A 57671-nucleotide genomic window follows, 5' to 3' on the forward strand; every position below is an offset into this window, starting at 1 on the left:
CTCCGGATGGAACTGGCAGGCTATGAACCAGGGATGATCAGGCAGCTCAATCATCTCTACCAGGGAGCGATCGGCCGACCAGCCGGCCACCCTCAGGCCAGCGCCGCACAATTGATCGAGGTAGTTGTTATTGACCTCATAGCGGTGACGATGGCGCTCGTTGATGGTCTCGGCACCGTAAATATCGTGCACCCGGGTGCCGGGTTCCAGGTGACAGGGCTGGGCGCCAAGGCGCATGGTACCGCCCAGATCCGACGAGGAGTCGCGCTGTTCCTTGCTGCCGTCGGCGTTCTGCCACTCGGTGATAAGGCCGACAATGGGGTGCGGTGTCGCTGCATCCATCTCGGTTGAATGCGCCCCCTCCAGGCCACACACATTGCGCGCATACTCTACCAGCGCCACGTGCATACCCAGGCAGATACCGAGGAAGGGAATATTGTGTTCGCGCGCATAGCGGACCGCGGTGATCTTGCCTTCGGTACCGCGATCGCCAAAGCCGCCCGGTACCAGTATGGCGTCGACACCTTCCAGTGCCCCGGTGCCGTCACGCTCGATGTCTTCGGCGTCAATGTGGTCAATGCGCACGTTGGTGAGCGTCTGCAGACCGGCATGCACCAGCGCTTCATTGAGCGACTTGTAGGCGTCGAGCAGGTCCATGTATTTGCCGACCATGGCCACCCGAACCTCGCCCGCGGTCTCACAAAACTCGCGCTCGATGACCTCGTCCCATTCAGAGAGGTCTGCCGGCGGACAGTCCAGGCCGAAGCGCTCGACAACAAAATCATCGAGGCCAAACCCGCGCAGCATGCCGGGAATACGATAAATGGAATCAGCATCGATCAAAGGGATGACCGCACGCTCTTCCACGTTGGTAAACAGGGATATCTTCTTGCGCGCGCTCTCCTCGATATCCACCGTACAGCGACACAGCAGGATATCCGGCTGCAGACCCAGCGCACGCAACTCCTTGACCGAGTGCTGGGTGGGCTTGGTCTTGATCTCGCCGGCGGTGGCGATGTAGGGCACCAGTGTAAGGTGCATGAGCAGCGCCCGGCTGGGCCCCATCTCAACCTTGAGCTGCCGTGCCGCCTCCAGGAATGGCAGCCCCTCGATGTCACCGACCGTGCCGCCTATCTCGATCACGGCCACATCGGCATCACCCGCCCCGAGTATTACCCGGCGCTTGATTTCATCGGTAATGTGCGGAATCACCTGCACGGTACCACCGAGGTAGTCGCCGCGGCGCTCCTTGCGCAGCACCGTGTTGTAGACACGCCCGGTAGTGAAGTTGTTACTGCGCTTCATGGTGGTATGGGTGAAGCGCTCGTAGTGACCGAGGTCGAGATCTGTCTCCGCGCCGTCCTCGGTGACAAACACCTCGCCATGCTGGAACGGGCTCATGGTTCCAGGGTCGACATTGATGTAGGGGTCCAACTTGAGCAAGGTCACCTTGAGGCCACGTGCTTCGAGCACGGCTGCAAGGGACGCCGCGGCGATGCCCTTACCCAATGAGGAAACCACACCACCGGTGACGAAGACGTAACGCGTCATGAGAAGCCTTTAACTACGCTGTATTTCCGGACACACAGCCCTTCCACACCGCTCTCTGCGGAGCGCTGGAAATGCTGCAAAAAGATGGGACGACAGATTAGCAGAAAGGCGCTGGCAGCTCAATCAAATCCGTCATTGACCGCGGGCTCCCAGACCAGCTGCCACGGCGCTTCGGCCTCTTCACCCTGTTCACCCCAGCGTGAACTGTGGCAGGGCCACAACCCACCCACGGCAAGCAGTTGATTCTCCAGGTACAGCAACGGCACGCGCTCGCGCCACCAGGGCGGTATGGCCTCCTCCTGCAGCCACTTTTTCAGGCTGGCGCTGCGCCGTCCGCCTGCGGAGCGGGCCCTTTCGCCGCCACGGCGCCAGCGTATTTCGGTCTCCTCGTCCGCCGCCAGCCAGATACCTGGCCCGGCACAGCGCTGCAGGGAAACCTCACCAACGCCCTCTATCTGCCGGGTTTCCCCTGGCGCCAGGGTGAGCACCTCTTCCGGCTCACTGTCGCGTCGCGGCAGCAGATATATCGCATCGCGATAACGCTGCAGGCAATAACTACCGGTGTCCAGCAGCGGCTGTCCGCTGCGGGCGGCCTTGCGCAACTGGCGCAGGAATTCCTGCAACTGGGCGCTGTCAGGGGCTTGCATGCCACCCCGCTTCAACCATGCGCGAATCAGCTGGGCGGCATACTGGTCGTCAGCGTCCTGCAAAAATGCCAGATTCAGGCCCGGGTCGCCCAGCACACTGAAACAGGTCTCGGGTAAATCGAGCGCCTGCTCGAGCGCAACGGCGGCGCCAGCGAGGTGCTCGCTGGCTCTGATCACCGTTTTGCGATAGCCAGGCCAACGCTTCGCCAGCAGCGGTAACACTTCCCTGCGCAGGAAATTGCGGTCGATCGCGGTGTCCTCGTTGGAGGGATCATCGATATAGCGCAGGCCGCTGCTGTCGACATGGTGCTGCAGCTGCGCTCGGGTACAATCCAGCAAGGGACGACTGAGAATTCCGCGCCCCAGCTCTCGCTGGCGCGGCATCGCACCCAGGCCGTCGACGCCAGCCCCGCGCAACAGGCGCAGGAAAAAGGTTTCTACCTGGTCATCCAGGTGCTGGCCCAGGAACAGCACGTGGCCCTCCTCCAGTTGCTGTTCAAACAGCGCGTAACGCGCCTCCCGGGCGGCCGCCTCACTGCCTTTACCCGCAGGTTCCACCGCGGCGGACAAGGCCAGGAAGGGAATATCGAGAAAGCGACAGATCCACGCGCAGTGGTTTTCCCACTCGGACGCAGAGGCCTGCAGGCCGTGGTTGATATGCAATGCAGTAAGCGGTGGCGGATCGGGCTGCGCCTTGCGCCAGCTGTTAACCAGGTGCAGTAAGGCTGTCGAGTCCACGCCGCCGCTAAAGCCGACCCACCATTGCGGTGCCGCGGCGTGCTCAGCAAGCGCCGCGGCGAGGTGTTTACGGTTTATCCCGCCGGGCATCGCTCACTCCGGGGCACCGTGAACTCAGTTGCCGTAGGAGAGCAGCCGCTGGTAGCGCTGGTCCAGCAGTTCTTCCAGGGCTAGCTGCCGGAGTACGTCCAATTGCTCGGTAAGGTGGGCCTTGATACGCTCGGACATGAGGTCCACATCGCGATGCGCGCCACCCAGCGGCTCGGGGATGGTGGCATCGACGATGCCGAGGTCCTGCAGCACCGAGGACGTCACACCCATCGCCTCGGCGGCATCGGGCGCATTGGCCGAATCTTTCCAGATAATATTGGCGCAGCCCTCAGGGGAAATCACGAAGTAGGTGGAATACTGCAGCATCGCCAGGTGATCCCCCACGCCGATGCCCAGGGCACCACCGGAGCTGCCTTCGCCAATGACGATACAGATAACCGGCGTTTTCAGGCGCGACATCACGGCCAGGTTCTGGGCAATGGACTCGCTGATACCGCGCTCCTCGGAATCGATACCGGGATAGGCCCCGGGCGTATCGATAAGGGTAATCACCGGCAGCTTGAATCGTTCCGCCATCTCCATCAGCCGCAGGGCCTTGCGGTAGCCCTCGGGCTTGGGCATGCCAAAATTGCGCATCACCTTGTCTTTGACCGCGCGTCCTTTTTCCTGGCCGATCACCATCACCGGCTCACCGTTGAGGCGCGCTATGCCGCCGACAATGGCGTTGTCGTCACCGAAATGCCGGTCACCATGCAGTTCATCGAACTCAGTGAATATCCGCGGAATGTAATCCATGCTGTAGGGGCGCAGAGGGTGTCTCGCGACCTTGACGATGTCCCAGGAACTGAGATTGGAGTAGATTTTCTCCGTCAGCTTGGTGCTTTTCTGCTTGAGCGTCTCGATTTCTTCACTGATGTTGAGCTCGTTATCCGAGCCGACATGCTGTAGCTCCTCGATCTTCACCTCGAGTTCAGCGATCGGTTGTTCGAAATCCAGGTAGTTGGGGTTCATTGCTGCGGGGACCCTGCTGTTATTGATGGCGCCCAGTGTAACCAATAAACGGCAGGCGGACCATGCCGGGGCCCCTGTCGGCGGCGGACCAGCGAACCGCGGCGCGTGGCACCCCGCCCCTACCCCGCCAGGTAGAGGCGCACATCGCGAAACTCCGCCGATTCATCGAGGTCCGGCAGCGTACAACTCTCGCGGCGGTCTATCTGCCTGTAGGGGGGATGATCGAAGTGCTTCACGCGGGAGTCGGCGATCAGCACCTGCGGGGCGCGCTCGACAAAGCGCTGCAGCCAGCAAAAATTCTCCCTGTCATACAGCACATCGGCGACGATGATCATGTCGATCTCGCCCTGCACGGCAAAGAAATCATCTGCGTATTGCAGCGTAACGCCGTTCAGCTCCGCATTAAGGCGCGTCGCCTCCAGCGCCAACGGGTCGATATCACAGGCGATCACCTCGCGTGCTCCGGCCAGTGCCGCCGCCACAGCGACCACGCCGGAACCGCAGCCAAAATCCAGCACGCGCTTGTTGCGCACACGCTCAGGCCGGGTCAGCAGGTAACGCGCCAGCACCTGGCCGGAGGCCCAGCAGAACACCCAGTAAAGTGGGTTATCCATTACCCGTTGCATCACCTCGGAGGTGAGGTCCCCCTGCGGGTAGTCCGCGGATAACAGCAGCAGTTCCAGCTGTGGCGTCTCCGGCAGGGCCATTACCTCCAGGCGGGCGCCGGGCAGGATGGCCCGCAGGCGGGCTTGCAGTTGTTCATGGCAGAGAGACATGGCCGGGCATTATACGCTTGTTATCTTTCCCGCTGCGCTTACACTAGCCGCCATGCCAGATCAGCCACCCTACCTAGTGCCCCACAGCAAGGAAGCCATTCGTATCCTGTACCGGGACGATGACCTGTTGCTGGTGCGCAAGCCCGACCTGTTGCTGTCCATACCCGGCCGCCATCCCCTGAACAAGGATTGCCTGATTACTCGCCTGCAGCAGCGCTATCCGAGCGCCAGCATCGTCCACCGGCTGGACCTCGACACCTCCGGCATCATGGTCATCCCGTTGAACAAGCCGAGCCACGCCCATATCAGTCGGCAGTTCCAGGAACGCCGGGTTGCCAAGAGCTATCACGCCGTGGTCTATGGTGTGGTGGCTGCGGACTCAGGAGAAGTGGAACTGCCGATCCGCTGCGACTGGGAAAACCGGCCGCTGCAGATGATTGATCATGAACGCGGCAAGTACGCGCTGACACGCTACACCGTGCTCTCGCGTGAGCACGACCGAACGCGACTGCTGCTGCAACCGGTCACGGGGCGCTCGCACCAGTTGCGTATTCATATGCGGGAACTTGGGCACCCGATACTTGGCTGCGACATGTATGCGCACGAGGAAGCGCTGGCCATGGCGGACCGCCTGCTGCTGCACGCCACCACCCTGGGCTTTGAGCATCCCACCACGGGGGAATGGCTGAGCGGGGAATGTCCGCCGGACTTCTAGGCGAACCTGAACGGCGATTGCTTTCTGGGCGGCGCAGAACGATCCGGTGGCTAGGGCTGGGGCGCGGGGGATTCTCTCCAGCGACGTCGGCGGCCAGGGACGGCCGCCGTCGAGCCTGACACGGACGTCTGCTTTTTGGCGTTCGCAGGAGGGAATCCCCCGCGCCCCAGCCCGATTAGCGTGCACCAAACATCGCATCGCGGGGCCAACCGCACCCGGGACTCCTAAAACTGATTCAACACAAAACCGATCACCATGACCTGTGGCACGGTAACCAGCGGCAGGAACAGGGCGATTTTCCAGGACCGCGTGGTATCACGGATCGACATCACCTCGGTGTAGTCCGTGGCCACGCCCGCCATCAGGAAGGTAAACGCGTTGCCCGGGGCGTTGGCACGATTCATCAGGTCAGCGGCGATGGGCGTGGAGCCCTCCGAGCACACTTCGATGATAGTGGTGGCCAGCAGGGTCAACCAAAGGCCGGCAAAGGTGGCACCGAACCAGGCGGCAAAAGCGTCCTCAGGCACCAGGGCACGGATCAGGCCGGCAAGGATCAGGCCAAACAGCGACCAGCGGATAACCACTCTCGAGCCGATAAAACCCTCACGCAAAATGTCGGACGTGCCGCTGGCGGAAAAGCGCATGGACTGTCTGAGTTCGCGCCACATGTCTCCCAGCGGACGCTCCTCCCCCAACTCGTCGCGCCAGGGGTTGCCCGGCAGGGTACCGCGCGCTTCCAGGGCATTGAAGACCAGCCCGGTGATAATACCTATCACCAGTGAAAGTAGAATGAACAGCAAGGTCCAGCCGACACCGATCAAGCCAAACAGGATCAGCGTAAGCGAAAACGAGTTCCACGGACTGGCCAACAGGAACGCCATCACCTGGCCGACGCTGGCACCGCGTTCATACAGCTTCATGCCCACGGCGAGGATCCCGTGGCTACAGAGATCGAGAAACACCCCGGCCATTGTGGCGCGGAACAGTCCCGAGAGCCCGCCGTCGCGGCCGAGCACGCCCATCACCAGCTCGCGCGGTATACGACTGAGTAAGCCGACAAATACGATACCGAGGGCAATACCCCACCACATGGCATTGAACAACTCGAACACGCCACCGGTGAATGTGCTGACTGCGCTGCCGTGCTGGTGGGGCAGGAAAGCGCCCATGGGATAGGCGATAGCCACGATGACCAGACACGTCCAGAAAAAGTAGTCCCGGCGGGCGGGCGTTTCACAACAGCTGTCAGCGGCGGCGTCGTCATGGCAACTGGCCGCCGGCCGTGCATCGCCGTCACAGCAGCCACCGGACGCTGCCGGCTGCGCTTTGGTAGCCGTGGGTTCGCTAGCGTGGCAGCAGGTTGATTCTCCCTGGGTCCCGGTGCTCATTGCGCACCCTCCCGGCTGCCGGCCAGGTCATCGAGAATGGCGCACTCGGGGCCTTCGTCACCGTGACAACGGCTGGCCATATCCTGCAGCACCTGCTGCATTGCCTGCAACGAATCGATGCGTTCCTGCAATTGTGCGCTTTTCTCCAGCACCAGCGAGCGCGCATGCCGACTCTGGCGCGCGCTGTCCCGGTGCAGTTCAAGCAACTGACGGCATTCGTCCAGGTCAAAACCGACGTCGCGAGCGCGCGCCAGAAACTGCAGTTCTTCCACCGCGGCCTGGCCATACTGCCGGTAGCCGTTGGCGCCGCGCGTGGCCTGCGCGATCAAACCGATCTCTTCGTAATAGCGAATGGTCTTGCTGCTGAGCCCGCTGCGCCGGGCCGCTTCGGAAATGTTCATAGCTGCCTCCTTTGCCTCATGCCCTCAATGTAAACCTTCCAGTGACTGGAAGGTCAAGACCCGTTTTCACTGCCTCAGGATTGCTTTTGAGGCTGGCAGGAAACGCTGCGCTTCGCGGTCAAGGCTGGACGGCAATGAGGCAAGCGGCAGCAGGCGGCCAGCCAGCCAATGTGGATACTGGTCGAGATAATGCTCACTGAGGAAATGCCCCGACTGCCCGCCGGGTATCACCGCCTGCACCGACGGCACCGCCCCCATTTCTGCTACCACACGTACGGTAGCACCGCTGTTGACAGCGAAGGGGCTGGCGTAACTGTAACGGGCGCGACCGACCGTGGAGACGCTGCCCCCCCAGGGCGCGTCTCCGGCGTCGAGCAAGCTGGCGAGCACCGGTGAGACCGCGCCCAGGGAATGCCGCAAGCGCACGTGCTGCTGGCGATCCAGGCGCCATGCGCCGGGCTCCGGGCCCTGCTCATCAGCGATCCGTGTCATGGCACGGTGCAATGCTGCCGCAATGATCCCTGCTCGCTGCCCACGCCACCAGGGCGACTCAGGTGCGTGCAACAACAGGTGATCGAGAGCGTGGTTGAGCAGGTAGGCACGGCGCAGCAAACGTGGATACAGTTCCCCCAGTCGCTGCGCAAATACCTCTTCCGACAGTGCCACGTACCAGCTCTGGAACAGCAAGGCCGCGGCGCTGCCTCGTGCTGCAACGGGCTCTTCAAGCCATTGGGTCAGTAACTCAATGCCCGCTTCGAGCAGCGGCTCCTTACTCGCAGGTAACGCCGCCAACAGCGTCGGCAACAGCAGTTGCGCCTGGCCATCAGTCCAATCGATCTGCAGCACCCGCATATCCTCCAGTGACAACGACTCAGCCTTCCCCAGCACCTGCTGGATACGGGCAATGCGATAAGGCGCGGCATTGTCTGCAGAGACCAGTGGGCCCTGGCCAGCCGGGTTGACCCGGGAATTGGCGGCCGCGAGGAAACCAGCCGGGGGATTGTTGCGGCGAGGCATGGCCGAGGGGGGGACCAGGCCCTGCCACACCGCCGCCGGTGAGCTGCCATCCTGCGGCATCAGGCCCTGTCCCCTGCCCCGCTGCGGCAACACGCCGGCGGTACGAAAGCCGATGGTGCCGTGGCGGTCCGCATAGGTAGCATTGAGTGTTGGCGCGGGAAAAGCATCCAGCGCCACATTGAACTCATCCCAGTTCCCGGCGAGGTTGAAATCGAGCATGCTATCGAGGCTGGGTGCGGGCATCCGGTGCACCGTCCAGGCCAGGCTGAGCGCGGGTGTCTCGCTAACCAGCGGGCCATTGTGCGTATGCACGATCTCCAGGCGTTCTGTGGCGCCGCCACGCACCGGTATGTCGACAGTCTCAACGCGTGCCCGGCGCCATGTGTTACCGAAACGGAATAGCAGCGGGTCCTGTTCTGAGCGGGTCTCAACGAATACGTCCTGGGTATCGCCAATGTTGGTAAAGCCCCAGGCGATGTTTTCGTTGTAGCCGTTGATGACACCCGGCATCCCAGGCACCGACCAGCCGCGCAGTTGTCGATTGTCACCGAAGAAGAGGTGTACCTCGTAAAACAAATTGGGCAGGCCCAGTTCATCGTGCGAGTCGAAGGCGAACAACGGCAGACCGGATGTACTTTTTCCAGCGCCTACCACCCAACCATTGCTGCCAAAGCCCAGCCGTGGCATCAGCGGATTCACGCCGGGATCGGTGAGCGCCACCGCATCGAGCACCTCGCCGAGGGCCACACTATCGCTGCCTGCATCCAGCACAAAGGGGTATTCGTAGCGGCCACTGTCGTCGGTGAGAAAAGCGGCCATCTCATCCACCTCCAGTACCCCGGCCAGGGCCAGACGCAGCAGTTCGTTGTCGAGATTGTTCGCTGACTGGTGGGCCATGAGGGCACCCAGCGCAAATACATCGCGCCGCTGCCAGGAAGGACGCGCCTGGCCAAGCAGTAAAAACTCCGGCGGCAGCAGTCGCAGGCCGGCAATACCGGCATTCACGCCCTCCAGGTACGCATCCACCGCCGCCAGCGTGGCCGGCGAGGCGTGACTTTCCAACCGGCCGGCCAGTTGCGGGACACCCGCGCGCCACAGCTGCTTGTCCGTTTCCAGCAGGTCGGCACCGAGCATTTCGGCGAGCCGCCCGCGGCCGGCACGACGCAGCATCTCCATTTGCCACAGGCGATGCGTGGCGTGAAGCCAGCCCTGTACCCGCAGCGCATCGGCGAGCCCGGCAGCCTCGACATAAGGGCGCTGCCATGCGTCATAGCGAAGGGTCGCCTCGGACTGCAGCCCGGCCAGCGCCGTGGCCTGCTCCTGGCGCGGAAACGACTGCCGTAGCAGTATCCAGGCGACCAGCGCAATACCGACCAGCGCGAGCAGCAGGTAGCGTATAAAGCGTGCGAAGTTCATCAAAAACGCTGCAGGCCCAGGATCCAGCCCACATGGCGACGCATCAGCCGTTGCACATGCTCGTCATTCACCTGATCGACCGGTATACCCAACGCCTGGTATTCCATTGAGGTGATAGTGTCGAGCAACAGTTCCGCATCGATCTCAGGGTCGTGCCGGTTAAAACGGGAGCAGAGGTCGACCAGCGGCGCCAATAACCTGGCGCGGTGGGCTTCCACCCGCGCGCGCAACTCCGGTGACAGCCTGGCCTGGGTGAAGAAAATCTGCTCGACCGCAAGGCCCACCGGCTTCTCGCGCACCTGGGCGAGGATATAGTCGCTGGCCTCTCCGGCAAGGTACCCGGCCAGTGTTTCCCGCACCTCGCGCTTGCGCAGTTGCGCCCCGTTGTAAGCGTCCAGACGAGTGAAAATCCGCTGCCACAGCTGTTCGATATCGGGCCGCATATGCTCGGAAAACTGCTCGAAAGCCTCTCCGATAAGGGACTCGATATCTTTGAAGTAATACGTGGTCAGGGACAACTGCACGCCAGCCTCCCTGGCGATCGCCCGATGGGTAACTCCGCGCAAACCCTCGTTGGCTATCACGTTGAACACCGCCTGCAATATTCGATTGCGTGTGCGTTCACCCTTGGCGCGCCGGGTGCGACTGTCTGCCTGCGCAGCTCTACTCGTGGACAAATCCGCCTCTCTACCGGTATGTCACTGCCCCGGCCAGCATGTTATTAGTACGATCGTGCAATTATAAGAGTCGCGAGGACGAACGCAAATCATCGCCTTCAGCGCATGGAAAATTCTCGCTCCAGATGTTCCGCGAAGAGTCGCGCGCGCGTACTGGCAGCCTCCGGCTGATCAGTAACGAGATAGTGCGACAGCCTGGCTTCGACGCTGGGCTCCCCCAGGGCCACCAGTACCCCATTGCGCAGGTCCGCGCCCACTTCGATCCGGTCTGCCAGAAAAACGCCACAGCCATCGCGCGCTGCGCAGATACCCAGATAGGAGTCGCGCACATGCAGGTGACTTCCTGATGGCGACGGGTCCAGGCCTGCGTTCGCCAACCACCGCTGCCAGCGATCGTGCCGGTCGTGAATCAATGGCAGGCGCAGGATATCAGTCGCCCGCCCGCTCCAGGCGCCCTGGGGAATGAGCGCGGGACTGGCCACCGGCGCATAGCGCTCGCGAAACAGTTCCCGCACCACGCGACGCGGCGCATCGGGCTCACCGAAGCAGACCGCGACCTCGATCTCGGCGGGTATCGCTCTCTGCATCGGCTGGATATCTTCCAGCCTGACTTCGATCCCGGGATAACGACGCTGGAAGTCCCCTACCAGTGCCAGCAGCCAGCAAGCGGAGATCGACGGCGAAGCGCCGATCACCAGTCCCCCGTGCAGCGAGCCCGGATCGATGGCCAACGCGCCCTCGGCCAGCCGGTCGAGGGCATCACTCACCACCGACAACAGGCGCCGGCCCTGCTCGGTCAGTGCCAGGCCGCGCCCGCTGCGCTCAAACAGCCTCACATCCAGCTGGGACTCCAGCTGGCGAATCTGCCGGGACACCGCGCCATGGGTGACGCCCAGCTCCTCGGCTGCTCGTCGCATGTGGCAGTGCCTGGCGGCGGCCTCGAAACTGCGCAGCGCGTTCAGGGGAAGATTTCGGCGGCTCACTTGCTTCATGCTATTGGTTAGTTTTAATCACCATATTGTTCCAAATATATCGCTTGTCGTGAGATAAACAAACCATAAACTGTGCCTCTTCATATCAGCACCGCTTTATGGGACACCAGTATTACCATGGCTATACAACTCGACGACCCCACCCTGCTGCGCAGCGAAGCCTATATCGACGGCAAGTGGCAGGCTGCGCAGCACGGCAAACGCTTCGATGTTCTCAACCCGGCCGATGCCAGCCGTATTGCCAGCGTCGCCGATCTCGGCGCGGCCGACACCAACCGCGCCATCCTCGCCGCCGAGCGGGCCCAGCGCGAATGGCGCGAGCGCCCGGCGAAGGTCCGCAGCCAATTGCTGCGCAGGTGGTTCGATCTGATCGTGGCCAACCAGGAGGACCTGGCGCGCTTGATGACGGCGGAACAGGGCAAGGCCCTTGCCGAGGCACGGCTGGAAATCAGCTATGCAGCGTCCTTTATCGAGTGGTTCGCCGAGGAAGCCAAGCGCCTGTACGGTGACGTGATTCCGGGCAGCGAAGATCGACGCCTGGTGGTGATCAAGCAACCCGTGGGCGTGGTGGCGGCGATCACACCCTGGAATTTCCCCAGCGCCATGATCACCCGCAAGGCGGGCCCGGCACTGGCCGCAGGCTGCACCGTGGTACTGAAACCCGCAGCAGAAACCCCGCTGTCAGCATTGGCGCTGGCGGCGCTGGCGGAACGCGCCGGCCTTCCCGCCGGCGTCTTCAACATCGTTACCGGCTCAGATGCACCCGCAATCGGCGATACACTGACGGCGAGTCCTGTGGTGCGCAAACTGACGTTCACCGGCTCCACGGCTGTGGGCAAACATCTGCTCGCCGCCAGCGCGAGCACGGTAAAGAAAGTATCGATGGAACTGGGCGGCAACGCTCCGGTCATCGTATTTGCCAGCGCCGATATCGACGCCGCTGTCGCCGGTGCCATCGCTTCCCGCTACCGCAACGCCGGCCAAACCTGCATCTGCGCCAACCGGTTACTGGTTCAGGACAGCATCTACGCTGAGTTTGTCGAAAAATTCACCTATGCCGCCGGACAACTACGCGTCGGCCCGGGACAGGATGAAAATAGCCAGATGGGGCCTATGATTGACAAGGGTGCCATGGACGCGGTGGATGCCATGGTTCGCGAGGCGGTCGCCGAGGGGGCCACTATCACCACCGGGGGTGCAGCCCTGGATAAACTCGGTGACAGTTTTTACGCACCCACGGTGCTCACCGGTGTCAGCGAGCGTATGCGTATCTACCACCAGGAGGTGTTCGGGCCGGTGGCACCGGTACTGCCCTTCAGCGACGAGGCCGAGGCAATCACCATGGCCAATGACACGGAGTACGGACTCGCCGCCTATATTTACAGCAATGACCACGGCCAGATCTGGCGCGTCAGCGAGGCCATCGAATACGGCATGGTGGGCGTCAACGAAGTGGGCATCACCGCCGAGACCATTCCCTTTGGCGGGATGAAGGAGTCGGGTCTGGGCCGTGAGGGCTCCAAATACGGCATCGATGACTACGTGGAAGTGAAATACATTTGCATGGGCGGGATCAGCAAAAGCTGAAACGCCGCGGTAAAGAGAGGAAAACAATATGTCTGCAGTAATCTATCCAACCACCAACCTCGCAGCGACCGAACAATTGCTGTTCGATCGCGGTGAAGGTATCTATGTCTATGACCAGAACGGCAAGCAGTATCTCGAGGGTCTCGCCGGGCTGTGGTGCAACGGCCTGGGCTACGGCAATCAGGAACTGATTGATGCCATCAGCAGCCAGCTTGCGAAGCTTTCTTATTCGCACAGCTTCGGCGGCAAGAGTCACCAGCCTGTCATCGACCTGGCCGACAAACTGGCCGGCATGGTGCCAGTAAAGGATGCCATGGTGTTCTTTGGCAACTCCGGCTCCGATGCCAATGACTCGCACATCAAGCTGCTGCGCTACTACTTCAATGCCATCGGCAAGCCGGAGAAGCGCAAGATCATCACTCGCGAGCGCGCCTATCACGGCGTCACCGTGGCCGCCGGTTCATTGACCAGCCTGCCGGCCAACCTCGCCCACTTCGATGCGCCCCTGGATGCCCTGGGCATACTGCGTACTGACCACCCGCACTATTACCGGGGCGCCGGTGCCGGTGAGAGCGAGGCGGATTTCGTCTCCCGCATTGCCGGCAACCTGGAGCAGCTGATACTTGAGGAGGGCCCTGAGACCATCGCGGCCTTCATCGCCGAGCCGATTACCGGCGCCAGCGGCGTGATCGTGCCACCGGCGGGCTACTACGATGCGGTACAGGCCATTCTCGACAAGTACGACATATTGTTCTGGGCCGACGAGGTCATCACCGGCTTTGGTCGCACCGGCAACCTGTTCGGCTGCGACACCATGAACATCAAGCAGCCGGCGATGATGACCTTCGCCAAGCAGCTCTCTTCCGCCTATTACCCGATCAGCGCCTCCATCATTCGTGGCGACATGTATGAACCCATGGTCGCGCCCAGCGCCGAGGTCGGCATTTTTGGACACGGCTACACCTATTCCGGTCACCCCGTGGCCTGCGCAGCGGCGCTGAAGACGCTGGAAATATATGAACGCGACGGCCTGTATGACAACGCCGCGGCAATGGGCGACTACCTGCAGACAAGCCTGCAGACACTGTATGACATCGACATCGTTGGTGAAGTGCGCGGTGCGGGCCTGATCGCGGCCGTGGAACTGGTTAGCGATCGCGAGCAGAAGACACCTGCGGTTGAACTGGCAAAGAAGGCCACACTCGCCTGCCAGGAGAATGGCCTCATCGTACGCAACGTGGCCGGGAACGCGCTGGCACTGTGTCCGCCGCTGATCATCACCCGCGACCAGGTCGATGAGATGGTGGACAAACTGCGCCGCTCTATCGAGCAGGTAGCCTGAGCAGCCTGTGCCCCGGCCAACATGGGGCCGGGGCTAGTAGCGGATCACTCGCCATGCCAACACCAGCAGCGCCGCGTTCACCAGGGCGATGGCGCTGATAATCCACACCGGCCCGCCACTGCCGATAATCGGCGACACGATGAACGGCCCGAGGCCACCGCCGATGATTGTCGTACAGCCGTTGTAGATACCCATGGCGGGTGCCGCCAACTGTAGCGGCACGATGCGTTGTATCATCGCAAATTCGCAGGCATTGAAGGCGGAAATAAGGAATACGCCGAGGGAGAAGCAGCCCAGCACCAGCCACAGCGCCTCTGCCTGCAGGCCCAGGTAAATCATCACTCCCGCACCGGAAAAGCCCACGGCGCCCAGCAGCGCGCGAATATTATAGCGGTCGCCCAGTGTTGCCCACACGCCAATGCCCAGTAATGAGAACGTGTAGGGTATCGCCACCAGCCAGGCGATCTCCTCAAACGGTATGCCCCTGCTATTGGTGAAATAGGTCGGGAGCCAGCTGGACATCCCCAGCGCCACCACGTTATTGACGATACCGATCAGGCCCAACAGCAAAAAACGCGGCAAGCGCAGCAACTGCCGGATGGTCAGCGCGTCGGGATACTCTGCCGCTTCCTCGGCCTGGCCATTGGTGATCAGGTCCAGTTCCGCCTCGCCTACGCCATCGCCCTGGCTGGGCCGGTCATGTACAAAGCGCAGCACCAGCGGCAGGCTGACCAGCGCCCCGAACAGGGCAATGAGGATAAAACCGGTACGCCAGCCTATCCAGGACATCAAGGGCACGAGCAGCAACGGCGACAGGATCACCGCGAGGAACAATCCGGAGACAAAAATACTGTTGGCGCGAGCGCGCTCTTCCCGTGGAAACCAGGTCTTGATCAGCTGGCTCACCATGGGCACGTGCACGCCTTCACTCAGGCCCAGCAGCACCCGCGTTGCCATCAGCAGCATCAACCACTGGCTGACCCAGGCACCCATGGCGGTGAACAAGGACCACAGGGTGACGATCACCAGCAATGAACGGCGCGGGCCAAAGCGCGCTGCCAGCGGCGTCAGAAATATATTAGCGAGGCCGTAGCCGGCATAAAACAGACCCATCAGCAGGGATCCGTAATCCCGCGTCTGCTCCGCGCTCCAGCCAAACTCCACGGCCATAAGTGGCACGGCAAAGCTGATATTCAGCCGGTCCAGATAGCCGACAAAGAACGTGACGCACAGCACCAGCGCCAACTGCCAGCGACGCTCCTGTAGGACGGGCCAGGCCAAACTCAATGCACGTCCGGGTTATAAAGCCGGTTGATAAATTCGCCGAGCAGCATCTCCCTGGAATCCGCGGGCAACTGGTTGAGCATATTGTTGATCTCTTCCATCTTGCCCGGCAGGGCGCTACCGTCGCTACCCAGTACCTCGCTCAGGTGGTCCATGACCTCCGGTCCGGAATTGACGATGAACTCGCGCAGGTCATCGGGCATCACGAAAGGCTCCTTGTCCCGCTGCTCGGCACGCACGGCGGCCACCACCTCGGCGAGATCACGTACGAACTCATCCACCTGGTGCGCATTGTGATAACCCACAGAAAGGTGCATGTTCTCGCTGCTGTTGGCAAATCCGAACTGAGGCTGGATAAACCAGCCGCGCGCCTTCATCTCGTCCGCGACCGGGAAAATATTGAAGTCTGTCGCGCGAATGGCCAGCATGTTGATCTGCGCCTTGCCCATCATCTCCAGCCCGTCGATACGCTCCACAGCGTCGACGATTTTTGCCGAGGCCTCCTGGGACGCCTTTACCAGGCGGAGGTAACCCTCACGGCCAATATAGTTGAGAATCGCCCAGCAGGCGGCTATGGGGCCGCCACCCTTGGTGGAGGTCACGCCGGGATTGATCACCGCGTAGCCGGTCCAGTTGGCGTAAGAGAAAATCTGGTAGCGGCGGATGGCGCGATCTTTGTACAGAATGCAGGAGGCGCCTTTTGCCGCATAGCCCCATTTGTGGAAATCCATCGACAGCTGGGTCACGCCGGGCACAGAGAGGTCAAACTCGGGAATGTCGTAACCCAGTTCCTTCGCAAAAGGCAGGTACATGCCGCCCACACAGCAGTCCACGTGAAAGCGCAGCTGGTGACGGAGGGCGATCTGGCCCAACTCGGTGATCGGGTCAATGGCGCCGTGCGCATAGGACGGCGCCGAACCTACCATCAGTATCGTGTTCTCGGTTATCGCCGCTTCCATGGCCTCGGGGATCGCACAGAAGTCGTCATCCACGTCCACGGTCACTGCCTTGAGGTCAAAATACTGGCAGGCCTTGTGGAAGGCCGGGTGCGCAGTCGTGGCCATGAGTATTTCCGGCTCGGTGATGTCCGGGCGAATGTCACGGTAGTAGTCGCGCGTGGTCTTCAGCGACAGCAGGATGGACTCCGTGCCACCGGAGGTGAAGGTGCCTGTGGCGTCGTCGCCGCCATTAACGAGATCGACGGCCATGCCGATCACCTCTTTTTCCAACTCCATACAGCTGGGGAAGGAGGTGGGATCGAGACCGTTCTCCATCAGGTACAGGCTGAACGCATCTTTCAGCAGCTTTTCGGCCTCGTCGCCTGCATCGTAAATATAGGCAAACACGCGACCCTCTTCCCAGGGCACATCATCCTGTTTGCGCGCCTTTAAACTACTCAGGATGTCGTCGGGCGACCTGCCCTGCTGGGGAAATTTCATGACTGCTACCTCTGCAACGTCGGCCCCTATGAGGGGGCCGTCCGGGTTATTCGGGAAGGATTAAAACTTGATATCGAGGCGCACGCCCGCCCAGCGGGGCTTGCCAACCGTGCGCTGGAATCCGGTGTAGAAGGTTTCCAGGTTCTCGATGGCGGAGCTGTATTCTTCGTCGGCAAGGTTTTCGACGAATGCCTGCACGCCCCAGTGCTCGGCGTCATAGCCGACACGGACGTTCCACAACTCGTAGCTGTCGATGGCCCGCTCGGGTGTGTTGTCGGCGCTGGCGAACTGGTCATCGATAAAGCTGTAATCCACACGCGCCCAGGCCTCGCCCGCGCCCAGGTCGAACTGGTATTCCAGGCCAGCGGTGAAGGTGTTTTCCGGGGCCAGCGGGATGGTGTTTCCGTTGGCATTAAACAGGGCGCCATTGGTATCGATGGCGTTGTCGAACTTGTCGAACTCCGCCTCCAGGTAACCGTAGGCGACATCCAGGGTCAGGCCCTCGGTCAGCAAGGCCTTCACTTCAAGCTCAACACCCTGGGTATGGGCTTCCTCGGCGTTGACCACAATCTGTCGCTGCGTGCGCACATCCTGGCCACGCACCTGCAGGTCACTCCAGTCAAAGTAGAACGCGGCGGCATTGAACTGCATGCGGCTGTCCCACAACGAGGACTTGAACCCAACCTCGTAGTTCCAACCGGTTTCTTCATCAAAGGTGAGTTCCACCAGGTCCTGTGACGCATTGAAGCCGCCGACCTTGTAACCCTTGCTGATGGTACCGTAAACGGTCCAGTCCTCTGCCGGGAACCAGGTCAGGTTAAGCCGCGGGCTGATGTCGTCAAAGGTTTCGCTGTCACTGATATCTGACACCGGGATAGTAATGGTGGGACGGGTGAGTTCGTAGTACTCCACGTCGTCATAGGTATAGCGCAATCCGCCAGAGAGGCTCCACTGCTCGCTGATATCCCAGGTCAGGTCACCAAACACGGCGTAGCTCTTGGTTTGGGAGCCGCGATCCACGTCTTCAAAATTACCGACACTGATGCCTGAAGGACCGTTGAAGATAATATCGACCACGTCGCCGGGCAGGCCGAACTCGAGGATACCCAGCACATCCCAGACTGCCAGGTAAGGGTCGCTCTCCAGGTGGGTAGACAGGTCCGTTTCGTTAGTTTCGTCATCAGCATAAATAAAGCCGACCATCCAGTGCACGCTCTCATTGGCATTGGAGGCCAGCCTGAACTCCTGGCTGAAGGCTTCCATATCGCTGTCGCGTGACACCGTGAATGCCGGCGCTGAGGAAGCATCGCCCTCACCGGCCATGTCGTAATCATTTTTGATGTAACCGGTCACAGAGGTCAGCGTCACGGTATCGAAATCATACTCGATACGAGCGGTCACCATGGCAGTCTCACTGTCCATGCCCCGGCCCAGGTCGGTCGCGGTATCGGTGTAGTTATCCGGGTAAAACGGCACCTCCTGCAGTGGCCAGGGATCGAGGCCGAAGGTCGGGAACAGGAAACCGCCCTCTTCCACCACCAAACCAGGGATCTCACCGAGAATGCCGGTGGGCACCATGGCCGGGTAATCCTGCTGCATCTCCGACCAGGATACGCTGAAATCCGCGACCAGGGCGCTGTTCGGCTCCCAGCGTAACGCCGCCCTTATGCCCTGGTTTTCCTCGGCGTTGGAAGCGTCTGAGGGGCCCTTGTTGTCAATGTAGCCATCGTTCTCGTCATAGTAGGCGGCGCCACGCAGCGCCAAGGTATCGCCCAGTGGCACATTGCCGGTGGCCTTGGCCAGGTAGTGACCGTATTCGCCCGCTTCCAGGGTAACTTTACCGAAGGCTTCGTTCACGTCCGGCTTCGCGGTGGTGATATTGATGGCCCCGCCCATGGTATTGCGTCCAAAAAAAGTACCCTGGGGGCCGCGCAGCACCTCGATCCGCTCGATATCCAGCAGGCTGGTATCGGCAGTGCGCGAGGTGCCGTTGGTCAATACGTTTGGCACCACGTTGAACTCATCCACATAGATACCGACGGCGCTGGCCTGACCGCCGATGTTGGTCACCCCACGGATACCGAACTTGGTATCGGCGCGGTTACCGCGCTGCTGGAAGCCCACGTTCGGGGTTTTGATGGCATAGCCGCTGAAGTCACTGATACCGGCGCGGTCGATGACATCCTCGGTGAAGGCGGTGACGCTGACAGGAACGTCCTGCAGCGATTGCTCGCGTTTCTGCGCTGTAACTACCACCTCTTCCAGCGCCAGCGGCGCATCAGACTGGGCTGCCACCTGGGCTGACGCGGCTGCGGCAACGGCCAGGCAAAGTGTTTTCAGGCTGAAACGATTCGGAGAGAGTGCACTCATGGTGGGGGCCTCTGTTGTTATGGATATCAATTGCCAGACCCGTATTTTGCACATTTGTACAAATTACTCAATACACCGGAAGCGAAAATCCTGCCGCTGCGGCAACTTTCTGCATCGATAGACCTGGTTTTCGGGCGCAAAGCCGCAGCAGTCCCTGGGCGGACTTGCCCGCTGGTTCCAGCCACACGGAGTTGTATTGACCGGGACAGACTCGACCGGCTATTGAAAGAATGCGCGGATTGATCGCGTGAAGAGGCCGTTCAGCGATCGGCCTGCAGCCGGGAAAGCATAGCGCCTAGCGGCTGGGAACGATGTGTTCCACGACAAGTTGTACACTGCTGCGCCCACGATACTCGTTGACGTCGAGACGATAGGCGAGCTGCAGCTGTGTAGCCGAGGGATCGGGCCATCGCTGCAGGTCCACGTTGAAGGCGATGGCATCGAGCAACTCACCACTGCCGGGAGCGGAAAGCACCAGCTTCAGGTGTTTTTCTCCTACCAGCCTCTGGTGCACCACGTCGAATACGCCATCGAAAACCGGTTCCGGGAAGTGCTGACCCCACGGGCCCGCATAGCGCAGCGTGGTCGCCGTCTCCAGGGACAGGTCCCGGGGTGACAGCTCCCCGTCGGACTCAACCACGGCCTGCAGGTGCACATCGCGGGCGTGGCGCTCCACCTCCTCGGTGAAAGCCCGCTGAAAGTCCGCGTACGCCTTGCGGGGTAGTGTCAGGCCTGCCGCCATGGCATGGCCGCCAAACTTGAGGATCATACCCGGGTGGCGCGTGGCCACGGCGTCGAGTATGTCGCGGATGTGAATGCCGGGGATGGAACGCGCCGAGCCCTTGATCTCCCCGGGGTCGCCATCAGCGAACGCAATCGTCGGCCGGTGCAAGCGGTCCTTGATGCGCGAGGCGAGAATCCCGATCACCCCCTGGTGCCAGTCAGCCTGGTACAGGGTCATGGCGATCGGCGCCGCATCGGCCGCGACTGACAGGTCGTCGAGCAGTCGCAGGGCCTGATCCTGCATGTCTGCTTCTATGATGCGGCGGTCCTGGTTCTTCTGGTGCAGTGCCGCCGCCAGTTCACGCGCTGCAGACCAGTCTTCCTGCAGCAGGCATTCAATACCCAGCGAAATATCATCCAGCCGGCCCGCCGCGTTGATACGCGGGCCCACGGCAAAGCCGAGGTCAGAGGCGACAACCGACTGGCTAGACCTGGACGCCACTTCCAGCAGCGCCATGATACCCGGCCGCGCCTGCCCCTGGCGTATGCGCTGCAGGCCGGCTGCCACCAGTATGCGGTTGTTCCGGTCCAGCGGCACCACGTCCGCCACCGTACCCAGTGCGACCAGGTCGGTGAACTGCCCGAGGTTGGGTGCCTCGCGCTCCCTGAACCAGCCGCGCTCCCGCAGTTCTGACCTCAACGCCAGCATGATGTAGAAGATCACCCCCACGCCGGCGAGATTCTTGCTCGGAAAAGTGCAGCCGTCCTGGTTGGGGTTAACGATGACATCTGCCTGCGGCAGCGTCTGGCCGGCCAGGTGATGATCGGTGATCACCGTGGTAATGCCTGCGTCGCGTGCTGCCGCCACGCCATCGATGCTGGAGATGCCGTTGTCTACCGTCACGATGAGTTCCGGAGAGCCCTGCGCCAGCGCCAGCTCGACAATTTCCGGCGTCAGGCCGTAGCCGTACTCGAAGCGGTTGGGCACCAGGTAGCCCACATTTTTGGCACCGAAGGCACGCAGCGCGGCCACGGCCAACGCGGTACTGGTGGCGCCGTCTGCGTCGTAGTCACCAACAATGAGGATGTGCCGGTCGGCGGCTATCGCGTCCGCCAGCACAGCGGCCGCTCGATCAGCGTGCAACAGTCTTTCAGGGCGCAACAGCTGCCCCAGCCCCAGTTCAAGGTCGGCAGGGTCTGCCACGCCGCGCGCAGCGTAGACGCGAGCCAGCAGTGGATGTAGCGGCGTATCCTGCCAGGCAGCGGGTGGGTCAACCGCGCGCCTGCGAATGGTTTTCTCCACGCCGGGAATCTCCTCAGGCGTTGATATTGCCCGCCATAAAGGCCTGCACCGCTGCCAGTTCATTGGGCAGCACTTCACAGCGCTCGGGGCGCTCAAACAGGTCACGCAGATGGTGTGGCAGGCTGGGCGCCTCGTCGAGGCCCGCCTGCTTCACCGCGTCCGGGAACTTTGCGGGGTGGGCGGTAGCCAGGGTGACGACGGGCACACTCGCAGGCAGGTCACAATCCAGGGCCGCTTTCACGCCGATGGCGCTGTGCGGGTCGAGCATATACTCGCAACGATCCCAGGTGGCCGCGATCTGCTCGCGGGTTTCGTCATCGCTGACACGACAGCTGGAGAACAGCGTCTTCGCTCGATCCATCGCCGCAGCAGAGAAACTGATGTCGCCCGCATCGAAACGCGACATCAGGTCGCCTATCGCTGCGCCGTCGCGCTGGTAGAGATCGAACAGCAAGCGTTCGAAGTTTGATGACACGGTAATATCCATGCTCGGTGACAGCGTGTGCTCCAGTGACTGCCTGCCGTAGGTGCCGCTGGTCAGCACCCGGTGCAAGACATCATTGCTGTTGGTGGCGATGATCAGCCGCTCTATCGGCAAGCCCATCTGCTGCGCCAGGTAACCGGCAAAAATATCGCCGAAGTTCCCGGTGGGTACGGAAAACGCCATCTTGCGGGCCGGCGCGCCCAGGGCCACGGCGGCGTAGAAGTAGTACACGATCTGCGCCATGATGCGCGCCCAGTTGATCGAATTGACCGCCACCAGGCGACGGTCGGCTGGCAGGAAGCCGCGATCGTTGAAGCTGGACTTGACCATCGCCTGGCAATCATCGAAGTTGCCCTGCACCGCCAGGTTGTGGATGTTGTCGCCGACGACAGTTGTCATCTGCTTGCGCTGCACATCGGACACCCGGCCGTGCGGGTGCAGGATGAAGATATCGATATTGTTGCAGCGCTTGCAGCCTTCGATAGCGGCCGATCCGGTGTCACCGGAAGTTGCACCCATGATCACGACTTTCTGGTGTTTGCGCTCGAGCACGTAATCCAGCAGGCGCCCGAGCAATTGCAGGGCGAAATCCTTGAACGCCAGCGTGGGCCCGTGAAACAGCTCAAGCACCCACTGGTTGTGATCGAGTTGCACCAGCGGCGCCACGGCGTCATGCCGAAACTCGGCGTAGGTGGATTGCAGTATGGCTTCTAGATCGGCCTCCGGGATGCAATCGGATACAAACGGCGCGATGATTTTCTGCGCCAGTTGCGGATAATCCAGCTCTGCCATCTGCTCGATGTCTGCAGCGCTGAATTGCGGTAATGTCTCGGGCACATAAAGTCCGCCGTCGGCGGCGAGCCCCGTGAGCAAGACGTCTTCAAAGTTGAGTGCCGGGGCCTGGCCCCGCGTGCTGATGTACTTCACTGCTTGTTTCCTACCCGTCCAGTACTTCCACCCGAATACGGGCGATTTCACTGGAGATCGACTCCAGCGATTCAATGGCGCTGACTGCTTTTTCCATGCGTCCCTGCGCGGCGCTGTTGGTGAGCACGATCAGGGGAACCCTGGTCTCTCCCTCCGCCGGGGCTTTCTGGATCAGTGCTTCGATACTGATCCCCTGCTCGCTGAAAATCGACGCAATTTGAGACAGCACGCCCGGTTTGTCCTCCGCCACCATGCGCAGGTACCAGGGCGTCACCACATCTGCCATGGGCACGATGGGGACTTCAGCCAGGCAGGCGCTGGCGACACCGAGAGCGGGCACCCGACAGGCCTGGCCCACAGATATCTCACGCGCCAGATCGACAATATCCGCTACCACGGCCGAGGCAGTGGGTTCGGCGCCGGCGCCGGCGCCATAGTACAGGGTGGGCCCTACGGCATCGCCCTCGACCAGCACCGCGTTCTTCACGCCATTGACATTGGCCAGCAAGCGCTGCTCCGGGATCAGCGTGGGATGCACACGCAGTTCCACACCCGCTCCATTGCACTTGGCCACCCCGAGGTGCTTGATACGGTAACCGAGCTCCTCGGCGTATTCCACGTCCTGCGGGGTCAGGCGCGTGATGCCCTCGGTGTAGACGGAGCTGAAACGCAAAGGCATGCCAAACGCCAGCGAGGCGAGGATCACCAGCTTGTGCGCCGCATCGATGCCCTCGACATCAAAAGTGGGGTCGGCTTCCGCATAACCCAGTGCCTGCGCCTCGGCCAGCACATCGGCGAAATCACGACCTTTGTCGCGCATTTCGCTGAGGATAAAATTGCCGGTGCCGTTGATGATTCCCGCCAGCCACTCGATGCGATTCCCCGAGAGCCCCTCTCGCAGCGCCTTGATAATGGGAATGCCACCAGCCACTGCCGCTTCGTAGCGGATCACCACCTGGTTCGCCTCGGCCAGGGCAAACAGCTCGTTGCCAAATTCAGCGATCAGGGCCTTGTTGGCGGTGACCACGTGCTTGCCATTGCGCAGGGCCAGCTCTACCAGCTCCCGGGCAACGGTGGTGCCGCCAATGAGCTCCACCAGGACATCGATCTCCGGGTCCTGGGCCACCGCGAAAATATCACGACTGACCTGAACCCCTTCCAGGTCGCAGTCCGGATGATCGCGCCGTGCGCCCACGTGCACCACGTCGACGGCACTCTGGGCCCTGGCGCGGATCAGGTCCGCGTTGCGCTGGAGCACATTAAAGGTACCGCTGCCCACGGTACCGAGGCCGCATATTCCCACTTTTACTGCTGCTGAGCTCATTCTATGCCCGTCACTCCCTGCTGGTGGCTCGCGATTCAGGCGAAACCGTCCTGTTTAATCATTTTCTTGATGCTGCGCAGTGCCTGGCGCGTGCGATGCTCATTCTCGATCAGGCCGAAGCGCACATAACCCTCGCCATACTCACCAAAGCCAACGCCCGGTGACACCGCAACCTTGGCCTCGCGCAGCAATTTCTTGCTGAACTCCAACGAGCCCAGTTCCGCGTAAAACTCGGGAATCTTCGCCCACACAAACATGGTTGCCCGTGGTGGTGTCACTGGCCATCCAGCCTCATTGAGACCGTGGCACAAGACATCGCGCCGTGAGCGGTACATATTGTTAATTTCCTCGACACAGGCCTGGTCACCCTCGAGCGCCTTGATCGCGGCTACCTGTATCGGCGTGAACATGCCGTAATCAAGGTATGACTTGATGCGCGCCAGCGCACCGACCAGGGTCTTGTTGCCGCAGCAGAAGCCCACGCGCCAGCCGGGCATATTATAGCTCTTGGACATGCTGAAGAATTCCACAGCGACGTCCATCGCCCCGTCAACCTGCAGGATCGAGGGTGCCACGTAACCGTCGTAGCACAGGTCCGCATAGGCCAGGTCCTGGACCACCCAGATCTTGTGCTCGCGAGCGATCGCCACTACCCGCTCGTAAAACTCCAGCTCCACACAGTGTGCGGTAGGGTTGGAGGGAAAATTGAGTACCAGCATTTTCGGCCGCGGCCAGCTGTTGTGGATGGCCTTTTCCAATTCCACAAAGAACGCGTTCTCGTCCTGACCCATAGGCACATGGCGAATATCCGCGCCGGAAATGACAAAGCCATAGGGATGTATCGGATAGGACGGGTTGGGCACCAGCACCGCATCGCCCGGCCCGGTGCAAGCCAGCGCCAGGTGCGCCAGGCCTTCCTTGGAACCGAGTGTGACGATAGCCTCGGTGTCCGGGCAGAGTGTCACGTCGTAGCGCCTCTGGTACCAGTCACAGATGGCCTTGCGCAACCGCGGTATACCCTTGGACTGCGAGTACCGATGCGTATCACCGCGCTGTGCCGTTTCCACGAGTTTATCGACAATGTGAGCCGGTGTGGGCTGGTCGGGGTTGCCCATGCCGAAATCGATGATGTCTTCACCGGCCGCCCGCGCGCGCTGCTTCAAATCGCCAATGATGTTGAAAACATAGGGGGGAAGGCGTGAGATTCGCCGAAATTGCTCGTCCACGGTAGTCGCTCTGTTCCAGGGCCCGCAGGGCCGGGGGGGTGATAGCCAAAAAGGGTGGAAACAGTAAGGTCTATAGGTGGGGATGTCAACGCGGGGAGCAGGGAAACACCCTGCCCTGGCGGCGGCAGCGGCCGCAACCACTCCCGCGCCGGGGATACACGGAATCGCTTTCAGTCGAGGCCCAGGGTCACCATCAGCTGGTCGGCGCTCTGGTAGCCGGGAATCATCTGTCCGGACTCGGTGACCATGGCCGGCGTGCCCCGCACCCCGAGTTCCTGCCCGATCTGGTACTGCTCGGCCACAGGGTTGTCGTCACACTGCTTAATCGGCACCGACTCCTTGTTCTTCAGCCGGGTCAACGCGTCCTGCTGGTTCGGCGCGCACCAGGCACCAACCAGTTGGCGATAACCCTCTGAGTCCACGCCGCCCCTGGGGTAGGCGAGGTAACGCACCTCGATGCCACGCTTGTTCAACTCGGGTACTTCCTTGTGCAGCTTCTGGCAGTAAAAACAGGTGATATCAGTGAATACACTGATATAGGCGCGCCGCTCGCCCGTGGCGGGAAACACGATCATATCTGCCGTGTCGACCTCGGCCAACCTGGCAACCCGCTCTGCATCACGGCGCTTCTCGGCCAGGTTGACATACTGGCCATCGCTGACCTGAAACAGGTCGCCGAGAATAAAGTACTGACCGTTCCCTGTGGCGTAAACCATGGGACCGGCCTCAAACTGGACCTCATACATGCCGGGAATCTCACTGGTGCTCACGCTACCAACCTTCAAACCCATGGCCGGGTTGTCCAGGGCTGCCTTGAGCTTCTCGGTCACGGCCTTGTCCGCTGGAGCGCCTGCAAAGGCGAAAGCGGCCAGTGCCGTCAGCGTGAATGCCGTGAAGGCTTTAAAGGTCAGATTGAACATATTGGTTCCTCGTTTGCGGCAGCGTGTGTCGCCGCCTGTGCTGTAGGTGTCGCCTCTTTGAGCCGACTTCCGCCGCAGAGTTCCTCAACCCCGCGGATGATGTTGTGCGTGCAGTTCCTGCATGCGCTGCCTGGCGACGTGGGTGTAGATCTGCGTTGTTGTCAGGTCGCTATGCCCCAGTAGCATCTGCACCACACGCAGATCAGCGCCGTGGTTCAGCAGGTGGGTCGCAAAGGCATGTCTCAGTGTGTGCGGCGACAGGGGCTGCTTGATCCCTGCGCGACGGGCATAGATTTTAATACGATACCAGAAGGTCTGGCGAGTCATCTCTCGGCCACGCTGGCTCGGGAACATCACGTCCGAGGGCACGCCCTTGAGCAGTTCACTGCGCGGACCCGCCAGGTAACGCTGCAACCAGGCCAGGGCTTCTTCACCCATGGGCACCAGACGCTCCTTGCTGCCCTTGCCGAACACCCGGACCACGCCCTGGTTCAGGCTGACCTGGTTGACCCGCAAGCTGGTGAGCTCGGTCACCCTGAGACCGCAGGCATAGAGCAGTTCGAGCATGGTGCGGTCGCGAAACTCCAGCGCGACATCGAGGTCCGGCATCTCCAGCAGTTTGTCCACCTCCGCTTCGGAAAGCGACTTGGGCAAGGGTCGGCCTAGTTTCGGGCTGTCTATATCGAGAGTCGGGTCCACGTTTAGCCTGCCCTCGCGGAGCAGGTATTTGTAGAACCCCCGCGCGCAGGACATGAAGCGCGCGGTGGAGCGCTGCGACTGCCCCTGCTGCAAGCGCGCACCGAGATAAGCCTGCAACTGTGAACGATCAGCACGCAACACCGAGCTGTTCCTGTTCTTGACCAGCCACTCGTGAAACTGCCGCAGGTCGCGACGGTAGGAGCTCAGGGTGTTGTCGCTGAGTCCCTTCTCCATCCACATAGCGTCGATGTAGCGTTCGATTTCGGGGTGTTCGATTGGCAGGTCGGGCATCCGCGTACCGTAACATGCTTGGCGGCTTTCAGGGGCGCCACATTTCACCGCGGCAGGTATCCGGGCACTCCGCCCCGCCGTCCAGCCCCGGGTCGGGCCGCTGCGTCAGTATTCGTCCAGCGAGTCTGCCATACGATCAAACAGCGACTGCAGCAACTCCGCCCAGCGCTGGGACTGCTGCGGATCGATACTGTCGACCAGGGTGGTGGCCAGGTTACCGGGCGCTGATTGTGCCGGTGCGTCGACTTCCGCAGACAGCATCTCGCCTATCCAGCCCGCAGTTTCCAGCTGCTGGAACTCGCGTACTTCCGGCGGCACGGCCTTGCCGGCGGCCACTTCCGGTAATTCCGCGACACAGCCCGGCGGCGAATCCGGCAGGGAACCGGGACGGGTGATTTCCAGCAGGAACCAGCCATAGGCGTTGCGCAGGTGCGCCCTGACGGCCGGCAGGTATGCCTGTGCCAGCACGGTTGCCGGAGTGATTTCCGCTGCGAGATCGCGGCGCCAGGCGGCTATCAGCAGCCGCCCCAGGTAGAGACAGTGATTGGCCTGGCCGCGAGCAGAGCCCATGTTACTTGCGCGCCCTGCCCTTGCTGCGCTCCTCCTGCCACTTGCCGCCGCGGTAGTAGGCTTTCCAGCCGGTGGCCTTGCCATCCTGCTCGGTCATCACGTACTGCTCCTTGGTCTTGCGGCTGTACCGCACCTGCGCGCGATTGCCGTCGTCATCCTCGGTCGGGGCCGAGAAAAGGAACTTGTACTTGGGATCGATCTCGCTCTTGTGGGGCAGCAACTCGTCCACGAATGGCGCCCTGGTTTCGCGGTTGCGCGGGAACTGGCTGGCGGCCAGGAACATACCCGCGGCACCATCGCGCAACACGTAGTGATCCTCGACTTTTTCACAGGCCAGTTCCGGCATCGGCACCGGATCCATCTTCGGCGGGGCTGCCTCGCCGTTGCGCAGCAGTTTGCGTGTGTTCTTGCAGGTCTCGCTGGTGCAGCCGAAGTACTTACCGAAGCGCCCGTTTTTCAGCTGCATTTCCGCGCCGCACTTGTCACATTCCAGCGTCGGGCCATCGTAGCCCTTGATCTTGAACTTGCCGTGCTCGACCTCGAAACCGTCACAGTCGGGGTTGTTGCCACAGACATGGAGTTTGCGTTTTTCATCAATCAGGTAGCTGTCCATCGCCGCGTTGCACTTGGCGCAGCGGTGGCGCTCCAGCAGTTGTCGCGACTCGGCCTCGTCGTCGGCATCCTCGCGAATTGCCTCATCTCCCGGAGTCAGGTTGATGGTCTGCTTACAGCGTTCCTTGGGCGGCAGGGCATAACCCGAGCAACCCAGGAAGACGCCGGTGCTGGCTGTGCGAATCTGCATGGGGCGACCACATTCCACGCAGGGTATGTCGGTCATCGTCGGCTCGTTGGGCTGCATGCCCGCGGGCTCCGGCTCTTCGGCCTTTTCCAGCAGCTCCCGGAACTCACCGTAGAACGCGTCCAGCAGGTCGCGCCAGTCGCGATGCCCTTCAGCCACGTCGTCGAGACGTTCTTCCATGCTCGCGGTAAAACCGTAGTCCAGCAGGTCAGGGAAACTCTTCTGCAGACGCTGAGTGACGATATCGCCCATTTTCTCAGCGTAGAAGCGTTTGTTCTCAAGGCGCACGTAGCCACGATCCTGAATTGTCGAGATGATCGACGCGTAGGTAGAGGGGCGCCCGATGCCCCGCTTCTCCAGCTCCCTGACCAGGCTGGCTTCGCCGTAACGCGGTGCGGGTTTGGTGAAGTGCTGGGCGGGCTCCAGCTGCTTCAGGTTCAGCTCCTCGCCCTGTTTCACATCGGGCAGAACACTGTCATCACCCTTGCGACCCGCCGGGGGTTGCACGCGGGTGTAGCCGTCGAAACGAATAATGCGACCCTTGGCATTCAGTTCATAATCGCCCGCCTTGACCGTCACCGTGGTCGAGGTGTACTCAGCCGCCGGCATCTGACAGGCAACAAACTGGCGCCAGATCAGCTCGTAGAGGCGCTCTGCATCGCGCTCCATGCCCTTCAATGCCGTCTGTGGCACTCTGACATCGGAAGGTCTGATCGCTTCGTGGGCTTCCTGGGCGCCCTCCTTGGAGGAGTACAGGTTGGGCGACTCGGGCAAGTATTTGGGCGGAAACTCACTGGCGATGTAATCGCGGCAGGTGGCCACAGCTTCAGCGCTCAGGTTAGTGGAGTCCGTACGCATGTAGGTGATGTAACCGGCCTCGTAAAGGCGCTGCGCCAACATCATGGTCTTCTTGACGCTGAAGCCCAGGCGCGTGCTCGCAGCCTGCTGCAGAGTCGAGGTGATAAAAGGTGCCGGCGGCTTGGAGCGCGTCGGTTTGTCCTCGCGCCCCGCCACCGAGAACGGCAGGGACTCCAGCTCGGCTGTGGCCTTGAGCGTCGTCGCCTCGTCACCCGGGCGGAAGTTCTCGCCGTTGTGCTTGCGCACCTGGAAGCGCACGCCCTCGCCCTTTGCAGTGGCCAATTCGGCATGCACTTCCCAGTATTCTTCCGGGATAAAGGCGTGGATCTCACGCTCACGTTCCACGATAAGTCGCACCGCCACCGATTGCACCCTGCCTGCAGACAGGCCGCGGGCGACTTTTGCCCACAGCAATGGCGAGACCATGTAACCCACCACCCGGTCGAGGAAGCGGCGTGCCTGCTGCGCGTTGACCCTGTCCAGGTCCAGTTGTGATGGCTGCTTGAATGCCTCGGTGATGGCCTTCTTGGTGATCTCGTTGAACACGACGCGCTGGTAACGGCCCTCGTCGCCACCAATGGACTCGCGCAAGTGCCAGGCGATAGCCTCCCCCTCACGATCAAGGTCAGTGGCGAGGTAGATGGCGTCGGAATTGGCGGCCAGCTTTTTCAACTCGTTAACCACCTTTTCTTTTCCCGGCAGCACCTGGTAGTTGGCCTCCCAGCCGTGCTCGGGGTCAATTCCCATGCGCCGGATCAGCTGCTCCTGCGCCTTCTTTTTTTTATGGATTGCTTTTTCTTCCGGGGCCATTTTGCGTGTGATGGCGGCCTGTGCTGCACGCTCCTTGGGATCCACCTTGCTGGTCGCGCTGCCCGCAGTCGGCAGGTCGCGGATATGGCCGACGCTGGACTTGACCACGAATTCAGGGCCCAGATACTTGTTGATGGTCTTGGCCTTGGCGGGTGACTCGACAATAACTAGTGATTTGCCCATTGCATCCTGCTTTCTGGAGGTGAAGTTGACCACAAGCCCGGAACTGGGCCCGCGTCAAAAAAAGAGGCATATATAAGGCGGCATCTGCTCTCGGTCAAGGAAAATCGTGAAGCCATTTGCGACGGCGCCGGGCTGGCGGGGCGGCAAGACTAGCCGCAGAGAGCCTGCTCCCAGGCCATCAGGGCGTCCACAATTTGCTGCACATCGGCCTCGCTGCCGTCCTCGCGCCAGTAGATTCCGCAGGACCCCTCGTCCACCCCGGCGGCGAGCACCGCGGCAGGCAATGCGGCGCTGATGGCGGGCGCCTGCCAGCTGCGCTGCAGGCCCTGCCACTCCCCGTCCTGGGCCAACCAGGCACGCCGCTCCCGGGGCGTACCGCGCGATGGTGGCAACCGTTTGCCGTAGTAAATAACCTGCTGTTTGCGCTCCGCTGGTGCCGAGCTGCGCGCCACGGCGGGCAGGTCACGAAACTCAACGAACAAGCCGTGCACCGCCGCGTACTCTCGCATGCGGGCTATCTGCCGCTGGCGCTTGCTGGGCAGGAAATGGGTCAGCGGTGCCAGCGCGAGCGCGACCACGAATAGAATAAGCAGGTATTTCAACGGGTGTCTTCCTGATACAGATCAATATCCCCCCGGGGCACGATTACCCCGCTGGCATTCTATGCTATAACTTGTGACTTTCTAACCGGGAACATGCGGAGTTCATCATGTCAGAGTATAAAAAGGTCCTCGTCGCCATCGATCTCAGCGATGAGTCCAACGAGGTCGCCGGGCGCGCCAAAGCCGTCGCCAGTAGCAGCGATTGTGACCTGCACATTATCCACGTCATCGAACCCCTGAGTTTCGCCTATGGCGTTGATATCCCGATGGATTTTTCCGGTTTGCAAGATGAGATCCAGACCCAGGCCACCGACCAGCTGCGCCGCTTCGCCGAACAGAACGGCGTGGACCAGAGCCATCAGCACATCGTGCTCGGACGGCCCGAGGTCGAGATCCACGCCATGGCCGAGGAAATTGCCGCTGACCTGATCGTCGTGGGCAGTCACGGCCGCTACGGACTGGCACTGCTCATGGGTTCTACCGCCAACGGCGTACTGCATGGCGCCAGCTGTGACGTGCTGGCGGTGAGGGTGGGCAAGCACGACTAGATGCCGCGGAGGAATGCCTCCAGTTCATCCGGTGTAAATGGCCAGTTCAGTTCCTCGCCACTCGCCTTCCTGAGCACCGGGATGGTCAGGCCATAGCGCTCAAACAGGGCGTCCGACTCACTGATATCGCATTCACGGTACGTGGCGCCGACTTCATCCAGCATAGCGGCCGCCTGTTCACACAGGTGGCATGCGCTGGTGCCATACAGAATCAACATTCGGAATCAAACCTCGGGGCTGTGCCTGCGACATCAGGCGCTATATACTTCTGGCCCGCCATCGCACTTGATGCTGGCGGCAAGCCGGCGTTACCATAGCGGGGCAAGTACAATATTCTATACCAAATTTGCGAGCACCGGCTAACCGGTGGTTAACAGGAGTAGTTTCTTGGCCCTCTTTTCACAACCCACAGCACGCGCCCTGGCCATTCTCGACCTGCTGATGGCCAATCCACACCAGGCCTTCGGCCTCACCGAGATGACGCGCAGGCTTAACCTGAACAAGGCCACCTGCCACGCCATCCTGACCACGATGGCAAACTACGGCTTCCTGGTCCAACATCCCAAGACCAAAGCCTACCGGCTCGGGCCCTCTATCATCGCGGCGGGCAACGCCGCATTCGCCCAGTTCCCGGTGCTGGAATATGCGCGGCCGGAGCTTGAGGAGTTACAGAAAGACCTCGACGTGGGCTTTGCCGTCACCGGCCGCTCCAAACAGCACATGGTGCTGCTGGCACTTTACGGAAAGGCACAGCCGCTTATCAACTCCTTTCAGCTCGGCCTGCGCCTGCCCAATACCGGTCCGGTAGCAGCCTGCTTCACCGCCTTTTCGCCTGCCAAACACCTGGAAGCGTGGCTGAGTCGCGCTCACGAGTCACGCGGCGGCTACGATGAAAAACTCGACCAGAAACTGCGCGTGGCACTGATCTCCATTCGCGCCAGGGGCTACGAAGTAACGCTGAAGACCCGCGCCGAGGCGGAACTGACCCGGGAGCTGACGCGCATTCACTCATCCTGGAGCCTGACCGAGCTGGAGGAAGCGGCCAACCGCTACCAGCACGACCTCTGTGACGAGTACTTCCATCTCGACCGCATCGACCCGAAAGCGCGTTACGAGGTCAGCACTATCTCCGTGCCGGTATTCGTGGAGAACAAGTTGCCGGTGATGTGTTTTGTTGCCGGTTCTTTTGAAGGCTCTGTCAACGGCGCACGTATCGAGGAGATTGCAGCGCGCATGAAAGAGTCCGCTGATCGTGTTACTGCGCTTGCAGAGGACATCGCCAGCTGAAGCAATTTGCAGGCGCCACCGCGAGGGTGGGCGCTGCTGGCCGCGCTGAATGAATACCATGCCGCTGAAAACACTCAACACGTTGCTGCGTGTTGTCGTGGAACACGGCTATCCCCTGGAGCGGGCGCTGCAGGAGATCGGGCTGGACTACAACCCCCTGCAGCACCCCCAGCCCGGCAGCACCCAGGTCAGCACCGGCGCCTACAGCAAACTCTACCGCCTGCTCATGCAAATCCTGCAGGACGAGGCCTTCGGCCTGGGGCAGGAGTACTACGCGCCGCCGGGCACCTTCCGCATGATGTGCCTGTTCGTCATCCACTGCCAGACCCTCGAGCAGGCACTGGTCAGGTCACGCGAGTTCTTCGACTACTGTGACCAGTACCGCCAGGCGCCGAGACACAGAACCGCAGGACCAATTGTGGCGCTGCCGCCACCGGCGCAGGAGCAGGTACTGTGTATTTTCGAGGAGCCACGCTCGCTCCAGTCGAGCCGGCAGCACATCAGCCATGCCAATGTACTGCTGATGATGCACCGCTTCTACAGCTGGCTGATCGGCCGTGCAATCCCCCTGCAGGCAGTGCACCTGCGTGCACCCGCGCCCGACGACCCACAACGCTACGACAAACTGTTCAATTGTCCGGTGCGCTTTGACATGCCGGCATCGGGCCTGGTTCTTACGCGCCAGTTGCTTCAGCACCCACTGGTACAGACCGAGGACAGTTTGCGCGAATTCCTGCGACACGCGCCCTATCCGCTGGTAAAACGCGAGCAGACCGGCGAGTTGCAATCGCTTTCACGCAACATCGAGCAGTTGCTTACCGCAGCCGGACCGCAACAGCTGCCTACAGCAAGCGACATCGCCCGACAGCTGAATGTGTCACCGCGCACCTTGCACCGCAGGCTGACCGCAGAAGGCACCAGTTTTCAGCAACTCAAGGACAACTTCCGCCGTGAACTGGCGGTGGGCTACCTGCACCGCGAGGACCTGTCGATAGATGCGATTGCCGCGGTGATGGGTTTCCAGGACAATTCTGCTTTTTATCGCTCTTTCAAGAAATGGACCGGGGTTTCCCCCGGGCAGTTCAGAAAGCGACTCAGGCCGCAGGGGGCCTCGCCAGATGAATGATGCCGACACGCGCTACGCAGCAAAGAAAGCATTTTTCACCCGCGTGCTGACCGTATACGGGCGCAAGCCTGTGCTGGAGGTCATGCGTGACCCACGCCTGCGCTGCCACGCGCTGCATCTGGCCGAAAGCAACCGCGGTGGCGGCATTATCCAGACGCTGATTGAAGAGGCATCGAAGCAGGAGCTGCCGATCCATTATCATGATCGGCAGGCGCTCTCGCGCATCTCCAAGAACGGCAAGCAGGATCAGGGAGTGGCCCTGGATGTACTCTGCCCCGAGTTCCGGACCCTGGAAGAGTACCTGCAGGAATTGCCGACGCTACCGGCGCAGCGCATCATCGCACTCGACGGCATTACCAATCCGCAAAACCTGGGCATGATTTTACGTTCTGCTGCAGCCGGTAGTATCGACGCCATATTGTGGTCGCGACGCGGCAACGCCGCCCTGGGGCCACTGGTCATCAAGGCGAGCGCCGGCACGCTGTACCGCGCGCCGCTGGTGTTTTGCGAGGCACTGCCAGAGGCACTGCGACACCTCGCCAGTGGCGGCGGCGAAATCTGCAGCCTGGAAGCGGACGCCACCGAAACACTGTTCGAACACCGTTGTCAGGGGCATGCGATCTACGTGCTCGGGAATGAAACTGAAGGGGTATCGCGTGAGGTTCGCAAACTGGCTTCACGCCATTTGCGCATTCCGATGAACAACGGGGTCGAGTCCCTGAATGTCGCAGTCACCGCCAGCCTGATTGCCTATGCCCCGGCCCTGCAGTCGCGGGACCAGGCCTACTTGGACAAGTAGCCCATACCCTCTTCCAGGCCCTTGAGCGTGAGCGGGAACATCTTCCCTTCCAGCAGCTTGTGCGTGATACCCACTGACTGGGTGTACTGCCACTCTTCCTCGGGCACCGGATTGATCCAGATAACCTTGTCGTAAACCTCCTGCAGGCGGCGCATCCAGACTTCACCGGACTCTTCATTCCAGTGCTCGACTGAACCACCCGGCTGCAGTATCTCATAGGGTGACATGGAGGCATCACCGACGAAAATCACTTTATAGTCATGGCTGTACTTGTGCAGTATGTCCAGCAGTGGCATGCGTTCGTTGTGCCGGCGTATATTGTTTTTCCAGACACTCTCGTACAGGAAGTTGTGGAAGTAGAAGTACTCCATGTGCTTGAACTCGGTGCGCGCGGCCGAGAACAGCTCCTCACAGACACGCACGTGCGGATCCATGGAGCCACCCACATCGAAAAACAGCAGCACCTTCACGGCATTGTGGCGTTCCGGCACCATCTTGATATCCAGCAGGCCCGCATTGCGCGCCGTGGAGCTGATGGTATCGTCCAGGTCCAGCTCATCTGCGGCGCCGGTACGGGCAAACTTTCGCAAGCGCCGCATGGCCACCTTGATATTGCGTGTCCCCAGTTCGACACTGTCATCGAGGTTCTTGAAATCGCGCTTTTCCCAAACTTTTACCGCTTTTTTATTGCGGCCGTTGGGCCCCACGCGAATGCCCTCGGGGTGATAGCCTTCCTGCCCGAAGGGCGAGGTACCGCCGGTGCCGATCCACTTGTTACCGCCCTCGTGGCGTTTCTCCTGCTCCTCGAGTCGTTTCTTGAATTCCTCGATCAATTTTTCCAGCCCGCCCAGGGACTCGATCTTGGCTTTCTCTTCCTCACTCAGGTTCTTCAGGAATTCGGAGCGCAACCAGTCGTCAGGAATCATCGCCTCGATTACATCATCGAGGGCTTCCAGGTCCTTGAAATGCAGGCCGAAGGCACGGTCAAAGCGGTCGAAATACTTTTCATCCTTGACCATGCAGGTACGGCTGAAATAGTAGAACTCGTCTACCGAACCGAATACCACGCGTTGCTTCATGCCCTCGAGCAAGTCGAGTAGTTCGCGAGTGGTCACGGGCACGCCGGCATCGCGCAGGCCGTGGAAAAAGTTAATCAACATGTAGGGTCATACCCGCTGCCTGTTTCACCTGGTTTATCCGCTAGCGACTCTCGCGGCGATGCATGAACGCCAGGCGCTCCAGCAAGTGGACATCCTGCTCGTTCTTCATCAACGCACCATACAGCGGCGGAATGGCTTTACTGGGGTCGCGATCCTTGAGAATTTCATCGGGGATGTCATCTGCCATCAGCAGTTTCAACCAATCGATAAGCTCCGAGGTGGAGGGCTTCTTCTTCAGGCCGGGTATACCGCGCAGGTCGAAGAACACTTCCATTGCCTCCTGCACCAATTGCTTGGAAATATCGGGATAATGCACCGCGACAATTTCGCGCATGGTGTCGCGGTCCGGGAAGTTGATGAAGTGGAAAAAGCAGCGGCGCAGGAACGCGTCCGGTAATTCTTTTTCGTTGTTTGAGGTGATGATGATAATCGGGCGGTGTTTTGCCTTGATGGTTTCACCGGTCTCGTAAACGAAGAACTCCATTCGATCGAGTTCCACCAGCAGGTCGTTGGGAAACTCGATATCGGCCTTGTCGATCTCGTCGATCAGCAGCACCACCTGTTCGTCTGAGGAGAAGGCCTCCCAGAGCTTGCCTTTCTTGATGTAGTTGGCGATGTCGTGGACTTTTTCGTCACCGAGCTGTGAATCCCGCAGTCGGGAGACGGCGTCGTACTCATACAAACCCTGCTGCGCCTTGGTGGTGGACTTGATGTGCCACTGGATCAGGCGCTTGCCAAGTCCGTCTGCGACCTCCTCCGCCAGCATGGTTTTGCCGGTGCCGGGCTCACCCTTGATCAGCAGCGGGCGCTCCAGGGATACCGCAGCATTCACGGCCATACGCAGATCGTCAGTGGCGACGTAACGTTTCGTTCCTTCAAATTTCATTCGCGTTAATACCTGTCAGGTTTGCAAAGCTGGTCAGACTACCGATTGGTTATGGACTAATCAAGACTGTCACGACCTTGTTACTGGTCTGCGGAAACACCCTCGAGTGGTTCGCTGTCATTGCTCGCCAACTGCCGCGCCCGCTTCTCCCAGATTTCGAGCTTACGCCGTTTGCGGCGCCGCAGGTGCAGCCAGATTGCCAGCAGCAGCAGCGCTAACACGCCGCCAAGCCATAGCAGGGGCGCCTGGAAGTCATCTTCCGGGGGTTCCTGCCCACGGGTAACCAGTGTGGGCTGCTCGGGTGGCGCCACCACCTCCACGTACATAGGCAGCTCGCGCTGCAGACTCTGCGCCTGCAGCTGCGCCACTACCTGGTAGCGTCCGGGTGCATCAAACGGGGGGATGACAATACGGTACTCACCGTCGGCAGGCAGCGCGTATTCCCGGCTCACAGGAATGCTCAACTGCTTGCCGCCCGGCCCCGTGATGACCACACTCAGATCGAACGCAGCGAGCACCTCGGCGTCGGTCAGTACCTGGCCCTGTTCGGTAAGGCGCAGACCCAGTTCTGTCTGGCGCCCGGCGGGCAGGCTATTGGGCAGCGGGTCGACGTCCAGCTTGAGGTCAGAGATGACATTGACCCGCAGGCTCGCGCTATCGGGCGCCTTTACGCGCCAGTTGCCGGCACTCGGGGAGGCAACAGTGACCAGGGCGAACTGTTGGTTCTGGTACCAGTCCACGTCGCTACTGTTGGCGCTGTAGCGAGCGCCATCGGGGTCAACAAGCTCCAGGCGATTGCGCGCACCACCGAAAAAGACCAGCAGGGTGAACTCACTGACGCTGTCATCAATAGCGAACCCGCTGTCGCTCAGCGGTACCCTGGCTGTGGGTGCGACCATCTCCAGCGCCTGCACAAAGATGCTACTGAGTGCCTGGGGGGATTCGGCCTTTTCTGCGATGCCGCTGGTAGACCGTGCCAGGGCGCGCAGGAATGGCCAGTCCGCCTCATTCGACAGCGCGATGGTATGCACGGCAATACCGGTCGCACCCAGGTTCGGCGCCGTGGCTGACAACAGCCGGCGCGCCGAACTCGCATTGACCATGGGTGATTCCGCGACGTCGACCTTACCATCTGTCAGCAGGACGATACTGGTACGGTAGCCCGGGTCCAGGCGCTCGAGATCATAGGTGGCTGCAGTTATAGCTGCTGGAATATTGGTGCGTTGCCCTGAATTATCGATCTGCGGTACCGCCTCGCGCGCGCGCTCGCGCCAGGCGCTGTCAACCACGCCGTGAGGCACCAACTCACGCACATCCTCGCCGAACACCCAGATGCCAGCTTTTGACCCTTCCGGTAACAAGCGCACGATCAGCTCAATTGCCGGCTCACGCAGGTTGTCGGGATCGGATGTTTTCATGCTGCCGGATATATCCACCAGCAGTCGCAGGTCCGGCTTCAGGCCCACGCCTGGTGTATCAGCCAGGCCTGGCCCAGCGCACAGACCGAGGCCGAGGAAAAGCGCCAGCAGGTACCGGGTCAGGCGCATTCAGCTCTGCTCCGCCGCAGCCGGCTTGACCGCCGGTTCGGTATCCGGGCGGTCACCCTGATCAGGCTCTTGGCGCGGCCGTTGGCGCGGCCGCAACAGGGTGAGGCGCAACAGCAGTGCCAGCACGACAGCGGCAGCGCAGGTGACCAGCAGCGGCCTGATGGCATGCTGTGCCGCCTCAACGCCCTCAGTGGCGGTCTGGAAACCGGCCACCACCAATGCCGGCGCCAGTGTCTGCGCACCCTCGCGCGGATACGCCGGTGTCAGCATCAGCGCCGCAACCAGCGCTACCACCAGGGCGGTCCAGCCATTGGGCCAGCGTCTCCCCAGCCACCAGGCCAGGAACAGCACAAACAGCGCCGCTGCGCCGCAGTAGGCATACATGGCTGTCATGTAGGAACTATCACTCAGCACCGCATCACTCCTATTCTACCCAGCTGATGATGTATTCATCATAACCATCGGGGTGCACGAACTCATCGGAAATCGACCTGCCCCGAATGGACACGCCCGCTTCATGCACCGAGTCAGTACGACCGGAAACGAGGTGATGCCAGGCCGGCAACGGCTCACCGCGCGCACGTAAGCGGTAGGCACAGGTCGAGGGCAGCCAGTCCAGTGAACCCACCGTATTCTGCTCCAGGCGTATGCAGTTGGGCACCATGATCGAACGGCGTGGATAGTCGCTGCACCGGCAGGTGTCCTCATCGAGGTAACGACAACGCACCTGCGTGTAGAATACCTCGTCGGTTTCCTCATCCTGTAATTTGTGCAGGCAGCATTTGGCGCAGCCATCGCACAGCAGCTCCCACTGCTGCTCATCCAGCGCGGACAGCGGCAGTTCATGCCACCACTCAGCCACGGCATTGCTCCCGGCGCCTGAGCTGTTCCGGTGTGGGCGGCATTTGCAGGAAAAAACCCTGCTCAGCAATGGCGGCCAACACTTCTGCTGTGTCCACACGCGCGAGCTTGCGCGAGGGCTGCAGAAGCAGTGTCATCACACTCTGCAGTTCACCGCATTGTTTCAGCAGCGTTTCCGGCAGGTCATCGATGCCCTCTTGCTTGTCCACGTACAGGTACATTTCCTCTTTGCGCGAGCTGCGAAAGATCTCGACCAGCCTTGCCTCCGCGGGTGCACTCACGCCTGACCCTCCTCTAGCGTGGCCTGCAAATGCTCTATCACCGCCTGCTTGCGCCACCCCGACCAGGATGCCGGAATGGGTCCGGTGCCGCGCACCAGCCTTTCGAAATCCTTTCCGGACACCAGCGCCTGCGGCGCCACACCCAGGTCACTGGCAATGCGCTCGGTATGCTGCTTGAGTTTCTTCACCGCGTTGCGCTGTGCCGCCGTCAATGGCGCCGGCAACCGCTCCAACTCGCCGTGGTCCGCCGCCTGGGCGGCCTCGGCAAGCACGTCCAGCAGGTCTTCCCCATAGCGCCGCAGCGTGGCCGGGTGCAATTCCACCTGCGAACGCATCTCCGCCATATTGGCGGGCGCACGCTGGGCCAGTTGCAGACAGGCCTTGTCATCCAGTATCCAACTACGGGGCTTATCCTTGCGCCGCGCCATGTCATCACGCCAGTCGCACAGCGAGATCAATATCGCCAGCTGTTGTGGCTGCAGCTTCCATGCGCTCTTGATGCGCTTGTAATAGCCATCGGAAGTGGTTGCCAGTGCAGTGCAGGCGGCCTCGCCATCTTCCAGCACCCAGGCTCTGCGCCCCTGTTCCCGCAGCCGCCGATCCAGCTGGCGGTAAACGTCCAGGAGCCAGATCACGTCCTGTGCGGCATAGTGGCACTGGGATTCGGTTAACGGCCGCTGCAGCCAGTCGGAGCGGGTTTCGCCCTTGGGCAGGTCCTCGCCACAGAGCTGGTGCACCAGGGCGCGGTAACCAAGGCCGAAGTCCAGGCCGACAAGTGCCGCCGCTTTCTGGGTATCAAACAGCGGCACCGGCAGTACACCGAGCCAGCGCTGAAAAACCTCCAGGTCTTCACTGGCGGAATGCAGGACCTTGACCACCTTGACGTCCGTCAACAGCTCGGCCAGCGGAGCCGGATCCTCGATAGCCAGGGGGTCGATGAGCCAGGCGCAATTCGCCGCATCACCCTCGGCAAAACACAGCTGCACCAGGGCCACCTGCGGATAAAACGTACTGCGACGCATGAACTCGGTATCGACCATTACCGCGCTACAACCTTTCGCCCGGGCCAGAAGCTCTGCCAGCGCGCTGTCGTTTTCAACCAGCTGCCAATCCATCAACTACTCCACGGGCCTGCGGCCGGAAAATGCATGGGCCAGGGTACTGCCATCGACGTACTCCAGTTCACCACCCAGCGGAACCCCGTGCGCGATGCGCGACACCCTAACGCCTTCATTCTGCAACGCGTCGGAAAGGTAGTAGGCGGTGGCCTCACCCTCCACAGTCGGATTGGTAGCGAGAATCACTTCCTCGACGCCCTCCTCCACCACGCGACGCTGGAACTTGTCCAGGCCGAGTTCCTCGGGACCGATACCATCTATGGGGGAGAGATGACCCATGAGCACGAAATAAAGCCCCCGGTAACTGCCGCTCTGCTCTACAGCAAGCACGTCCGCAGGGGTTTCCACGACGCAGATAACGGACGCTTCTCTACGCGTGTCCGAGCAAATCTCACACACTTCAAGCTCAGTGAAATTGCGACACCGCGTGCAATGATCAACCTTGTCCACCGCCGACTGCAGTGCCTGCGCCAGCAGTGTGGCGCCTTCGCGATCGCGCTCCAGCAAGTGCAGGGTCATCCGCTGTGCTGACTTCGGACCGACACCGGGCAGGCAACGCAGGGCTTCCATCAACTCCTGCAAAGCTGGGCTGAATTTCATCTGGATCTGCCGCGCCTAGAACGGCATCTTGAGGCCACCGGGCAGGTCCAGACCCGCGGCCAGGCCGGACATCGCTTCTTTATTGTGGGCCTCGACCTTGCGCACTGCATCGTTTACCGCAGCCGCCAGCAGGTCCTCCAGCACTTCCTTGTCTTCACTCATCACTGCGGGATCGATAGTGACGCGCTTTACATCGTGCCGGCCAGTCATAATCACCGACACCAGCCCGGCACCGGACTCGCCGCGTATTTCGGCGTTGGCCAGATCTTCCTGTGCCTTCTGCATTTCCGTTTGCATTTTCTGCGCCTGTTGCATCAGGTCTGAAAGGTTCTTCATGTGCTATTTTTCCTCAGGAATCCAGCGGCGCAATGGAATCTCGATCCAGTTGCCCGTCAAATCGTGAGATCAGCGCCTGTAGTCGCTGATCGCTCTCTATTTCCGCCACGGCCTGCAACTGGCGTTCACGCGCAGCACGCGCCTGGCGCATCGCCGGCGTCTCGCCGGGTGGTTGCCCGGTGCTTATGTCAACAGACAGTTCACGCTCGAAGTAGTTCTGCAGTGCCAGCCGAATCTTGTCGCGATGGCTGTCATTGAACAGTGAGGCGTTGGCGCTGTCGAGCACAAACTCCAGGTGATCGCCCTCCACCCGCGTAAGGGCCATATTCGCCGCGATGTTCTGCACCATACCCAGCAGACCCAATTGCTCCAGCAGCTGCGGCCAGTTCTCCACCGTGGGCTGCGCCAGCGCTGCTGCAGTCGCCTTGCTATTGTTGTTGCCTGCCGCCACGCCGGGCGCTGGCCGCGCTGGCTCGCTCTCGATCGGAGGTGCAGCGGAGACTTCCGCCACCACGGGCTTCACCTCGACAACCGGCGCCGGCGGTGGTGCCGCCGGCCGCGGTTCAGGTGACTTTTTTACGCTGTCACCGACCTCCCCGGCGGTGCTGTCAGCGCTTGCATTCATCGCCACTTCCTGCAGCGACTGCGCATCGATGGAGTCATCGATCACCGCCGCCGGACGGAATGCAACCATACGCAATAACAGCATTTCGAATCCGCTGCGCGGGTCGGGTGCAAGCTGCATATCGCGCTTGCCGTTGATGGCAATCTGGTAGAACAGCTGGGCATCCTCTGCCGAGATGGCACGCGCCAGTGCCGCCACGCGCTCGGCATCCCCCCAGCTGTTGTCTATCGCATCCGGCACCGCCTGCGCTACCGCCACCCGGTGGGTCAGCGAAATCAGTTCGTCGCAGCTGCCTTCAAAATCGGGCGCGTGCTCGGCCATGCGCGCGACGACTTCGAGCACCGCTGCCGGGTCGCCGCCCGCCACCGCCTCCAGGAGCTGGTAGACAAAGCTCAGGTCAACACTGCCCAGCATGCTGCGCACGTCTGTCTCGGTGAGCTTGCCGGAGCCGAAGGCGATGCCCTGGTCGGTGAGACTGAGCGCATCGCGCATACTGCCCGCCGCGGCGCGCCCGAGCAGCCACAGTGCCGGCTCCTCGAAGCTGACCATTTCCTGTTCCAGGACATTGGCGAGGTGCCCGACTATCTGGTCGGGCGGCATATTCTTGAGATTGAACTGCAGACAGCGCGATAGCACCGTGGCCGGCAGTTTCTGCGGGTCCGTGGTGGCCAGCAGGAACTTGACATGGGGCGGCGGCTCTTCAAGTGTTTTCAGCAGGGCATTGAAACTGCTGGTGGAGAGCATGTGCACCTCGTCTATGAGGTACACCTTATAACGCGAACGGGTGGGCGCATACTGGACATTCTCCAGCAACTCGCGGGTATCCTCGACCTTGGTGCGTGAGGCCGCGTCCACTTCCAGCAGGTCAACGCTGCGCCCCTCGGCGATCTCGAGGCAGGAGCCACACTCACCGCAGGGCTCCGAACTAACGCCCTGCTCACAATTCAGGCACTTGGCAAGGATGCGTGCAATGGTGGTCTTGCCGACCCCGCGGGTACCGGTGAACAGGTAGGCATGATGCAGGCGGTCATGGTCCAGGGCATTGATCAAAGCCTGCAGCACATGCTCCTGGCCAACCATTTCCCTGAAGCTTTTTGGCCGCCATTTGCGTGCGAGTACCTGGTAGGACATGCCCGGAGTTGCCTTACTGATCGTGAGGGATGAAAGGATACACCACAGCGGAAACGACAGGAACCTGCAGGGCGTCAATGAGCATGGGCAATCGCGTCGGTGGAGATGACCCAGACAGCCACACCCCGGCACACGAGTCGATAACTACGGCTGCTCCCTTCCAGGCCTGACCGGGTTCGCTACCTATCGTTGCGAGGGGACCGCCTGGGCCACCACAGAATCCGCAGCTACCTGCAGAGGGCGCGTATTGTGCGTCAATCAGGGTCGCCCTGCAAGTGATCCGGGATCACGACGCTTGACGTAGATGTTAATAGGATTAACATGCATGTTAATTGCATTAACATTCACGGGAGGCTGCCATGCAGCAACACCATAGCCAGGCGACGAAAAGTCGCTACGGCGGCCTTGTCGGTACCGGCTGCGCCGTGCTGATCGTGGTCGGGGTCACTTTCGGCCTGCACGCCCGCTTCGCCCTGGGCGAGAAGCCGCAACCACGGCAACCGCTCACCGTGGAGACCGTCGAGTACGTCATCCAGGATAGCTACCAGCGCGATGTCTCCTATCTCGGACTGGTCACTGCCGGACGCCAGGCCACCCTGGGTTTTGAAACCGCAGGTACCGTCGCCACCCTGCCCTGGCGAGAGGGTAGCCCGATCGCACAGGGCGAAGTCATTGCCCGACTGGATGACGCCTCGCTGCAGGCGAGCGCGCGCGCCACCCGAGCCGAATTACAGCAGGCGCGCTCCGAACTGGAACTGGCCAACCTCAAGGCCCGGCGCCAGGGCGAGTTGCGCGAAACCGGGGCCGTCTCGCGAGAGGCTTACGACGAAACCCGCTTGCGCGCTGAATCACTTAAATCCAGGGTAGAGGCAGTCTCCGCTAACTTGCAGAGTATCGAGATCAAGCTGGACAAGGCGGTGCTGCGGGCACCCTACACCGGCGTCATCGCCGATCGCTTCGTACACGAAGGAGCGGTGGTAAACCCGGGCACCCCCGTGGTGCATTTCATCGAAACCGGGGGCCGGGAAGCACATATTGGTGTCGCTGTTCACCGGGCTGCGGCAATGAAGCCCGGTGACCAATACAGCCTGGCCTTGCGCGGCCAGTCACTTGCCAGTGAACTACTCAGCCTGCGCCCCGATGTCGACCCCGTGACCCGGGTCATGACCGCCGTGTTTGCCGTACCTGACGCAGTAGACGCCGTGGACGGTGAACCGGTCACCCTGACCCTGCAGGAGGATATCCCCAGCAAGGGTGGCTGGCTGCCCTTGTCAGCGCTGCTGGAGGGCAACCGCGGGTTATGGACCGTGCTGCGACTGGCCGAGCAGGAAGGCGCCACGGTAACCGTGCGCGAGGCCGTCGAGGTACTGGAAACACAGGGCAACCGCGCCTACGTCATCGGCTCACTGCCTGATCGCAGCCGTGTGGTGGCCAGTGGCGTGCATCGCATCAGCCCCGGAACACCGATCACACCGGGAGGCAACTAGATGCTCGCCCAGTTTATCTACCACCACCCGCGGTACTTCGCACTGCTTATCATCTGCGTTCTGGCCGTAGGGATTAACAGCTTCGCCAACATCCCGCGCCAGGAAGAACCTTCGCTTACCAATTTTGTCGGCACCATCACCACCTTCTATCCAGGGGCGACGCCCGACCGTGTTGAGGCGCTGGTGACCAAGCCCCTGGAGGACGAGTTGCGCAAGCTCTCGGAGCTGGACGAACTCTCCTCCACGTCCAGCACTGGCGTGTCATTTCTAAACATCCGCCTCGATGACACCCTGCCCAAGGGTGACCTGGACCGGGTCTGGTCGGAAATCCGCGACGCCATGGCCGACGCCGCAACGCGATTTCCCCCGGGCGCCAGCGCCCCCTCTTTCGACAATGACCGCCTGAATTCCTTCACCACGATCGTGGCCCTGTCCGGCCGCGACGGGGCTGATATTCCCCTGTCGATCCTGGGCAGGCTGGCTCAGGATTTGGCCGACGAAGCGCGCAATCTCAATAACACCAAGCTCGCCGAAGTTTTCGGTGAGCCCCTTGAGGAGATTCGCGTTGAAATCGATGAGAGCGCCCTGCTGTCGCGAGGATTGAGCCTGCAGCAGGTGGCCAGCGCACTCGACGCCGCCGACGCCAAAACAGCCTCCGGGCGCGCCACCGGTGAAGGTATGGACATGCTGATAGAGCTGTCTGGCGACTTCGACTCCCTGACCCGCATCCGGGAAGTTATAGTCAGCACTGCCGCCAACGGCAGCGCAACGCGCATTTCCGATATCGCCACGGTGTATAAAGCTGCTACCACACCGCCGCCTGCCATGGTCCTGGTCCAGGGCGAGCCCGGGATACTGGTTGGCGTACTGATGGAAGATGGCAACCAGGTCGATCGCTGGTCCGCTGACTTCGGCCGCATGCTGGACACGTTCACGGCTGGCGCGCCCGCAAGCGTGCTGATCGAACAGACTTTCGACCAGAGCGAGTATGCAAAGAGCAGGCTCGTTGACGTGAGCAACAATCTCGGCATCGGTGTATTCCTGGTCCTGCTGGTGCTGCTGTTTACGCTGGGGTGGCGGGCCGCCGTGGTAGTGGCCATCATCCTGCCACTGTGCGGGCTGATTTCGCTGGTCATCATGGAACGCACCGGCATGGCCCTGCACCAGATGTCGATAGCAGGCTTGATCGTGGCGCTGGGTCTGCTCGTGGACGGTTCGATCGTCATGACCGACGAGATTCGCAAGCGCCTGCTTGAGGGCCAGGGGCCCTACGAAGCCATCGCCGGGTCGGTGCAGCGACTGCGCATCCCCCTGCTCTCTTCCGCTGTCACCACAATTCTCGCTTTTATGCCCATGGCGATCCTGCCAGGTGTCGCCGGGGACTTTATCGGTGCGGTGGCCATATCGGTCATCGTCATGCTGCTCACCTCAACCCTGCTGGCACTGGTGCTGACCCCCGTACTGGCGGCATGGCTGCTGCCGAGAACGCCCGAAGCCAGCCGGCACTGGTACGTCGGCGGTATTGACAGTGGCAGGGCAGGTAAGGCGCTGGCGCGAGCGATGGACTGGAGCCTGCAGCATCCGGTGGCGGCAATTGCCTTGTCCCTGAGCCTGCCGCTGAGTGGTTACCTCGCCTTCCCGACACTGACGGCGCAATTTTTCCCCGGCACCGACCGCGACCAGATGTATATCCAGGTCAAGCTGGCCGACGGACGCTCCATCTACGACACACTGGAGCTGGTCACCCGACTGGATCAGCGACTGCGCAGTGACCCGCTGATCAGGCGCGTGGACTGGACCCTGGGCGAGAGCGCGCCACCCTTCTTTTACAATATGTATCGCAATAAGGAAGGCATACCATCCTGGGCCGAGGCACTGGTCATGACCCGTGACGAAAACCAGACTGACGAACTCATACGCAGCCTGCAAACGGAACTGGACATCGCGTTCCCGCAGGCGCGGATCGTGGTCCAGGGCATTTACCAGGGGCCGCCGGTGTCTGCACCGCTGGAGATCGAGATCTACGGACCCAACCTGACCGTGTTGCAGGAACTGGGAGAGCAGCTGCGCCAGAGAATAGACAAGCTGCCCCATGTCATCCACACCACGACCAGTCTGGTCGGTGGTGCACCCAAGGTCGTGTTTCATCTGGACGAAGAGCGATTGCGCCTGGCCAACCTGCAACTGGTCGACGCGGCGACAGCGCTCAATGACGCCCTGCGCGGTCGCCTCGGCGGCGAAGTGCTTGAGGGCACAGAACGACTGCCTGTGCGGGTGCGCCTGAAAGAGGCGGACTGGGGTACCGCAGACCAGATCGCCGATATCCGCCTGCCGCTGCCGACGTCTTCGGGCGCCGCCGCGGGCCTGCCGCTCAACGCGCTGGGCGCGCCGGCACTGGAGCCATCACAGAGCCCGATCAGCCGCCTGGACGGTGTGCGTATCAATGCCGTGCAGGGTTTCATCACCCGGGGGGTATTGCCCCAGGAAGTGCTGAAGTTGTTGCAGGCTGACCTGGAGGCGAACCCCATCGAACTGCCCCCGGGGTACCGCTTCGCCTATGGCGGCGACTCGGATGCACGCGCCGACGTGGTCGACAATATCATGGCGCCTATGGGGCTTATCATGTCGGCCCTGTTGGCCACTATCGTGCTGACCTTCAACTCCTGGCGGCTCTCGGCAGTGGCTTTACTGGTATGCATCTGCTCCATGGGGCTGTCGCTGCTGGCGCTGGCCCTGTTCCAGTACCCCTTCGGCATCATGTCGCTGGTAGGCGTGATCGGCTCTGTGGGTGTTTCCATCAATGCAGCCATCATTATCATGACGGCATTGCAGGCCAGCCCCGGCGCCATGCAGGGCGGCTTGCATGCAATCCGCAGCGTGGTGATGGATTCAAGCCGGCACATCGTGTCGACCACCGTCACGACCTTCGGCGGGTTCCTGCCTCTGGTCCTGGAGGGCAGCGAGTTCTGGCCGCCCTTTGCCATGGCTATCGCCGGCGGTGTGCTGCTGTCGACCATTATTTCTTTCTTCCTGGTGCCGCCCATGTTCCTGCTGGTGAATCGCGCTGGCAGCCCCGCCTCGTGGCTGGCCCGCGCGCGGAGGGCGTCCGCATGAGCAACTGCAACAGCTACCACCACGGAGACCTGCGCAACGCGCTGATCATCGCCGCGGTAAAACTCATTCAAGAGAGCGGCTCCTCCGACTTCTCCATGTCGGAAGCCGCCAAACTGGCCGGGGTCAGCGCAGCCGCGCCCTACCGCCATTTCGCCGACCGCAAGGCCCTGTTGAGCGCTGTCGCCGAGCTGTATTTCATTGGCCTTGCCGAGGCCGTGCAGAGCACGCGTGATGCCTACCCGAGCGGTTCACGCGAATCGGTGCTGGCATTGGGCCACTGCTACGTGCGCTACCTCTCCGAGCGGCCCGCGTTCTACAACCTGATCTGGAATCAGGGCGGCGAGGCCTCCCAGGGGCGCAGGGATGTTGAGCAACGCCCTGGCTTCCTGAGTTTTGTCGGCGCTGTGGGCGACTGGTGCCGGCAGCGCGAGTTGAATGACTGCGACCCGCTGGAACTGGCCGTCAAGCTATGGTCCATGGCCCACGGGCTGTCGGTGCTGAAGATGAATGGCCAACTGGACTCCTACATACCCGATGCCGACGCACAGGCGCTATTGAGCAGCAGTGCCGGCGCGTTCCTCGACGGCGTTGAAGCGACTCGCTAATCTTTTTTCGGGCGCCCACGGGCGCCGCGCCCGGCCGCCGCCGACATACCCGGGCAGCCTCCGGTGCTGTTTTTGGGCACAAAAAAGGGCCCCGAAGGGCCCTCGCGAGCAGAAGAGCGCTTACTGCTGCGCTGCTACCTGCGCTACAGGTGCCTGTGTGGGCGCTTCTGCAGCAACGGCAAACTTGGCGCCGATCAATCCGGCCATCAACGCGATAAAGACAAACGGTAGGAACTTCTTCATAAGGCTCTCCTGAGGAGTCATTAAATGGGTCAGCGACTATGGAACGCTGTAAATACTAGGGCTTTTCCGCCCGACACCGCATGGCCACCCGCGCCAACAGCATGACACGAGGCGACAATCCGACGCCGCATCCGGGGACGCGCCGCGGATACTATGTAATGGCAAAACAGCGGGCAATATCGTGTGACGAATACAGACTATTACGGGGCAAAAGCTTGATTCAGGACAAACAATGCCAGTCTGCGCCCTTGACCGACGACTATTGCCCTGTACCGCGCATAAATGGGTGCCAAATGCTAAGCAACCCCGCCAACAACACTTGATACTGATCGCGCGCAGTGCAACCATTCGCCATTCTTCCGAGCCCGCTATCCCGAGACGCACCTTGAACCACCGACCTGCCCTTTACATCGCCGTCTGCCTTGGCCTCATTGGCGTGTCGCTGGGGCCGGTAAACGCGCATGCGCCGTGGGATAAGCTGGCACATTTCCTGACCTACGGCATGCTCGGATTGCTGGCATACCGGGTAGCGCCAACTGACCGCAGCTATCTCGTGCACTGTTTGGCCATTGCCGCACTGGGCGCACTTATCGAGTTGGCGCAAACCCTGGTGCCTGGCCGGCAGGGTTCAGGACTTGACCTGCTGGCAAACCTCGCTGGCGTAGCAGCGGCCGCAACCCTGGTTTACCTGGCCAGAGGGCCACGAACCGCAAAGCGCTGATACAGGGGCATTTTTTAGCTGGCACTGCGGCTGCCAACAGCGTAAGGAGCCAGCCTTTTGAGGAGTGAGACATGCCCATGATAAAGCACACCCTGGCAGGCTTGCTGTTGCTGCTCGCAAGCGGCACTCGCGCCGAAACCATTCTCTACGACCAGTATGAGATCAACGGTCACCCCGGGTACCTGTCTGCATGGGAGGTCAACCACTCGTTGCGACATGTCCTGCTGATTGTGCCCGGCTTTGACACGCGCAATGACTCGATGCCGCTGGATGCCCTGCAGGGAGACTATGCCGAACTGGTTTTCTTCATGAGCCTGTTTGGCTGGGACGTCATCTACTTTGACTATGTAGACGGAGCTATCGACCTGAAAGACAACGCCGACAACCTCGCCCGCTTTGTCGAATACCTCGATTCACAGGCACCCGAGGATTATCACCTTGCGGTTATGGCAGGCTCGATGGGCGGCATAGTCGCCCGCACCATGTTCGTGCAGGAGGCAAGCAGTCTGGGTGTCGACACCTACGTTTCCATCGACTCACCCCACTGGGGCGTGTACCTGAGCAACTGGGCCCAGGACCTGGCTGCGCTGGCGATCGACTACCCGGCGGCACACCAGATGCACAACGGAGACCCCGCCTACAAAGAGCATTATGGCTGGCTGCGACGGGTAGAACGCAGCCAATGGTTTCGCGAACAGGTGAATGGCCCGATGAACACCTGCGCGGTCAGCCTCAGTGACGGCACCACGGCCTGGGAAGTGTCCTGGGAAGACCTCGCCCTGCACAACAAGTACTACCCTGTAGCGTCATACGTCACGGCCTCGGGCCTGACCTCTACCTATATGCCCTTCCATTCAACCGCCTATCTCGACCGCATCGCCACCGACGGCGCATGGCGGCTGGGTGGGAGACAATATCGCTACCGCAATCTCACCTCCAGCTACTTCGACAAGGTCTACGTCAACTCCCGCGATGAACACGCAGCACCCCGTTACGCCATCTTGCAGGCGCTGGAATGTATCGCGCAGTTCACCCCGCGAGCGGGATGAGAACCGGGTAATCACACTGTCAGGTAATCACGTGGCAAGCCAACTGGCTCCAATTTTGTGATGCACATCATACTTTTACTAATGAATCTGTTACTCAATTGACGTGCGAGCCCGAAATGAACTGATATTAGCTAATATTAGTTAGCAAAGATGTTGCGACTTTCTCGCAATTGCAAAAACAGGGGGCTTTACAGGATGCTGGACGCAGAGCAAAAGCCAGCGGCTTGGCTACTGAATTCACGCTCCCCAAAAACCGTGGGTTGCCAGAGTAACGACTGGCTCGGTATTCAACCATCCCGACACCTCCTTGCGGCCGTCAACGCTTCGCAAAGCGCGTTGCTATCTGACCCGATGGTCTTGCGAACACTGGCATTGCGGGGCATACGGGCTGATCTGGCCGCAGAGGCTGTGAGATCTGACCTGTACCGTATGGCCCATGCAATTGCAGCACTCGTTGAACATGACCCGCCCGAGATTCTCGCTGCAATTATCCCCCATCATTTAGCCGATACACTGGTAAACCTGGGCTATCGCCTCAACCATGTCGGGCGGGAAATGCTCTGCCCGGTAGACCCGCTGCTCGAAGCCTTTCACCGCGCCTGCGACGCACTTGGGTATTGCACAGCTTCAAATGCCGGCGCAATGAATACGGTGCGTGGAGATCGTGTATTCCCCTCCGTGCAAGTAGTAGAAGCAATCAGACGGGAGGACCCCCAAGTCAGCGCCGTGACGATTGCGGCATCATCGTTCCGGGAGAGCGCCAGCAGCGAGCCGGTTTACATTGAATTATTCTTCCCCGGGGAACGAGATGGCCATTCTGCGCAGCATGCAAAGCACATGGAGCGCCGATTGGCTGCGCTGCACCGAGAAAAAAACCGTCTGGTGACGCCACCCTTCCCGATCTGCCACCTTTCGGTCGAGGTAGAGGACTATGCACTGCTGGAGGCAGTACACCAGCTGGGTCAACAGGATTGTTCCGGCCTGGTTACACCCTATGGGGAGTGTATATCCGTGAATCCCGGCGATGGCTCGCACAACACCAAGCTGGCGGTGCAGCAAGAATTTCACCCCTCCGCTCAAGTCAATGTCCTGGAGTTTGTATTCTTTCCCTGAACACGACAGCGGTCGGTGTAAGGCAATTGAGAAGAGAACAGATGATTATACAGCTACCACAAAAGCGCGTCGCCATTCGGGTTGGACAGGGCCTCCATCGCCAAGTTAACCTCAAGCATACCGACGCCCTTTAGGCTAAGCGCCAAACTGATGCAGGATTTCCAAAATATCGAGAGTACCGTCGCTGAATTGATCAGGGTTCAAACCAAAATAGACGTGACCCCGCAGCAGTATGAGCAGGATCTTCACCTGGATTCTCTGGCGATTTTGGAAGTCACGATTGGGCTGGAAAGAACATACGGCATCGAGGTAGACGAAGCCGAACTGGATGTACTGCAAATCTTCAGGTCTGTTCGCAGTATCGCAAATTTCATAACATCAACCAGGGCCGACCAGAGTCGTTAACCTGGATATTGCTTAAAGCACTCAGCAGTTGTGCTCACTGGTCTGGGCTCCGGCGACCCTATCGTACTTTATAAATTGAGGTAACAGCGCTTGCTATACTCCATGCTTGCCGCATCGGCCAGTCGCCTGCCGAATCAGCCCGCGATTGTATCCCTAGCAGAAACGACGACTTACCGCCAGCTACTCCATACAGTAGATGCTTTCGCAGTGCGCCTTGAAGAGCAACAGTTGCAGGCAGGCGACCCAATTGTGGTAATCCTGCCTAATGGCCCTGAGTTCGCAGTGGCAGTCTTCGCCTGCGCTAAGCTGGGTTGCATTGCTATTCCACTCAACCCCTCCTTCCAGGAAACTGAACTGGAGCACTACCTGAACAATAGCGCTGCGGAAACCGTGATCACTGGCGCGACAATTGCCGCCAAACACCGGCATACCATCCACGCGATAAATTCCAGGTGCCGTATCATTGTCGACCCTTTGAAAAACGAAAACACCGTCGGGAGCGGGGATTCTGCCAGCGACCACTTCACCGGCGATTTCCTTTTTCAGTACTCTTCGGGCACAACAGGCGAGCCCAAAAAAATAGTGCGCAAACAGTCGGCACTGGCGCAGGAGGCCTCACAGTACGCCCAGACTCTTAGTCTATCCCAGGATGACCGCGTGCTTGCGGTAGTGCCGATGTCACATTCCTACGGCTTCGGCAACTGCCTCATGGCAGCAATTTGCGCGGGTGCGACGCTTTATACCCTTGAGAACTTCAATCGCAGAAGGGTAATGGATACACTTATCGAAAAGCGCATTACCGTATTCCCCGGTGTGCCGTTTATGTTCAGTGTTCTCGCGGAATCACCGTCACTTGGCGAAATGCATTTTCCGGACCTGCGGTTGGTGTATTCGGCCGGCGCGCCCCTGGACAGGAACACTTTTGAGGCCTTTCAGGACAAATTTCATGTTCCCGTTCGTCAACACTACGGGTCCACAGAAACCGGACCCGCTGCAATCAATCTCGAGTCCACGGAGGGTGATCTCTGGGCCTCGGTTGGCAAATCCGTGAAGAATGTAACCATAAAGATCATCAGGCATGACGGCCAGCCTGCTGCGACCGGTGAAGTGGGTGACGTGGTTATTTACAGTGCCACCACGGCAGAAACGCAAGGTATACCCACTGAAGCAGATCAGCAGCGGTCAGCAGACGGTGGATTCTACACCGGAGACCTTGGCCGCCTGGACGCAGAAGGCAATCTCTTTGTGACCGGCCGCGAGTCACTGTTCATCAACGTCGGTGGTAATAAGGTGAATCCGAGTGAAGTAGAGAGCATTCTGCAAAAGCATACCGGTGTCAGCGAAAGTCTCGTGGTAGGAACTGAGAGCGCGCACGGCCAGGAGTTCGTGAAGGCAATAGTCGTATGTGAAGCGGGGCTTACGGAGGACGATTTAAAGGCATGGTGCAAAGGAAAAATCGCCGACTTTAAAATACCACGTATCATTGAATTTCGAGACAAATTGCCACGAACGGCGCTTGGCAAGGTGCAAAGAAGTGCTGTGCAAGAGCCACCAGCAGGGTAGACTGCTCGCAGAGCTCTCGAGACAACAGCACCCAGGAAGATGTCGATAACCATTCAACCCCTCTCGGAAGATACGCTGCCTGCAGTAATCGAATTGGTATTGGAAGCCTGGCATCGTGAGTGGGGGCCTGAGTTTGCCGAGCGCATGCTACGCTGGCGCTTTCTGCTGCGCCAGAACGGGGATACAGTGCTGGTCATGGACGAAGGACGCTGCGTCGCAATGATCGATTCCTTTGTGCGCGATTACCTTATCGACGGCGATGTAGTGAAAGTGCGTGAGCTTTGCGACTGGTTCAGCCGTCCCGACTATCGCGGAGTGGGCCTCAAACCTGCCCGCATAATGATGAAGAAGCCTGAGCCAATCATTTCAATCGGCGGCTCGAACGCTACACAAGCCTTGTTGCCAAGACTGGGGTTCAAACCATTGCCCCAGCCAGCTATAGATTATACGTTACCCCTTACCGGCGCTGCCCTGGTAGACGGGCTCTTTAAACGCTATCGCATACCGGGCAGGAGGACGGGCATGCGCCTGGCCAAACACTTCACTCATCCGCATAGATGGGGTGACTCGCGCCACAAATCCGCAGTAGATGGGATTGCTCGCATATCCAGGAACGGCACACAACTCTCCAGCACGACGCCACCGGGCGATCAATACCAGCTGGCGTCTCTCATCAACGCAGAGGATATTGCGTGGCTGTTAGCAGCACCTGAAGAATTGGGGCAGTTCAAGGTGCTTGAGTTTCTCGTTGACAACCAGGTAATTGGCGTGACCCTTAATCGTCTTAACGGACAGAACGAACCGGTCGAGGGCACGATTGTGCACTTACAGAGCGCACAGGTCTCGGTCGAAATTTATCGCTGGATGATAGATGAATCTATCTCCATGCTGGCTGCTTCAGGCGCCAGTAGCGTCAAGTGCAGGACGAGTTGTCCGACCTTGGCAGATGCACTGCAAAGCTCTCATTTTATCAGGCGCAAAGCCCTCCAGACATTATGGTGGTCGCCAGTCCTGGACGCACCTTCGGGCCCAAGCCTACTGTCGCGCTTCCGCGCTGACGACGCGCTGCAACCTTATCCGCACTGACCAACCGCACACCCGAACAATAGACATATCTGAGATAAGCAAGGCGGGCCAATAAACCAACTGCACTGATTGGCTGGAGCCGGGTAGGTGTAATCGCAAGCGACGTCGCCGGGGAGTGCTCTGGGGCCGTGAGCCACGCCAGCACCTATGGCACGCCGGTGGTTGGAGCTCCTACGTTCACCTCTGCCACCGCCAGCTACGGCGAAGATGAGTGCCAGCGCATCTCGGCAAAAGCAAAAGAGTTGGACGCAGCATAACCGATTTCGTCCCACTGACTCTGATTTTCGCACTGAAAAACCACCCACACCGCGTCCTCGATAGAGACGTCGAAATTAGAGAGTTATCGCACACAAGCAAACCTCTCCAAAGCCGAGAACGCCCGCAGGCCCGTTTCAGCCGGCCGGAGAGGTAACCCGCGCGCATAGCCGAATATCGTGCCAACGACATCGCCGTACACAATAGGACCAGATATGGCTGCAAAGCGTAAATGTCAGTTAGAGCCTGAAATCAGGGCTTGAGGTTATCGGCAGGACCCGGGGTGCGGTAGCGGTGCGAAGGAGAAATGGTCTATAGTTGAGGCAAGGATTGAGCAGTGCAATTATTGAGCCGTGCAATGATGGTGGTTGCACATTCAATTTTTATGCGTTCCCGGCGGAGAGTCAGAGGTTTGAGTCGGCAGATGACCAAAAGCAAAGAAATTTTCTTTAGGCAGAGATTCGTCCGGCGATCGCGCATGGTCGTTACAGTGCTGAAACTCGCTGCCATTCTTCTTTTACTGGTGCTTAACCCACTACCAGCCACAGCCAGCATCGACGGCTTTTACGATTTCGAAACGGGCGGGCTAGACGCATTTCGTTGCCACGGCAACTGCCCCGAGGTTACAGACAAGATACCCGCGCGCTCGGGCAAATATGCCATGCGTTCCTACCTTGGCGAAGGAAGATCCAACAAACGTCGCACAGAGGCCATTTTCTCCAATCGCAAGGAACGGTTGATGGAGTGGGAGCGGGACTACTGGATAGGGTTCAGCATTTATCTGCCCAACAATTGGAAACACTACGGCAAATTTGAAATTCTCGCCCAGATTCACGCCTCGGTTGACGAGGGCGAACGCCAGCGCTCTCCGCCCTTCGCGATATACACAGGCAGCGGGAATTGGAAAATCACCAACAGAGCTCTGGGCGGTATCAAGAATGATTGGGTGCTCAACAGCGTCTACGAAGATATCAATCGCTGGACTGATTTTGTAATTCACTATAAACCATCCTACAACTCCAGCGGCGTGCTTCGGGTTTGGAAGAACGGTGAGTTGGTTGCATCACGCGAGGGGCCCAATGCCTATAAGGACACGGATGGCCCGTATTTTACTCTCGGGCTGTACACTGGCCTTTACGACCAGACAGAGGGTAATCCCCCGAAGACCGTTTATCACGATGCGCTGCGAATAGCCTCCGGCCCTGATGCCGGCTACGAGGACGTTGCGCCCTCCGGTGACGGCCCTGATCCGGGCGATGTCCCGGTTTCGTTCTTTATGGATTGTCTGGGCAACTGCCCGGTCTTTAGTGAAGACGTCAGTCGCTGGGGCGGCGCAGCAATGCGATCGACCGTTAGCGAGGCCAGCGACAACAGCAAGCGTACCCAGGCCATTTTCAAGGGCCGGCAGTCCAGGCTCATGGCCTTTGAGCAGAGTTACTGGATAGGATTCAGTATATTCCTTCCGGAGAGATGGGTAGTACCTGGTAAAAGGGAAGTGCTACTGGAAATACTCAGAACCCCTGATCCGGGAGAGAATCATTACGCCGCATTGGAGATTCTCACCGGCACCGGGGACTGGACGCTGCGCAGCAATTGGGGAGGTAATCAAAAGGAATGGATCCTTAACAGCATCTACGAGAGCATGGGGCGCTGGACAGACTTCGTAATCCACTACAAGCCCTCTTTCAAGCCTTCTGGAATCATCGAAGTGTGGAAGGATGGCACCCTGGTGGCCCGACGCAACGGCCGCAATATTGAGAAGGACGAAGAAGGCCCCTTTCTCGCTATTGGACTTCTGAAAGACTATCCTACCCCCGCTTCAAAGTCTGTCTATCATGATGCTCTGCGCATTGCTTCTGGTCCAGATGCTCGTTACGAAGATGTGGCGCCCGAACTAGCCCGGTGATATTGGCCGAGCGCCTGCCACGCCAAACCGCCTGCACCCTCCATTTCATTGTTCCACTGTTACGTCATCCTCGATGATGCCTCGATCCGAACATCACCAGTGCTGTCGACTCTATGCGGGATGTGATCGATAGCTTACCTGGCTCCAAAGTCCAGACAGCTGCTCCGTCCTCGTTTTTCCAATCTTACGCACCCGGTCACTTGCGAACTGCAGGCATGACAATGGATCCGCAACCCGGTTCTCCGCGTAAACAGACATGTCTACCGGAGATCTGGATATGGAAAGAATCATCAAATTCGACGCTCCGCCCAGCGCACCTGATCCGACCCGGCCCAGGCCTCGGCAGCTTCTGGGCGAGGCCCGCGGCTATCGTGATGTGGTCCGGCTCGTGTTTTCAGGATCGGAGCTACGCCGGCAACCTGACATTTCCGGAACAGCCGCGATATTGATTCCCGGCTGGAAAGCACCGGAAGCGAGCATGGGGCCACTGCGATTTTTCCTGCGGCGACGCGGCTGCGATGCGCGCCACTGGGGACTGGGAGTCAATCGTGGCGACCCCGAGCGCGACAGCGAGCGCCTGGTGGCAAGCGTTCACAACCTGTCGCAAGAACTGGGTAAGCCGCTGGCACTGATCGGCTGGAGCCTGGGAGGTGTGATCGCACGCGAGGTCGCCAGGGAGTGCCCTGAGGCCGTGAGTC

51 protein-coding genes and 1 other RNA gene (2 of these 52 cut by a window edge) are annotated in these 57671 nt (G+C 60.5%); 18 read left to right on the plus strand and 34 right to left on the minus strand.

Features of this window, described 5'->3' with window-relative positions:
- From F0M18_RS06350 to F0M18_RS06365, 4 genes are all read right to left on the minus strand, one after another.
- Positions 1-1551 carry the 5' portion of a CTP synthase gene (locus tag F0M18_RS06350; RefSeq protein WP_149610559.1) on the minus strand. It extends 87 nt beyond the left edge of the window, so 1551 of the gene's 1638 nt are visible here — the first part of the coding sequence; it begins with the start codon at positions 1549-1551; the stop codon falls past the left edge of the window.
- Positions 1552-1670: 119 nt separating this feature from the next.
- Positions 1671-3026, minus strand: coding sequence for a tRNA lysidine(34) synthetase TilS (gene tilS / locus F0M18_RS06355; protein WP_149610560.1), 1356 nt, complete (start codon positions 3024-3026; stop codon positions 1671-1673).
- 24 nt (positions 3027-3050) lie between these two features.
- A complete protein-coding gene (locus F0M18_RS06360) occupies positions 3051-3998 on the minus strand; it encodes an acetyl-CoA carboxylase carboxyltransferase subunit alpha (RefSeq protein WP_149610561.1) in 948 nt (315 codons plus the stop codon).
- Positions 3999-4117: 119 nt separating this feature from the next.
- Positions 4118-4774, minus strand: coding sequence for a class I SAM-dependent methyltransferase (locus tag F0M18_RS06365; RefSeq protein ID WP_149610562.1), 657 nt, complete (start codon positions 4772-4774; stop codon positions 4118-4120).
- A gap of 52 nt (positions 4775-4826) precedes the next feature.
- Between F0M18_RS06365 and F0M18_RS06370 the strand changes: the two genes are divergently transcribed.
- Positions 4827-5489 (plus strand): pseudouridine synthase, encoded by a 663-nt coding sequence (locus tag F0M18_RS06370; RefSeq protein ID WP_149610563.1) that lies wholly within the window; start codon positions 4827-4829, stop codon positions 5487-5489.
- Between the two features lie 224 nt (positions 5490-5713).
- Here the strand turns inward: F0M18_RS06370 and F0M18_RS06375 are convergent, their stop codons facing one another.
- The 5 genes from F0M18_RS06375 to F0M18_RS06395 all read right to left on the minus strand — a co-directional run bounded on the left by F0M18_RS06375 (position 5714) and on the right by F0M18_RS06395 (position 11380).
- Positions 5714-6877, minus strand: coding sequence for a permease (locus F0M18_RS06375; RefSeq protein ID WP_149610564.1), 1164 nt, complete (start codon positions 6875-6877; stop codon positions 5714-5716).
- Positions 6874-7278: a Cu(I)-responsive transcriptional regulator gene (cueR, locus tag F0M18_RS06380; RefSeq protein WP_149610565.1), complete on the minus strand. Its 405-nt coding sequence runs from the start codon at positions 7276-7278 to the stop codon at positions 6874-6876. Before cueR ends, F0M18_RS06375 begins: the two co-directional genes overlap by 4 nt.
- Positions 7279-7344: 66 nt before the next feature.
- Entirely contained in the window at positions 7345-9711 is a 2367-nt protein-coding gene (locus tag F0M18_RS06385) for a penicillin acylase family protein (RefSeq protein WP_149610566.1), read from the minus strand.
- Positions 9711-10388 (minus strand): TetR/AcrR family transcriptional regulator, encoded by a 678-nt coding sequence (locus F0M18_RS06390; protein WP_149610567.1) that lies wholly within the window; start codon positions 10386-10388, stop codon positions 9711-9713. The genes F0M18_RS06385 and F0M18_RS06390 overlap by 1 nt, the downstream gene beginning before the upstream one ends.
- A gap of 98 nt (positions 10389-10486) precedes the next feature.
- Positions 10487-11380, minus strand: a complete 894-nt coding sequence (locus F0M18_RS06395; protein ID WP_149610568.1) for a LysR substrate-binding domain-containing protein — start codon at positions 11378-11380, stop codon at positions 10487-10489.
- A gap of 117 nt (positions 11381-11497) precedes the next feature.
- On the opposite strand from F0M18_RS06395, the gene F0M18_RS06400 reads away from it, so the two are divergent.
- The gene (locus F0M18_RS06400) at positions 11498-12967 is read left to right on the plus strand and encodes an NAD-dependent succinate-semialdehyde dehydrogenase (RefSeq protein ID WP_188109617.1); all 1470 of its coding nucleotides are present in this window, start codon (positions 11498-11500) and stop codon (positions 12965-12967) included.
- 28 nt (positions 12968-12995) lie between these two features.
- Entirely contained in the window at positions 12996-14309 is a 1314-nt protein-coding gene (locus tag F0M18_RS06405; RefSeq protein ID WP_149610569.1) for an aminotransferase, read from the plus strand.
- Positions 14310-14342: 33 nt separating this feature from the next.
- Here the strand turns inward: F0M18_RS06405 and F0M18_RS06410 are convergent, their stop codons facing one another.
- From F0M18_RS06410 to F0M18_RS06465, 12 genes are all read right to left on the minus strand, one after another.
- A complete protein-coding gene (locus F0M18_RS06410) occupies positions 14343-15590 on the minus strand; it encodes an MFS transporter (RefSeq protein ID WP_188109618.1) in 1248 nt (415 codons plus the stop codon).
- 2 nt (positions 15591-15592) lie between these two features.
- The gene (locus F0M18_RS06415; protein ID WP_149610571.1) at positions 15593-17032 is read right to left on the minus strand and encodes a pyridoxal phosphate-dependent decarboxylase family protein; all 1440 of its coding nucleotides are present in this window, start codon (positions 17030-17032) and stop codon (positions 15593-15595) included.
- Positions 17033-17092: 60 nt separating this feature from the next.
- Positions 17093-19402 carry a TonB-dependent receptor gene (locus F0M18_RS06420; RefSeq protein WP_188109619.1) on the minus strand — a complete coding sequence of 770 codons (2310 nt, stop codon included), beginning with the start codon at positions 19400-19402 and terminating at the stop codon, positions 17093-17095.
- 295 nt (positions 19403-19697) lie between these two features.
- The gene (gene recJ, locus F0M18_RS06425; RefSeq protein WP_394349389.1) at positions 19698-21437 is read right to left on the minus strand and encodes a single-stranded-DNA-specific exonuclease RecJ; all 1740 of its coding nucleotides are present in this window, start codon (positions 21435-21437) and stop codon (positions 19698-19700) included.
- Between the two features lie 4 nt (positions 21438-21441).
- Positions 21442-22839, minus strand: a complete 1398-nt coding sequence (gene thrC, locus F0M18_RS06430; protein ID WP_149610574.1) for a threonine synthase — start codon at positions 22837-22839, stop codon at positions 21442-21444.
- A gap of 10 nt (positions 22840-22849) precedes the next feature.
- Positions 22850-24163 carry a homoserine dehydrogenase gene (locus F0M18_RS06435; RefSeq protein WP_149610575.1) on the minus strand — a complete coding sequence of 438 codons (1314 nt, stop codon included), beginning with the start codon at positions 24161-24163 and terminating at the stop codon, positions 22850-22852.
- Between the two features lie 35 nt (positions 24164-24198).
- Positions 24199-25389, minus strand: a complete 1191-nt coding sequence (gene alaC, locus F0M18_RS06440; RefSeq protein ID WP_149610576.1) for an alanine transaminase — start codon at positions 25387-25389, stop codon at positions 24199-24201.
- Between the two features lie 170 nt (positions 25390-25559).
- Positions 25560-26309, minus strand: coding sequence for a DsbC family protein (locus tag F0M18_RS06445; protein ID WP_149610577.1), 750 nt, complete (start codon positions 26307-26309; stop codon positions 25560-25562).
- 84 nt (positions 26310-26393) lie between these two features.
- Positions 26394-27299, minus strand: a complete 906-nt coding sequence (gene xerD, locus F0M18_RS06450; RefSeq protein ID WP_149610578.1) for a site-specific tyrosine recombinase XerD — start codon at positions 27297-27299, stop codon at positions 26394-26396.
- A gap of 105 nt (positions 27300-27404) precedes the next feature.
- Positions 27405-27869, minus strand: coding sequence for a hypothetical protein (locus F0M18_RS06455; protein WP_149610579.1), 465 nt, complete (start codon positions 27867-27869; stop codon positions 27405-27407).
- 1 nt (position 27870) lies between these two features.
- Positions 27871-30519: a type I DNA topoisomerase gene (gene topA / locus F0M18_RS06460; protein ID WP_149610580.1), complete on the minus strand. Its 2649-nt coding sequence runs from the start codon at positions 30517-30519 to the stop codon at positions 27871-27873.
- Positions 30520-30668: 149 nt separating this feature from the next.
- Complete coding sequence (locus tag F0M18_RS06465; RefSeq protein WP_149610581.1) at positions 30669-31121, minus strand: hypothetical protein; 453 nt, start codon at positions 31119-31121, stop codon at positions 30669-30671.
- A gap of 107 nt (positions 31122-31228) precedes the next feature.
- Here F0M18_RS06465 and F0M18_RS06470 point away from each other — a divergent pair, with 107 nt between their 5' ends.
- Positions 31229-31669: a universal stress protein gene (locus F0M18_RS06470; protein ID WP_149610582.1), complete on the plus strand. Its 441-nt coding sequence runs from the start codon at positions 31229-31231 to the stop codon at positions 31667-31669.
- Here F0M18_RS06470 and F0M18_RS06475 read toward each other — a convergent pair.
- On the minus strand, positions 31666-31887 hold the full coding sequence (locus F0M18_RS06475) for a glutaredoxin family protein (protein ID WP_149610583.1): 222 nt from the start codon (positions 31885-31887) through the stop codon (positions 31666-31668). The genes F0M18_RS06470 and F0M18_RS06475 overlap by 4 nt on opposite strands.
- Positions 31888-32056: 169 nt before the next feature.
- Here F0M18_RS06475 and F0M18_RS06480 point away from each other — a divergent pair, with 169 nt between their 5' ends.
- The 3 genes from F0M18_RS06480 to F0M18_RS06490 are packed head-to-tail and all read left to right on the plus strand — an operon-like array spanning position 32057 to position 34881.
- Positions 32057-32956: an IclR family transcriptional regulator gene (locus F0M18_RS06480; RefSeq protein ID WP_149610584.1), complete on the plus strand. Its 900-nt coding sequence runs from the start codon at positions 32057-32059 to the stop codon at positions 32954-32956.
- Positions 32957-33005: 49 nt separating this feature from the next.
- Complete coding sequence (locus F0M18_RS06485; RefSeq protein ID WP_149610585.1) at positions 33006-34082, plus strand: AraC family transcriptional regulator; 1077 nt, start codon at positions 33006-33008, stop codon at positions 34080-34082.
- Positions 34075-34881, plus strand: coding sequence for a TrmH family RNA methyltransferase (locus tag F0M18_RS06490; RefSeq protein WP_149610586.1), 807 nt, complete (start codon positions 34075-34077; stop codon positions 34879-34881). Before F0M18_RS06485 ends, F0M18_RS06490 begins: the two co-directional genes overlap by 8 nt.
- On the opposite strand, the gene F0M18_RS06495 is transcribed toward F0M18_RS06490, so the two are convergent.
- The 11 genes from F0M18_RS06495 to ffs all read right to left on the minus strand — a co-directional run bounded on the left by F0M18_RS06495 (position 34866) and on the right by ffs (position 43632).
- Positions 34866-36041, minus strand: a complete 1176-nt coding sequence (locus F0M18_RS06495) for a vWA domain-containing protein (protein ID WP_149610587.1) — start codon at positions 36039-36041, stop codon at positions 34866-34868. The two genes, F0M18_RS06490 and F0M18_RS06495, sit on opposite strands and share 16 nt — an antisense overlap.
- A gap of 40 nt (positions 36042-36081) precedes the next feature.
- A complete protein-coding gene (locus F0M18_RS06500; RefSeq protein WP_149610588.1) occupies positions 36082-36927 on the minus strand; it encodes an AAA family ATPase in 846 nt (281 codons plus the stop codon).
- Between the two features lie 80 nt (positions 36928-37007).
- Positions 37008-38474: a VWA domain-containing protein gene (locus F0M18_RS06505; RefSeq protein WP_149610589.1), complete on the minus strand. Its 1467-nt coding sequence runs from the start codon at positions 38472-38474 to the stop codon at positions 37008-37010.
- A complete protein-coding gene (locus F0M18_RS06510; RefSeq protein WP_149610590.1) occupies positions 38475-38888 on the minus strand; it encodes a hypothetical protein in 414 nt (137 codons plus the stop codon). It abuts the gene before it with no gap.
- 10 nt (positions 38889-38898) lie between these two features.
- Positions 38899-39336: a YcgN family cysteine cluster protein gene (locus tag F0M18_RS06515; RefSeq protein ID WP_149610591.1), complete on the minus strand. Its 438-nt coding sequence runs from the start codon at positions 39334-39336 to the stop codon at positions 38899-38901.
- Positions 39329-39616: a YcgL domain-containing protein gene (locus F0M18_RS06520; RefSeq protein WP_262500855.1), complete on the minus strand. Its 288-nt coding sequence runs from the start codon at positions 39614-39616 to the stop codon at positions 39329-39331. Before F0M18_RS06520 ends, F0M18_RS06515 begins: the two co-directional genes overlap by 8 nt.
- Positions 39613-40731: a ribonuclease D gene (rnd, locus tag F0M18_RS06525; protein WP_149610592.1), complete on the minus strand. Its 1119-nt coding sequence runs from the start codon at positions 40729-40731 to the stop codon at positions 39613-39615. The genes F0M18_RS06520 and rnd overlap by 4 nt, the downstream gene beginning before the upstream one ends.
- Positions 40732-40734: 3 nt before the next feature.
- Positions 40735-41334, minus strand: a complete 600-nt coding sequence (gene recR, locus F0M18_RS06530; RefSeq protein ID WP_149610593.1) for a recombination mediator RecR — start codon at positions 41332-41334, stop codon at positions 40735-40737.
- Positions 41335-41349: 15 nt separating this feature from the next.
- Positions 41350-41670: a YbaB/EbfC family nucleoid-associated protein gene (locus tag F0M18_RS06535; protein WP_149610594.1), complete on the minus strand. Its 321-nt coding sequence runs from the start codon at positions 41668-41670 to the stop codon at positions 41350-41352.
- 13 nt (positions 41671-41683) lie between these two features.
- Positions 41684-43426 carry a DNA polymerase III subunit gamma/tau gene (gene dnaX / locus F0M18_RS06540; RefSeq protein ID WP_149610595.1) on the minus strand — a complete coding sequence of 581 codons (1743 nt, stop codon included), beginning with the start codon at positions 43424-43426 and terminating at the stop codon, positions 41684-41686.
- A gap of 109 nt (positions 43427-43535) precedes the next feature.
- An RNA gene (gene ffs, locus F0M18_RS06545) (signal recognition particle sRNA small type) lies at positions 43536-43632 on the minus strand.
- 153 nt (positions 43633-43785) lie between these two features.
- Here ffs and F0M18_RS06550 point away from each other — a divergent pair.
- Genes F0M18_RS06550 through F0M18_RS06560 form a run of 3 tightly spaced genes read left to right on the plus strand, consistent with a single transcriptional unit; the run spans position 43786 to position 48632 of the window.
- On the plus strand, positions 43786-44913 hold the full coding sequence (locus F0M18_RS06550) for an efflux RND transporter periplasmic adaptor subunit (RefSeq protein WP_149610596.1): 1128 nt from the start codon (positions 43786-43788) through the stop codon (positions 44911-44913).
- On the plus strand, positions 44914-48027 hold the full coding sequence (locus tag F0M18_RS06555) for an efflux RND transporter permease subunit (RefSeq protein WP_149610597.1): 3114 nt from the start codon (positions 44914-44916) through the stop codon (positions 48025-48027).
- Entirely contained in the window at positions 48024-48632 is a 609-nt protein-coding gene (locus tag F0M18_RS06560; protein ID WP_149610598.1) for a TetR/AcrR family transcriptional regulator, read from the plus strand. The genes F0M18_RS06555 and F0M18_RS06560 overlap by 4 nt, the downstream gene beginning before the upstream one ends.
- A gap of 120 nt (positions 48633-48752) precedes the next feature.
- Here F0M18_RS06560 and F0M18_RS20090 read toward each other — a convergent pair whose 3' ends face one another.
- The gene (locus F0M18_RS20090) at positions 48753-48875 is read right to left on the minus strand and encodes a hypothetical protein (RefSeq protein ID WP_262500856.1); all 123 of its coding nucleotides are present in this window, start codon (positions 48873-48875) and stop codon (positions 48753-48755) included.
- Between the two features lie 385 nt (positions 48876-49260).
- On the opposite strand from F0M18_RS20090, the gene F0M18_RS06565 reads away from it, so the two are divergent.
- From F0M18_RS06565 to F0M18_RS06600, 8 genes are all read left to right on the plus strand, one after another.
- Positions 49261-49596 carry a VanZ family protein gene (locus tag F0M18_RS06565; RefSeq protein WP_188109620.1) on the plus strand — a complete coding sequence of 112 codons (336 nt, stop codon included), beginning with the start codon at positions 49261-49263 and terminating at the stop codon, positions 49594-49596.
- A 71-nt stretch (positions 49597-49667) separates the two neighbouring features.
- On the plus strand, positions 49668-50645 hold the full coding sequence (locus F0M18_RS06570; protein WP_149610600.1) for an esterase/lipase family protein: 978 nt from the start codon (positions 49668-49670) through the stop codon (positions 50643-50645).
- A 195-nt stretch (positions 50646-50840) separates the two neighbouring features.
- A complete protein-coding gene (locus F0M18_RS06575; RefSeq protein WP_149610601.1) occupies positions 50841-51758 on the plus strand; it encodes a hypothetical protein in 918 nt (305 codons plus the stop codon).
- Between the two features lie 150 nt (positions 51759-51908).
- Complete coding sequence (locus F0M18_RS06580) at positions 51909-52163, plus strand: acyl carrier protein (protein WP_149610602.1); 255 nt, start codon at positions 51909-51911, stop codon at positions 52161-52163.
- A gap of 90 nt (positions 52164-52253) precedes the next feature.
- Positions 52254-53726, plus strand: a complete 1473-nt coding sequence (locus F0M18_RS06585) for a class I adenylate-forming enzyme family protein (protein WP_149610603.1) — start codon at positions 52254-52256, stop codon at positions 53724-53726.
- A gap of 39 nt (positions 53727-53765) precedes the next feature.
- On the plus strand, positions 53766-54812 hold the full coding sequence (locus tag F0M18_RS06590; RefSeq protein ID WP_149610604.1) for a GNAT family N-acetyltransferase: 1047 nt from the start codon (positions 53766-53768) through the stop codon (positions 54810-54812).
- A 679-nt stretch (positions 54813-55491) separates the two neighbouring features.
- Positions 55492-56973: a heparin lyase I family protein gene (locus F0M18_RS06595; protein ID WP_188109621.1), complete on the plus strand. Its 1482-nt coding sequence runs from the start codon at positions 55492-55494 to the stop codon at positions 56971-56973.
- A gap of 277 nt (positions 56974-57250) precedes the next feature.
- On the plus strand, positions 57251-57671 hold the 5' portion of the coding sequence (locus tag F0M18_RS06600) for an esterase/lipase family protein (protein WP_188109622.1). Its footprint extends 308 nt past the window's final position; only the first 421 of its 729 coding nucleotides appear in the window; it begins with the start codon at positions 57251-57253; its stop codon lies beyond the right edge, outside the window.

The sequence above is a fragment of the Pseudohalioglobus sediminis genome, from assembly GCF_008370495.1.
In the GTDB taxonomy this organism is placed as follows: domain Bacteria; phylum Pseudomonadota; class Gammaproteobacteria; order Pseudomonadales; family Halieaceae; genus Halioglobus.

Excerpts from the sequence above, each read along its gene's own strand:
- tilS (WP_149610560.1), bottom strand. The coding sequence starts at position 3,026 with ATGCCCGGCGGGATAAACCGTAAACACCTCGCCGCGGCGCTTGCTGAG.
- F0M18_RS06360 (WP_149610561.1), bottom strand. The coding sequence starts at position 3,998 with ATGAACCCCAACTACCTGGATTTCGAACAACCGATCGCTGAACTCGAG.
- F0M18_RS06365 (WP_149610562.1), bottom strand. The coding sequence starts at position 4,774 with ATGTCTCTCTGCCATGAACAACTGCAAGCCCGCCTGCGGGCCATCCTG.
- F0M18_RS06370 (WP_149610563.1), top strand. The coding sequence starts at position 4,827 with ATGCCAGATCAGCCACCCTACCTAGTGCCCCACAGCAAGGAAGCCATT.
- F0M18_RS06375 (WP_149610564.1), bottom strand. The coding sequence starts at position 6,877 with ATGAGCACCGGGACCCAGGGAGAATCAACCTGCTGCCACGCTAGCGAA.
- cueR (WP_149610565.1), bottom strand. The coding sequence starts at position 7,278 with ATGAACATTTCCGAAGCGGCCCGGCGCAGCGGGCTCAGCAGCAAGACC.
- F0M18_RS06385 (WP_149610566.1), bottom strand. The coding sequence starts at position 9,711 with ATGAACTTCGCACGCTTTATACGCTACCTGCTGCTCGCGCTGGTCGGT.
- F0M18_RS06395 (WP_149610568.1), bottom strand. The coding sequence starts at position 11,380 with ATGAAGCAAGTGAGCCGCCGAAATCTTCCCCTGAACGCGCTGCGCAGT.
- F0M18_RS06400 (WP_188109617.1), top strand. The coding sequence starts at position 11,498 with ATGGCTATACAACTCGACGACCCCACCCTGCTGCGCAGCGAAGCCTAT.
- F0M18_RS06405 (WP_149610569.1), top strand. The coding sequence starts at position 12,996 with ATGTCTGCAGTAATCTATCCAACCACCAACCTCGCAGCGACCGAACAA.
- F0M18_RS06415 (WP_149610571.1), bottom strand. The coding sequence starts at position 17,032 with ATGAAATTTCCCCAGCAGGGCAGGTCGCCCGACGACATCCTGAGTAGT.
- F0M18_RS06420 (WP_188109619.1), bottom strand. The coding sequence starts at position 19,402 with ATGAGTGCACTCTCTCCGAATCGTTTCAGCCTGAAAACACTTTGCCTG.
- F0M18_RS06435 (WP_149610575.1), bottom strand. The coding sequence starts at position 24,163 with ATGAGCTCAGCAGCAGTAAAAGTGGGAATATGCGGCCTCGGTACCGTG.
- F0M18_RS06445 (WP_149610577.1), bottom strand. The coding sequence starts at position 26,309 with ATGTTCAATCTGACCTTTAAAGCCTTCACGGCATTCACGCTGACGGCA.
- xerD (WP_149610578.1), bottom strand. The coding sequence starts at position 27,299 with ATGCCCGACCTGCCAATCGAACACCCCGAAATCGAACGCTACATCGAC.
- F0M18_RS06455 (WP_149610579.1), bottom strand. The coding sequence starts at position 27,869 with ATGGGCTCTGCTCGCGGCCAGGCCAATCACTGTCTCTACCTGGGGCGG.
- topA (WP_149610580.1), bottom strand. The coding sequence starts at position 30,519 with ATGGGCAAATCACTAGTTATTGTCGAGTCACCCGCCAAGGCCAAGACC.
- F0M18_RS06470 (WP_149610582.1), top strand. The coding sequence starts at position 31,229 with ATGTCAGAGTATAAAAAGGTCCTCGTCGCCATCGATCTCAGCGATGAG.
- F0M18_RS06475 (WP_149610583.1), bottom strand. The coding sequence starts at position 31,887 with ATGTTGATTCTGTATGGCACCAGCGCATGCCACCTGTGTGAACAGGCG.
- F0M18_RS06485 (WP_149610585.1), top strand. The coding sequence starts at position 33,006 with ATGAATACCATGCCGCTGAAAACACTCAACACGTTGCTGCGTGTTGTC.
- F0M18_RS06490 (WP_149610586.1), top strand. The coding sequence starts at position 34,075 with ATGAATGATGCCGACACGCGCTACGCAGCAAAGAAAGCATTTTTCACC.
- F0M18_RS06495 (WP_149610587.1), bottom strand. The coding sequence starts at position 36,041 with ATGTTGATTAACTTTTTCCACGGCCTGCGCGATGCCGGCGTGCCCGTG.
- F0M18_RS06500 (WP_149610588.1), bottom strand. The coding sequence starts at position 36,927 with ATGAAATTTGAAGGAACGAAACGTTACGTCGCCACTGACGATCTGCGT.
- F0M18_RS06505 (WP_149610589.1), bottom strand. The coding sequence starts at position 38,474 with ATGCGCCTGACCCGGTACCTGCTGGCGCTTTTCCTCGGCCTCGGTCTG.
- rnd (WP_149610592.1), bottom strand. The coding sequence starts at position 40,731 with ATGGATTGGCAGCTGGTTGAAAACGACAGCGCGCTGGCAGAGCTTCTG.
- recR (WP_149610593.1), bottom strand. The coding sequence starts at position 41,334 with ATGAAATTCAGCCCAGCTTTGCAGGAGTTGATGGAAGCCCTGCGTTGC.
- F0M18_RS06535 (WP_149610594.1), bottom strand. The coding sequence starts at position 41,670 with ATGAAGAACCTTTCAGACCTGATGCAACAGGCGCAGAAAATGCAAACG.
- dnaX (WP_149610595.1), bottom strand. The coding sequence starts at position 43,426 with ATGTCCTACCAGGTACTCGCACGCAAATGGCGGCCAAAAAGCTTCAGG.
- F0M18_RS06550 (WP_149610596.1), top strand. The coding sequence starts at position 43,786 with ATGCAGCAACACCATAGCCAGGCGACGAAAAGTCGCTACGGCGGCCTT.
- F0M18_RS06555 (WP_149610597.1), top strand. The coding sequence starts at position 44,914 with ATGCTCGCCCAGTTTATCTACCACCACCCGCGGTACTTCGCACTGCTT.
- F0M18_RS06560 (WP_149610598.1), top strand. The coding sequence starts at position 48,024 with ATGAGCAACTGCAACAGCTACCACCACGGAGACCTGCGCAACGCGCTG.
- F0M18_RS20090 (WP_262500856.1), bottom strand. The coding sequence starts at position 48,875 with ATGAAGAAGTTCCTACCGTTTGTCTTTATCGCGTTGATGGCCGGATTG.
- F0M18_RS06570 (WP_149610600.1), top strand. The coding sequence starts at position 49,668 with ATGCCCATGATAAAGCACACCCTGGCAGGCTTGCTGTTGCTGCTCGCA.
- F0M18_RS06575 (WP_149610601.1), top strand. The coding sequence starts at position 50,841 with ATGCTGGACGCAGAGCAAAAGCCAGCGGCTTGGCTACTGAATTCACGC.
- F0M18_RS06580 (WP_149610602.1), top strand. The coding sequence starts at position 51,909 with ATGCAGGATTTCCAAAATATCGAGAGTACCGTCGCTGAATTGATCAGG.
- F0M18_RS06590 (WP_149610604.1), top strand. The coding sequence starts at position 53,766 with ATGTCGATAACCATTCAACCCCTCTCGGAAGATACGCTGCCTGCAGTA.
- F0M18_RS06595 (WP_188109621.1), top strand. The coding sequence starts at position 55,492 with ATGACCAAAAGCAAAGAAATTTTCTTTAGGCAGAGATTCGTCCGGCGA.